We start from the raw sequence: 57,111 nt of genomic DNA on the forward strand, positions 1-57,111 counted from the left end.
GCGCCCCCCGCCCGCGGTGTCCGGGGGGCGGGGGGGGGGGGGGGGGCCCCCCGCCCCCCCCCCCCACGGCCGCGGCCTGCTCGATCTGACCAAGCGCGTCCACGGTGCCGAGGCAGGACCGCGGCTGCTTCCCGTCGTGTCGGACCGGACCCGGGTGGTGCTGGGTCCCATCAGCGGACCGGCGGATCAACCGTGCTGGATGTGCGCGCAGTTGCGGCTCTCCGCCAACTGCGACCCCCGGCTCGCGGCGGACTACTGGCGCGCCCTGGCGGTCGGGCCGACCGCGGGCGAGCCCGAGCACGGCAGTGCGGTCGCCCGGAGCATGGTGGGCAACGCGGTGGCGTTCGAGATCTTCCGGCTGGGCAGCGGACAATTGCAGCCCGACGACCAACGGCACGCGGTGATCCAGGACCTGACCACGCTGGAGTCCCGGCGTGAGCGGGTGCTGCCGCATCCGGGATGCCCGCTGAGGCACGCACGGGTGGAGCCGGACGGGGACGGTCCCACCCGGCCGGCGGATGACAGCGAGGCCTACGGCCGGGCGGCCGTCCTGGTCTCCCCGGACGTCGGCGTGATGTCCGGATGGGCTGACGAATCGTTCAAGCAGATACCGCTCAAGATGGGCCGGGTGCGGCTGGGCCCCGCCGGGTCGCTGACCGACGGGCACCGCGAGATCGCCGCGTTCGACACCGACACGATCCTGGTCGCACGGACCCGCGCGGTGCGGGCGGCGGTGAGCTGCTACGTGGGCCGGCTGGGGCCCGTCGGGGCGGTGGGCACGAGCGCCGACGAAGCGGCGGCCTTGCTGCCCGCCCAACTGCTGGAGGTGTTCGGCGGCCTGGCGGGGGAGCGGGAGTGGTCCGGGGGCGCCACGACACCCGCGGTGTCGCTGCACGACGGCAGCACGTGGCTCGTGCCCGCCGCGGCCGCCTATCCGCTCTCCCCGGCCAACGCCCGGTTGCGCTTCGAGCCCACCTCGGCGGGTGCGGCGGCGGACTGGACGCTCGAGGCCGTGCGGGAGCAAGGACTGTGCTCGGCGCTGGCCTACCGCGGCCTGGTCCGCGCCCTGACCCGTGAGGCCCCCGCCACCCGCGTGGGCGACTCCCTGCTCGCAGGCGACGACGAAGTGGCGTTCGCCCTGGGCAGCCTGCGTCACATCGGCCGCGAGGCCCGGGTGTACGCGCTGCCCGGCGCAGCGCCCGCCTTCACGGTGCTTGCCGTCGTCGAGGGCGGCGAGGAGGGGGCGGCCGACTGGGCCGTCGGCTCGGCTCTGTCGGCACGGGACGCCCTGCGCGACGCGGTGCGCGACGCGGTAGGCCTCGCTGTCAGCCGGCACTACGAGGGCACGCCGGTGGACCTGGGCGACCCGCTGGTGGCCGATCTCGACCCCAGGGCGCTCCTCGAAGGCGAAGGCGTCGCGGAGTGGTCCCTCGACGGGCCCGCGACGCCGGTGCCCCAAGTGCTCGCACGGCTCGACGCGGACGGCACCCGAGCGCTGTTCGTCGAGACCACCACGATCGATCTGCACGCAGTCCGAGGAATGGTCACCGGCACGGTCCTGCTCGCCGCGCAGTAGGTGACCCCGGACTGACCCGCGCCCGCACCGGGCGCGCCACGGTTCCCGGAACGACCGTTCCGGGGTGACATCCCCACCACACCCATGGGAAGGATCGCCATGTCAGTTGAGCTCAAGGACGAGCTGAGCGCTCTGGAGAGCGCGACGTTCGAGATCGAGGAGATGACCGACGAGTCGGTCGAGCTGGCCTGGTCCAGCTCCAGCTGCTCCTGCTCCAGCTGCTGCTCCTGCAGCACCAGCTCCTGCTGCTCCTGCAGCTCCAGCACCAGCTGACCGCCGGCCGGCTGATCAGGGCGGGTCGCCCCGGTCTCCGGACGGACCGCCCGGCGTGACGAGTGCAGCTGCTCGCAGGGCCTGCACCCTCGGCCGTGCGAGCAGCTGTTTCACCCACCCGCGTACCAATGAGCGTCTGAGTGGACGGATGACTTTGTGGTGTCGAACGCAATGACGGTCACGGCAGTCTCGGATGATCCATGGGCACGGGCCGCCGATGTCCTGCGTGCTCACCTGAACGGCCGGGCTCCCGCGGGGTTCGAGGTCGACGTCCGGGTACTCGGACTGCCCGAGGCGGCCGGAGAGCAAGGACCGCCACCGGCGCACGGACTGGTTTACCCGGTGCGCCTGTACGCGGGGACCGTGCTGCTCGGACCCCTCCACCGGGCGGACGGGAGGAGCCGGCCGTGCGGCCGGTGCCTGGACCGGCGCTGGCTGGCGCTGCGCCCGGTTGAGGAACGAAGGGCCGTCGAGGACGGCGCCGATTTTTTCGCCGGCGGTGAACCCGGCCTCGTGCCGCTCGTGCTGGACCACATCGCGCAGCTCGTGGCCGCGGAGACGGCCGGCGCCGAGCTGCCGCCCGGTGACCGGCGGATCGGCCGGATCGTCGAGCTGCGGACCCGCGACCTGACCGTCACCCGCCACGAGCTCATCGCCGACTCCGAGTGCGAGCGGTGCGCCACCCCACTGCCCGACACCGCCGAGGGCGCGGTGCTGCCCCTGCGGGCACGGCCGAAGTCGAGCCCGGTGAGCTACCGGGGAGCCGCCGCGGGCGACCTTCCATTGCCGGTAGGCGGATACGTCAACGAGGTCTGCGGAGCGCTGGCGAGCGCGGCCCGCCGCGTCTACCAGTGCAGCGCGACCCTGCCGGTCAGCGGCTACTTCAGGGTGCGCAGCAAGTACGACTTCCACGAGATGTGGTGGAGCGGGCAGTCGCAGAGCTCGGTGAGCAGCGAACGGTACGGGATGCTGGAGGGGCTGGAGCGCTACGCGGGCCAGTTCCCGCGGGCCAAGCGCCCGACGGTGTACGCAAGTTACCGCGACCTGGCGCCGGACGCCCTCGACCCCGCGGCCCTGGGTGCGTACCGGCCGGAGTTCTACGCCGGACACCGTGACTACTACCAGCCGTACACCCCGGACACCCCGACCCACTGGGTGTGGGGCTACTCCTTCGGCGGACGGCGGCCGGTGATGGTGCCGGAGCAACTGGTGTTCTACCTCGACCGCCGTCCGGACCGGAAGTTCGTGCAGGAATGCTCCAACGGCTGTGCCAGTGGCACCAGTACGGAGGAGGCACTGCTGCACGGCATGCTCGAACTCATCGAGCGGGACGCCTTCCTGCTGTGCTGGTTCGCCGGGGCGAGGCTGCCTGAGATCGACCAGGCGACCATCGCCGACGAGGAGGTCCGGTTCGTGCTGGACCGCGTGGCGCGGCTGGGCTACCGGATGCGCCTGTTCGACATGCGGGTGGACGTCCCCGTACCCGCGGTGATGGCGGTCGCCGAGCGGTTGGACGGGGGGCTGGGCACCCTGTGCTTCGCGGCCGGTGCCAGCCTCGATCCCGTCGAGGCGGTGCGTGCCGCGATCTCCGAGACCGCCTCGTACATCCCCGGCATGGACGAACGGGTGGCGGCCAAGGTGCCGGCGCTGCGGGAGATGGCGGCCGACTACGACCGTGTGCACGAACTGACCGACCATGCCCTGCTGTACGGCCTGCCCGAGATGGCGCACGTGGCCTCGTTCCTGCTGGACGCCGCGCCGGCCCGGTCGATGGGCGAGTTGTACGGCCCCTGGCTCGCCCAGCGGCCCGCGACGCTGGACCTGGCCGACGATGTCCGGTTCGTGATGGAGCGGCTCCGGGACGTGGGCAGCGACGTGGTCGCCGTGGACCAGACGTGCCCGGAGCAGGACGGCACCGGCATCCGCACCCTGTGTGTGCTGGCGCCCGGACTGGTGCCGATCGACTTCGGCTGGGAGCGGCAGCGCGTACTGGGCCATCCGCGGCTGCGGGCCTACCTCGACGGCCGCCTGGCCGAGGTCCACTCCCGTGCGGAGGGCTTCGGCCCCACCGGCCTGAATCCCAGGCCGCACCCCTTCCCGTGAGCCGTTCCCTGTGACCCGTCATGCGCGGACGGGCCCCGATCGTGGGCCGGGCACGTCCGGCGAAGGAGGAGAGTCCGTGTCCGAGGACCGAACGCAGGTCGTGAGCGCCTATGTGGAGTCGGTGTTCCGGCGCGGCCGGGAGTCGATGGAGCCGGTCGGTTTCACCCCCGACTGGGAGGACCAGCCGTCACGGCACAAGACCTACCTGGGAGTGCGGCGTTTCCCCGTGCCGCCGGGCGTCGGCCGGCCGCTGGCGCCCACCGCGGACGTCGTCCTCGGGACGCCGCCGCCCGGCCCGGGGCCGCTGTGGACAGCCGGGTCCCTGGCATCGCTGCTGCGGCTGTCCTGCGGAGTGCTGGACCGCAGGCTGCGGGTGAACTGGAACCAGGACAGCCATGTGCGGGTGCTCTACCCGGAGGCGCTGTGGGGCCGGGGCAGCGCCTCCGGCGGGGGAATGTACCCGCTGGAGGTGTACTGGGTGGCGGGTCCGTCCGGTCCGCTGACCCCCGGGGTCTACCACTATGCGACGGCGCACCACGCGTTCGAGCGGCTGGTGGCGGGCGACCTGACCGCCGAGGTCCGGGACGCCTGTGCCGGAGCCGGGACGGCGGACGGCTTCCTCCTGGTGACTGTGCGGTTCTGGAAGAACGCGTTCAAGTACAACAGCTTCTGCTACCACGTGGTGACCCAGGACGCCGGTGCCCTGCTGGGGTGCTGGGAGCTGATCGCCCGGGCGACGGGGCGACGGCTCTCGCGCGTGCTGTGGTTCGACGACGAGCGGCTCAACCGGCTCCTGGGGCTCGTGACCGACGAGGAGAGCGTGCTGGCCGTCGTCCCGCTGCCGTTCGGCCCGCCAGGCGCGGGCGCGGGCCCGGAGCCGAGCGCGGGCGGCACCGCGGGCCGCGGCGGTCCGGTCGACCGCCCGAGCTTCGAACGGTCGGCGCGGACCAGGACGTTCGAGCAGGTGCGGCAGGTGCACCGGGCGGTCCTGGACGACCGCCGTGCGCGCCCCGACCCGGCGGTGGCGCGGCGCCTGGTGCCGCTGCCACGGGAGCTTGGCGGCGAGGTGGAGCTGCCGCGGCCCCTGGCTGGCCGGCTCGGCACGGACCTGGGCGAGGTCCTGCGCGGCCGGCGCACCAGCTTCGGCTCGTTCGTGGGGTCCCGTCCGCTGGGCCTGGACGAGTTGGCGACCGTGCTGGCCGGCACCGTGTCGGGGCAGCGGTACACCGCGGATGCGGTGCCGGAGGACGCCGGCCTGACCGGGCTGTACGTGCTGGCGAACCGGGTGGCGGGGCTGCCCGCCGGGAGCTACCGCTACGACGCGGGCGGCAAGCGGCTGCAGGTGGTGCGGCAGGGGCCGATCGCCGGGACGCTGCAGCGCAGCTACTACTTGAGCAACTACAACCTGGAACAGGTCGGCGCCGTGCTCGCGATTTCGGGCCGATGGCGCAGCACGCTGGAGGCCTTCGGCAGTCGCGGCTACCGCGTGCTGAACGCGGAGGTGGGGGCGCTGTCGCAGACCGCCTACACCGTCGCGGCGGCGCTCGGCGTGGGCTGCGGCGTGGTGCTCGGCTTCGACAACATCGCGATCGACGAGGCGGTCGGTCTCGACGGCAGTGACGAACGCACCTTCCTGTTCGTGCTGCTCGGGCACGAACGCACGGACCGCGCGGACTACGACTACCGGCTGGCATGAAAGGGACGATCCGTGATATCCAGCGCGATACCATCGGCGGCCTCTCCCTCGGAGCCCGCCGCGACTGCGCCGGGTCCCCGACGCGCCGAAGGGGCGTGGCACCTCGTCCCGCGGTTCATGCTGCGGGTCGGCGGGCTGCCCTTCGAGGCCGCCGACGTCCTGGCCACCGCGCAGAGCGCGGCGTGGGCGGACGGGCTGCTCGACGCCCGGCGGCGGCTGCGTGAACGAGGAGCCCGCCTCGCCGATGTCCTGCAGGATCGGATAGCGGACTCCCTCGCCGACCCGTCGGCGCGCCGCACGCTGATCAATCTGCGCAGGGACGTGTTCAACTCCCGTGTTCCGCGTGGTCTCGCGTCGGCGGAGCCGCTGCTGCCGGCGCAGGATGTCGCGGCACTGCGGGAATGGGCCGCCGAGCGGGAGCGCTGCGCGTCGCTGCTGACCGGCGGCTCCGGCGTCGTGGCGCGCGAGGTCGCGGCGAGCCGGCGGGAGCTGCGGCGGATCACGGTGGAGACGGATCTGCGCCACGGCATCCAGCTGTCCTCTCCGTCGCTCGACGAGTACCTGGACGGCTACGTGCGGCGCGACGGCGGTCCGCTGAGCAAGCGGGAACGCCGCATCGAACGGTCACTGCTGGAGTACCTCTACCGCACGGCGTGCAAGACCAGCCCTTTCAGCACGCTGACGGCGGTGTCCGCCGGCGGCTTCGAGGAAGGCGTCGGCAGCCCCCTCGTGACGCGGCTCAGCGGCTGGGACAAGGAGAGCCACTCCAGGCTCAACATCGCGGTGCTCGCCCGGCTCTCGGAGCTGGCCACCGTCGACCCGCGGCTCCGCCGCGACCTGCCGGTGCGGGCCACCAGCGGGCTGCGGGTCGACCGCGACCGGGTGCGCTACCTGCGCAGGCTGCGCGGCGCCGACGCCGACGCGGACGCGGCGGTCACCTTGGACGCGGTGCACGAGAGCCTGTTCTACCTGCCCACCGGCGACGTTCTCGCGGACGTGCTCACCGTGTTCCGGGACGACGCCGAGTTGCGGTTCGGCGACGCGGTGGCCCTGCTGTCCGCCAGGGGCCCCGACCGGCCGGAAGTCGATGTGGAGGCCTACCTCGCCCAGTTGCTCAGGCTCGGGCTGCTCGTCGTCCCGGGGCTCCAGGTCGACATCCACGACCCGGACCCGGTCGCCACCTACGGCAAGGGCCTGCGGGCGCTGCGCACCGCCTGGGCGGACGACGTCGCCCGGCTCGTGGAGCACATGGGCGAGGACGTCGGACAGTTCGCCGGGGCTGACCTCGGACGCAGACGCCAGCTGCTGGGCCGGATCAAGGAGTCGGCGGCGGCGGCGCACCGGCTCCTGGGCCAGGCGGATCTCCCGGTGCTGCGCACGCTGGTCTACGAGGACACCACGGTGCCCGGGCTGGCGGTGACCGGTGACGCGCAGGCGTGGCAGGAGCAACTGACCCCGGACCTCGAACGGTTGGCCGACATCCTGCCGGCCTTCGACGGCAACCTCGTGCGCCGCCTGGTGACCAAGGGGTTCTTCAGGGCGCGGTACGGCACCGGGGGGCGCTGCGAGGACTTCCTGTCCTTCGCCCACGAGTTCGGGCAGGACTTCTACGACAACCACAACCAGCGGCTCCTGCGTCACCAGCGCTTCGACGGCACCGCCTTCCGCCCCTACGACAACTGGTTCCGGCAGGAGGACATCACCCGCATCGACCGTGCCCGAGCCGCCGTCGCCGACGAGGTCGTACGGCGATACCGGGACCTGGCCTCCGGGGCCGATCTGGAGCTGGACGAGGAGTTCCTCACGACCGTCGGAGCGATCCTGCCCCGCTCGCCCCGGGAAGGACTGCGCCCACTGTCGTTCTTCCTCCAGCTCGCGCAGCGGGGCACGCAGGATCCGCTGGTCGTCGTCAACCGGGTCTACTCCGGCCTGACCCTGCTGTTCTCCCGGTTCGCACACTGCTTCGGGTCCGGGCTCACCGCGTCGCTGCGCCGGTCCCTGGAGACCGTCGCCCCGCCCGGTGCCGTCTTCGCCGAGCTCAAAGGCGGCTACGACACGACCAACCTCAACCTGCACCCGGTAGTCACCCCCTACGAGGTGGTCTGCCCGGGCGAGACCAGTTCCCGGCCCGGCGCGGAGCAGATCCCGGTGGAGGACCTGGTCGTCGAGCACGACCCGGCGGCCGACCGGCTGCTGCTGCGCTCGCGTCGCCTGGGCGTCGAGGTGATCCCGGTCTACCTGGGCTTCCTGCTGCCCATGGCGCTGCCGGAAGTGCAGCAGGTGCTGCTGAACTTCTCGTACACGAGCATGGTGCAGCTCGACCTGTGGGAGGGCACCGGCCTGCGGGAGACACAGGACGGCCCGCTGCCCCGGATACGGCTCGGCAACGTCGTGGTGCAGCGCAGGTCCTGGCGGTGCGCCGCGGACCGGCTGCCCGCGGTGACGCCCGGGCAGCCGGACCACGAGTGGTTCCTGGCGTGGCGGGAGTGGCAGCGGCGCATGGGCCTTCCGCGTCGCGTCTTCGCGAGCCCGGGCGGCGAGCACAAGCCCCTGTACGTCGACTTCGACGCCTACCCGAGCGTGCGCCTGCTCGACACGGCCGTCCGCAAGAGCGCCTCCCCGGTGGTCCTCACCGAGATGCTGCCCGGCCCGGACGAGCTGTGGCTGCGCGACGACCGGAACCGATACGTCACCGAGCTCACGGTGGAGCTCGACGGAATGCCCACGGAGCGGTGATGAACGGCAAAGACACTCTCCTCGCAGGCAGCGTCCCCGGCATGGAGACGGACGGGAACGGCTGGATCAGCCTGCACGTCTTCTACGCGGCGAACGCCAACCCGGTGCTGGTGCACTGCGTGCGGCCGCTGGTCGCGCGGCTGCGCGAGCAGCGCCTGCTGCGTTCCTGGTTCTTCATCCGGTACTGGCTGGAGGGCCCGCACATCCGGCTGCGCCTGCTGCCGGCCGACGCCGCGGCGGCCGGTGAGGTGGCGAGGATCGCCGAGGGGGCGCTCGCCGACTTCCTGCGCCGCCGCCCGGCTCTGTACGAGGAGGACCGCAACGCCAGCGGCGACCTGTACCGGAACATGTTCCTCGCCGAGTACAGCCAGGAACGCTGGGACGAGTTGTACGGACCGGACGGCACGATGCCCTTCCGGGACAACAACAGCGTCGCGCGCATCCCCTACGAGCGGGAGCTGGACCGGTACGGCGGTACCACGGCCATGGAGCTGGCCGAATGGCACTTCGAGAGATCCAGTGACCTGGTGGTCACCCTGCTGGAGAGCACCAACGTCCACGTGCGCACCGTGCTGCTGGGCCAGGCCGCCCAGCTGACGGCCGGTCTGTGCTTCTCCTTCCTGGGGGACCACGGCGAGGTGGCCCGCTTCCTGACCCGATATCGCACCATGTGGGAGACCTCCTACCAGGAGCCGAGCGACAGCCAGCACGAGCGCTTCGACCGCAGTTATCACCGGATGCGCGACCGACTCGTCTGCCGGCTGCGGCACGTGGGGGACAGCGTCCGCGACACGCCCGGCGCGGCCCCCACCCCGCTGGAGCGGTCCTGGCTCAGCCACTGCGCCGACCTGCGCGAGAAGGTACTCGCGCTGTCCGGCGCCGGCGTCCTGGCCTTCCGCGACGGCGCGGCCCCCGACCCCCAGGCCGCCTTGGCCATCGTCCTCAGCTCCTACGTCCACATGACCAACAACCGGCTCGGCGTGAGCATCCTCGACGAGATCTATCTGTCGTACGTCATGGACAAGGCGCTGTCGGACATGGCCGCGCAGGAGGTGCCACGGTGACCGCACAGGATCTGCCCCGGCTCCGCCAGGAGGTCGTGCTCGGCCCCGCCCTGCGGACCGGCCCGAAGACGGTGCACCACGTCAAGGACGCCCGTACCGGCTGCTACTACCGGGTCGGCCCCCGCGAGCACTTCATCATGGGCCTCATGGACGGCCGCCACACCCTCCAGGACATCGGACGCCGGTACAGCGACACCTACGACCGCCGGCTGGGCCCGGACCACTGGGGGCAGATCTTCACCCTCCTCGGCCGCTACCAACTGCTCGACGGGCATGCCGACACCGCGGTCCTCGACAAGCTGAGGAAGGCCCGCGAGGACAAGGAGTCCGCGCGGCAAGGGTGGCTGCGGCGGCGCTGGGTGCTGCTCCGGCCCGACCGGCTGTGCGCCGCCCTGGCGACGCGCCTGGCCTTCGCCTTCCGTGCCGGCTTCGTGATACCCGCGCTGATCCTGGTCGCCGCCGTACAGGCCCTGGTCTGGACCCACGCGGCCACCCTCAGCACCGAGGCGGCCCACCAGCGCACATGGGCGATCTCGATACCGGTCTCCGTACTGCTCGTCTGGGTGATCACAGCGCTGCACGAATTCGCGCACGGCGTGACCTGCCGCCACTTCGGGGGCACGGTCACGGAGATCGGGGTCAGCTGGCGGTTCCCCCTGCTGGCCCCCTACTGCCGGACCGACGACATCGTGCTGTTCCACCGCCGCAGAGCCCGAGTGGCGACGGCGTTCGCCGGGGTCATGGTGAGCCTGCTGGCCATGGTGCCGGTCGCCGGATGGTGGTGGCTGACCCGCGACGGTGGTCCGGGCCATTCGCTCGCCGCCGGGGTCCTGCTGTTCGGCAGCGCGGGCTCGTTGCTGAACCTGCTGCCATTCCTGCGATCGGACGGATACGTGATGCTGACGCACGCGCTCGACCTGGCCGACCTGCGCGGCGAGAGCTACCGGTTCTGGCGGCTGTTCCTGCGCCGGGGCGACCCCGCCGCGCGCGAACGACTCAGCGTCTACCCGGCCCGCGACGCCCGCGCGTACGCCGCCTACGGGCTGGTCTCGCTGCTGTTCGCGCTGTCGGTGTACGGCTGCCTGATGTGGTTGTGGTTCGCCACACTCGAACGCTGGACGGGACCGGTGTGGGCCGTGGTGATCCTCGCCGCCGAGACCGCCGTCGTGGTGGTCCTGGTCCTCGCGGCGGCCCGAGCCCGTTCCGGCGGACGGCAGGCCGCCGATGCGTGACGGCCTCGCGGTCCGCACCAGCGGACTGACCAAGCGGTACCGTCCGGAGGCCGGTGTGTTCGACCTCGATCTCGTCGTGCGCACCGGAGAGGTGTACGGCTTCCTCGGGCCGAACGGGTCCGGGAAGACCACCACCATGCGGATGCTCGTGGGACTCGTCCGGCCGACGTCGGGCACCGCCTCGGTGCTCGGCCACCCCGCCGGCAGCTCCGCAGGCCTGCGGGGCGTGGGCGCGTTGATCGAGTCACCCGCCCTGTACCCGCACCTGTCCGGGCGCGACAACCTGCGCGTCCTCGCCCGGTACGCAGCCCTTCCCCCCGGCCGCGTCGACGACGTGCTCGAGGAAGTGGGCATGGCCGCGCGAGCCGACGTCGCCTTCCGCGCGTACTCGCTCGGCATGCGGCAGCGGATCGCGGTGGCGGCCGCGCTCCTGAAGGACCCCGCCCTGCTGATTCTCGACGAGCCGACCAACGGTCTGGACCCGGCGGGCGTCGCCGGCATACGGGAGCTCATCACGGGGCTGCGCCGTCACCAGCGCACCGTCCTGCTGTCGAGCCACCAGCTGACCGAGGTGGAGCACCTGTGCGACCGGGTGGGCGTCATACGTCACGGCCGGCTGGTCGCGGAGGGCACCGTCCCGGAGCTGCGCCGGGGCGCCGGACACGAGGGCCTGACGCTCACGGTCGATGAGCCGGCACGCGCCGCCGACCTGCTCGCGCGGCTGCCGTCCGTCCGCTCGGCGACCGTGGACGACGGGAAGGTGCGCGTGGCCGTCGACCCCGGCCAGGCGGCGGCCGTCAACCGGTTCCTCGTGGAGAACGGACTGGCCGTCAGCGAGCTCCGCCGGCAGACGGTCTCCCTCGAGGAGGCCTTCTTCGAGCTGGTCGCGGACCAGCCCACATCGGGAACGGGAACGGAACGCCAGGGAGTGGTCAACCGGTGAACGCCGTGGTGCAGGCGGAGCTGCTGGCGGCACGCAAACGCCCCGGCGTGTGGATCGTCGGCGGCGTGTGGATCGCCCTCGCCCTGGTCTTCGGCACGGTGGTGCCGGCCGTCGTCTACCTTGCCGTACGGAACCGGCCGCCCGGCGCCGCCGGTGACCCGCAGGAACTGATCGACGGCCTGCTTCCGGACCGCTTCCTGTCGGGGACCGTGGCCCTGTACCCGATGTTCGGCAGTGCACTGATGCTGATCCTCGGCGCGGTGCTCACCGGAGGCGAGTTCCGGTGGGGAACCTGGGGGACACTTCTGGTCCAGCGGCCCGGCCGCACGGGCGCGGTCCTCGGCAAGGCGGCGTCCGCGGCGGTGGTGGTGCTCTGCGTCACGGCGCTGGTGGTGGCGCTCGGCGCCGCATCCGGCGCCGTCGCCGCGGCGCTCACCGGCCGGGCGGCGCACTGGCCGGACGTGTCAAGCCTCGCGGCCGGAGTCGCGGCCGCCTGGCTGATCAGCATGGCCGCGGCGAGCCTCGGCATGTTCCTGGCGATCCTGCTGCGCGGCACCGGCGCCGCCATCGGGGTGGGGCTGCTGTGGCTGCTGGCGATGGAGAACCTGGTCTCCGGGCTGACCGGGACCCTCCCGGTGCTGAAGGGGCTGCAGCGGCTGCTGATCGGGCCGAGCGCGGGCTCGTTGGCCGCCGCCCTCGACCCGTCCGGCACGGCCGGCACCTCGGTTCCCGGGGTGGTCTCGGTGTCGGGACCCGTCACGGCGAGCATGGTGCTGACGGCGTACATGGCGGTCTTCCTCGGCCTGTCCGCCCTGCTGCTCTCCCGGCGCGACGTGGCCTGAAGGCCCGCCTGCCACGGGCGAAGCGCACCGTCGGCGGCGGAGCCACGCACCCCGGCTCGCCCGGCACGGCCTCGTGCTCCGCTGCGGCCTCGGCCGACGTCGCGGACGGCGTCGGCCGGACGCGGAGGCGGCCTCGCCGCTTGTCGCCCGGATCCCGGACAGGGCATAGCTGCGACACCCCGCGGTGCTGCCGGGGGCTGGTACCCCCGACAGGGCAATCGGAGTGCTCGCCACGATCGCCGAACGCCAAAGCTGCGTCGGCGACCACTGGTTCACCGCCGGTGTCCTGTCCGAGCGATTCGGCGCCCAGGTCGTCGCGACGACCCGCACGATCAAGCAGATGCACCACAACGTGTCAATCCGTACAGGCTTTTGGGACAAGTACTTCCTCGGCCAGATCCCGGACGCCCCGGTCACGGCCGTCACCGTGCCCGACAACCGGTTCACGCTCGAAGGTCATGATCTGCTGATCATCGAAGCCGGCCACAGCGACACCGACGACACAAGCGTCCTGCACGTCCCGGACCTCGAGCTCGTGGTCGCGGGCGATGTGATCTACAACGGCGTGCACCAGTTCCTGGTCGAGGCCGGGCACGGTGGCCTGGACGCGTGGCGCCAAGCCATCGCAATCGTCGAAGACCTCAGGCCCCGCTGGATCGTCGCTGGCCACAAGAACAAGCAGCATGATGACGACGCCACTCGCACCATCAATGAGACCCGCGAGTACCTCGACACCGTCGACGAACTGCTCCTCCAGCACGGCAGCGCTCGCGACTTCTTCGACGCCGAGTTGGAGCGGTTCCCCGAGCGCCTGAATCCGGGCGCTCTGTGAGGCGGAGCCGTCGCACTTTACTCCTGGCTGTCACGTAGTCAGTGATCATCGAATGACGATCGTCCCCGGGAACCCCGGGGGCGATCGCTGTTCACATGTGCCTGCGGATCAGCTGCCGATCAGTCGATGCGGTCGCTCAGGCCCAGCACCTGCGGGTCGTCGCTGGGAAAGTCCCTGGGCATGCCCGGCACGTGGATGGTGCGCCCGTACACGCCGGCCAGAAACTCGACAACGCCGACCGGGAACTCCGACCAGTCGCCGTTGTCTCCGCGGACGACCACGGGCCACGCGTCCGGATCCGCAGGGCTTGTCCGCCAGTAGAAGGAGTCCCCCGAATTGGACTCCGCCCAGGAGATCAGGCCTCCCGGCTGTGGGAAGGGAACGTAGCCCTCGGTGTCGCCCATCTCGTACAGATCCTGAAGGATCTCGTCCTCCCTGGACGCGGACGCCCATGACGCCTCGGCGCCGGGCCGGGGAGCGGAGACCGTCAGGAAGTCGTCGACGACCAAGACCGGATACGCCTCCGCCAGAGCGCGGAAGTCCGAGGGCAGCGCCGTCCCGAGGGCGCGCGTGGTCAGCACAGTGAAGCCGCAGTAAATGAGGATCAGCCGAGGTACGGCCGAAAGGGATGGCAGGACCCCGGCGGTGTGATTGTCGGGGTCCTCGTCTTGGGTCGAGTAGGAACCACACAGACCGGTTGAGTCGACTTCACGGCTGGGTTCGTCGCTGGGCGACGTCGAACGCGGGCGCGAGCGGGGCCAGTGCCGCGCGGAGTTGGTCTGGCAGCGAGCCGGAAGGCACGACCAGTCCTCCGGCACCGAAACTCCCGGCGGCCCCCGCGTTCCCGGTCGGCTGGAGCCAGCTTTCCAACGCGATGCGAACCGCCGCGGCCACGCTCGCCGCGAGAACGCGGGCTGTGTGCGCTCCGGCGTCGCCCAGGCGTTCGGCGATCACCGCCGTGAGAGGCGGCTCGATGTCGGCGGTGGTATCGAGGAACGCGTCGCGCAGCGCGGTCCGGGTGGTGATCAGCAGCAGTGCCTCGTGTTCGCGCTCACCGGTGTTCGTGTACTGCTCGACCACCGCTTCGGTGACGGCGTCAGCCAGGCGCACTCCTGCGGGCCGGGCCGCGACTGCCGCCGCGATCCGCGCCTCCCGGTCCGCGGTAACAGCGGAGACGATCGCCTGCTCGCGGCTGGCGAAGTAGTTGTTGTAGGTGCGCGGCGAGACCCCGGCCGCCTCGGCGATGTCCTCGACCCGCACCTGGTCGGGGCCGCGCTCCACGGCCAGGCGCAGGGCTGCCTTGCGTAGCGCCTCGCGGGTGGCCTGCTTCTTCCGCTCCCGCAGCCCTGGTGGTGGTGTCGTCACGGCGTCAGCGTTCCACACAGGGCTGCGTGCACGCAAACTTGCGTGCACGCACTTTTACTGTCAGCCTCGTCCCGAACTGAGACCGACAGAGAGGACGTCACCGTGCGAGCAAGAGGAATGACCTACGACACCGGATTCGTCGTGCATGGCCAGACATCCCGCGAGCACTTCGACCTCGCGGTGGTCCGGCGCGAGCTCGCCATCATCCGCGACGACCTGCACTGCAACGCGGTCCAGATCATCGGCGGCGACCCGGGCCGACTGGAGCTGGCCGCCGGTGCCGCCGCCGAGCTCGGCCTGGAGGTCTGGTTCTCGCCCTATCCTCTGGAGTTGGATCCGGAGCAGGTCCTCACGCTCTTCCGCGACTGCGCCGAGCGAGCGGAACGGCTCCGGCAGCAGGGGGCCACAGTCGTGTTCGTCGCAGGGGTCGAGCTGAGCGTGATGAACCGCGGGTTCCTGCCCGGTGAGAGCCCCGAGGAGCGGGTAGAGCAGCTGATGAGCCGGCCCGACCGGCGGGCCGAAGCGATGCGTGAGCTCGGCGTGCGCATCAACGCATTCCTCCGCGACGCCGCGGCCACGGTCCGCGAGCGGTTCCAGGGCAAGCTCACCTACGCGTCCATCCAGTTCGAGCAGGTCGACTGGACTCCCTTCGACATGGTGACGTTCGAGCTCATCCGCTCCGCCGAGGTTGCCGACCGGTTCCGGGACGCGGTGCGCACCCTGGCCCAAGGTCCCAAGCCGCTCGCTATCACCGGGTTCGGCACCGCGGCCTACCGCGGCGCGGGAGACCGAGGTGGGCGGGTGCTGGAAGTGGTCGAGCACGATCCCGAGACCAAGGCCCCTGTACGACTGAACGGCATATACGAGCGCGACGAGGCCGGCCAGGCCGCATATCTGAGCGAACTGCTGGAGATCTTCGAGACCGAGGGCGTGGACAGCGCGTTTGTGTTCTTGTTCGCCTTGCCCGGCTACCCGCACCGCCCGGACGGCGACCCCAGGGACGATCTGGACCGGGCCGGCCTGGGCATCGTCAAACTCCTCGAAGGGCGCCGGGGGCAGACCTACCCCGACATGGAATGGGAACCCAAGGCCGCCTTCGAGGCAGTGGCGCAGCGGTATCGGAGATGACAGGCCCCGCGCACGGTGACCACGGTTCGGGATCTGCACTGCGGCGCAGCGCAGATCCCGAGCAAATGGAAGAGGTATTCGCCGAACCCGGCGCAGACCCCTACGACCAGGAGCGGGCGCGGAGTATCGCGGAGGATGCGTACACCTCGCCCTGGCGGCCGGAACGGACCGCTGCAGATCGCGACGATCACGGCAGGGGCTCCGTCGCCGTAAATCCGTTATTTACTGCGGCAGTTGCGAACACTTCTCTGTGATCGGGCATCCACTCGAATGTGGTTCTGCTGTGCGGACTTGAGGGGAGGGGACTGTCAGTGCACGACGCGGGCCAGGCCTGGCGCCAGGCTGTTTGCCTGGGTCATGCCCTCAGATCCTCCGTCACGGGCAGGCACTCGGCGAGCAGGTCGACGACGTCGCGCCAGGCTCGCTGCGCGTGCTGTCGGTGGTAGCCGACGCCGGGGACCGTGAGGTGGTCGACCGGCGGGTGGTGGAAGGCGTGCAAGGCGCCGCCGTAGACCGCGAGGCGCCAGTCGACGCCCGCGGCCTGCATCTCGGCAGTGAACGCGTTTCGTTGTGCGGGCGGCATGATCGGGTCTTCCGATCCGACCCCGGCCCACACCGGGCAGCGGATGCGCGCTGCCTCGCCCGGCCGGCCCGTGGTCAGCGCGTTGACTGTCCCGATCGCGCGCAGGTTGACGCCGTCGCGCCCGAGTTCCAGCGCGATGGCGCCCCGGTGCCGTAGCCGATGGCGGCGATCCGGTCGGGGTCGGTCCGGGGCTCGGTGCGCAACTCGTCGAGTGCCGCGTGGCCGATGTGCCGCATCCGGTCGGGATCAGAGAGCAGCGGCATGCAACGGGCCAGCATCTCCTCGGGGTCGCCCAAATAGCGCCCGCCGTGAAGGTCGAAGGCCAGCGCTACGTATCCCCGCTCGGCGAGAGCATCGGCCCGGCGGCGTTCGACGTCGCTGAGCCCCATGCCCTCTGGTCCGAGCAGCACCGCGGGCCGGCGGTCGACACCGGCCGGGAGTGCGAGGTGCCCGATCATCGTCAACCGTCCGCCGGGTACTCGACCGTACGCGTCGTAATCGCCGTCATGAGACTGGACTGTAGTGATCGTCGAGCCCGGCCCGGCCGGTGTTCTGCCGCTGGCAGAACACCGGCCGGGCCCTCTGAAATGCGCGGGCCGAGCCCTCATCGTCTCATTGCCGCCTTTGGCGCGTACCTCGATCACCCCCCAACCCGTCGGCTACTCCGCCAGCGGGCGCCACGTCCCCCTCCGGTTCCCCGCGATTCCACCCCGAGAATCCGCGAACCCGTCGGCTTGCCGGCCGGCGGACTGGCGGTACGTGGAGGCCGCGGGGTCTGTCCATTGAACGGCACCTCTCTGTGTCAAGCGGGGGCGATCAGAGAGGTATCCCAACGTGTTGGATCGGCGCCGGAGATCGTGGTCTGCAGCCATGATGTCCGAGGCTGTGGCAGGGGTCGCTCAAGTTACACCTGCCGCCTGCGGGCTGGCCCTCGAACGGCGTGCGTCCCGGCCACAGCCGCCGACGGGAGTGGCTCGAGAGAGGTCTGCACTGCCCAACGTTGCTCTGCCCTCCTCGTCGGTCACCTGGAGTCGACCACGAAGGAGACACCGTGCCACCCCGCCCCTCCGCCGACGCCGCATCAGGCCAGGTCACCATCGCCATCGACCCGCACAAGGCCTCCTGGACGGCCGTCGCCGTCGACGCCCGCCTACGGCCCATGGACGCCTTACGCGTCCCGGTCAGTCGAGCCGGGTACCGCGACCTACTCCGCTTCGCCCGGCAGTGGCCCAAGGCGATATGGGCCATTGAAGGCGCCAGTGGCCTGGGTGCCCCGCTGACCTCTCGGCTGGCCGCCGATGGCATCTCGCCCACGGACGTGCCGGCCAAGCTCGCCCGCCGGGTGCGGCTGCTGTCCACCGGCCACGGTCGCAAGAGCGACGAGGCCGACGCCCTGTCCGTGGGGATCGCCGCCCACACCGCAACCAGGCTCCATACCGCCCAGATCGACGAGGCCTCGCAGCCCTGCGCACCCTGACCGAGCACCGCGACGACCTGGTCCGGACCCGCACCCAGACCGTCAACCGCCTCCACGCGTTGATGACCAAGCTCGTGCCCGCCGGCCTGCCCCGCAAGCTGACCGCCGATACCGCTGCCGCAGCCCTGCGGGGCATCCGGCCGAAAGCATCGCTGGCCCGCACCCTGCGCGGCCTGGCCACGGATCTGGTCGTCGAGATCCGCCGCCTGGACCGCCGGATCACCACCGTCACCGAGCAGATCACTACAGCAGTAACCGAGACCAGCACCACCCTCACCGAGCTCCACGGCATCGGGAACCTGTTGGCAGCGAAGATCCTTACCCGCAACGCAGGCGTCGGCCGCTTCCGCTCGGAGGCTGCATTCGCCTCCTACTGCGGCGTGGCACCCCTGGAGGTGTCCTCCGGGGACGTGAAGCGACACCGACTCTCGCGAGCAGGAGACCGGCAGCTGAACTCCGCCCTGCACGTCATGGCCATCACCCAGATCCGCCACCCCACCCCGGGGCAGGCCTACTACCAGCGCAAACGCCGCGAAGGAAAAGGCCACAAAGAAGCCCTCCGCTGCCTCAAGCGCCGACTTGCCGATGTCGTCTACCGCACGATGCTCCGCGACCGGGATACCTCTCTGATCGCCCCCGCTTGACACAGAGAGGTGCCGTTCTTTGTACAGTCCCCGGGCTGGCGCTGGACAGTCGTCGGGCATGCGGCTTCTTGGGCCGCGGCAGCGTGTGAAGCGCGAGTATCCGAGGCCTGCCAAGCAGAACGCGTACGGCTGCCCGTGGTCGAGTGCTGCTTTGTTGTCACGCTGGCCGTGGACAGGAACCGGGGACGGCTGCGAGGTCCGGCAGCGGACCGTCCTGATGACGCACCGGCGCTAGCGGCTACTTACCGGTCGTCCTTGCTCTGGTCGTCTTCGAAGATGAAGAGTGGCTTGGCGCGACGTGCTGGTGTTTCGGCGAGCTCGATGGCTTCGGTGAAGCGTTCGAGTGGGAACGGCGTACCTTGGGGGATGCTCAGCACTTCATCGGCGACGAGAGTGCGCACCTGGGACAGTGCGCGCAGCGCCTCCTGGGGCGAGGCGGTGCCGAACCAGCGGTTCAGCCAGAAGCCACGGACTGTTTTGGTCTCGTAGATGACTGAGCGTGCCTGGAGCGGGATCGTCAGCGCCGCCGGGTCGGTCTGCCGATGGGTGGAGAGTGCGCCGTAGACCACGACCTGTCCGCCCGGAGCCAGTGCCTGGGACACCTGGGCACCCACGTGGCCCGCGACGCAGTCGATGGCCTTGTGCACGCCGTCCAGTCCCGCGGTCTCGGCTACCCGCTGCACCAGGTCCTCGTCCTCGGTGCAGATGACCTCGTCACCACCGAGCGCCTTGATCTCCTCAACGGCGTCGCGCCGCCGCACGACATTGATCGTGCGAATGCCCAGATGCCTGCACAGTTGGATCACGAGTCGCCCGACGGTGGAGCCGGCGGCGGTCTGCAGCAGCCATTCGCCCGGCTGCACGTTGAGTTCGCGCGTCACGAGGAGCAGCGCGGTCAGGGGGTTGACGGCGAGCTGACAGGCGCTGGAGTCGCTCAGATCGTCGGGGATGGGCAGGAGCCTTCGTGTATCGGCGACAAGGTATTCCTGCCAGGTGCCGGCCACGGGAGGCCCGGGTACCGCGGGGACCGCGGCGACCACCACGCGCTCGCCGGTCGTCAGTCCCTCGGTATTCGGGCCCAGGGCTGCGACACGGCCCACGCATTCCATGTGACCGCCGACGGCCGGAAACTCGGGGGAGAAGCCGTAGCGGCCACGCAGCACGTGCAGATCGCTGGCGTGAATCGGGGTCGCCTTCACACGGATCAACGCCTGGCCGGCTTTCGGCGTGGGAACGGGCCGGGATTCCAGCCGCAGGACCTCGGTGGGTTCGCCGACCTTGCCGGCTACGAGCGCGCGCAGGGATTGAGGCATGGGGGACCTTTCGTTTCTCGGAGTCCTTTGGATCTTTTGTTTCTGCATTTCGGAGCCCGGCCCGGAATTTCAAGGGGCAATGTGGCGTCCGCTGAACGCCCGCTGCCTAGATTCGGCTCAGGGGGCCGACGAGTGTGCATCTGCAGGTTGGCGATCGAGTCACGCCCCTGTGGTCGTGTCCGTGCAGAACAGCAGCGAGCATCCAGAATTACCTAATTCTGACCGCATTTCCTCATTTGTGGAGGAAATGAGTGTGATGTTCAGGCGTAATCGGCGTCCGAGGGGTCGGCGCAGTACTTCGCGTACTCTGTCCCGGCGAAGTGCTCGCCCAGCTTCCGGGAGAAGTACTGGAGCATGGGCAGCGGCCGGTGGTTCATCACCAGATGCTGTGTCTGTCCCTCTTCATTCTTGTAGACGACGGCGATGTTGGCGATCGGCCTGCCGTCCACCGTTGCCGCGTAGTCCTCGACGAATCCGTTCTCTCCGTACTTGCCGATGTAGATGAAGTCCTGGAATTCGTACAGGGTGCGCGCGTAGGACAGGATGGCGAGGACGTCCTTGGCTCCGTGGACGGTACCGGTGAGGACGCCGGCTTCCAGCGTCACATCGTCGGCAAGATTGTCCAGCCAAGGGGGGTAGTAGTCCTTGCGCTGCCGTGCCGGGTCGCCGCTGCCCAGATACGTCGGTGGCGTGTTGTAGGTCATTTTCAAACTCCTTATCGGTTGAACTTTCTACAGAGTTGCAAGACGTGACAGGCATCGTCCAACACAAGTCAGAGACTGCCGCCATCTCGCTGAGAGATACTCGGGGCTGGCTGGGGGATACTCGGAGGGTGGAACTGCGCCAGCTCGAGTACTTCGTCGCGGTCGCCGAGGAAGCGAACTTCACCCGCGCCGCGGCACGGGTGCACGTCGTCCAGTCGGCGGTCTCCACCACCATCAAGAACCTTGAGCGGGAACTCGGCACACCGCTGCTGGAGCGCACCCCCAAACGCGTGCTGCTCACCGATGCCGGTGCCGCGCTGCTCCCGCGCGCGCACGCAGCTCTCGACGCGGTCCGGGAGGGCGTGGACTCGGTGGCTGAGGTCCGCGGCGGACTGCGCGGCACCCTGCGGCTGGGCGCGATAGCCACGGTCGGGCTCATCGACCTTCCGGTGTTCCTTGGTGAATACCACCGGCGCCATCCCCGGGTGTTCCTGCAGACCAGCACCGCCCCGTCCGGCTCCCAGGGCCTGGCCGAAGCCCTCCTCGAACGTCGGCTCGACCTCGCCTTCGTCTCGGGGCCCGGGCCGCACCCGTCAGGCCTCGCGCTGACCGACCTCGCCACCTCGGTGCTCGACCTCGTCGTACCGGCCGGCCATCCGCTCGCAAAACGCCCCACTGTGTCGATCACCGAACTGGCCGGCCTGGAATTCGTCGACTTCCCCGTGGGCTACAGCAACCGGACCGTCGCGGACCGGGCCTTCGACGCCGCCGGCGTCCCCCATCACGTCGCCATCGAGATCACCGACATCACCACCGGCGTTGCCTACGTCCAAAATGGTCTGGGCGTGGCGCTGCTCCCACGCGTCGCCGTCGGTAAGGCACAGGACGTCGCCACGCTGACGGTCGAGGATTCGGATCTGGAATGGCGGTTTTCCCTGGCCGCTCCGTCCGAGCGCCCGCCCGGTGCTGCGGCACGGGCCATGATCGCGATGGCGCACGAGTTTCTCTGGCGAGGGTGAGCAGCACCTCAAAGTGCATTGCTCCAGCCGTAGATCGTGATCACGGACCGGGGTTGCTCAGCCCAGGTAGATGTCCTTGCGGGCGGCCACGAACTCCTCGATCGACTGTGCTGGAGTTCCCGTCACACGCTCGACGCCGTCGGCCGTGCGGTTGTAGCGGTCGTCCCGGTGCAACCGAGCCATTGTGGCGACGTGCTGTACGAGGTGTGGCGGCATCCCCATCTTCGGGAGCTGCGCCTCCCACTTCTCCGGGGGCACGTCCACGTAGGACACCTGGCGTCCCAGTGCCCGCGAGAACTCCTCGGTCAGCTGCGTCATGTCGACGGAGCGGGGCCCGGTCAGCTCATAGACCTGCCCGATGTGCGGAGCGGGGTCGCGGAGCACGGTGGCGACGACCCGGGCGACATCGTCCACGGCGATCGGCGAGGTGCGTCCGGCGCCGAACGGCAGCGCGATCGAACCGTTCTCCTTGATTGACCGCGCCGCCATCATGGTGAACAGCGGAGTGTCCAGGAACGCCGTCGGCCGGATGTGCACCACGGGCAGCCCCGACCAGTTGAAGACCTGTTCCGCCAGCCAGTGCAGCCGCTGCTGGTGCGACTCCTTGGTGCTGGTGGCTGTCATCTGTGACACCGTCATCTGGGACAGGCCTACCAGGGCCTGAAGCTTCCCGTACTCCTTCGCAACGGAGGCCACCACGGTCGCGGCCAGCAGGTGGTCCGGCGACACGCGCATCGCGAAGTACATGCGCGTCACGCCCTGCAGCGCGGCCGCTACGGTCTCGGGCCGGGTCAGGTCGCCGAAGACGACTTCCGCGCCGAGCTTGCGGAGCTCGGCCGCACGCTCGTCCTCGGTGCGGACCATGAAACGCACCGGCACGTCTTGAGCACGCAAGTGCTCGAAGACCGTACGACCCACACCGCCGGCGCCGGGGATAAGAACAAGGTTGTTGGCACTCATCAGTCAATCTCCTTCGGAGTGATGGATATTCGAGTTGAGGTGTGATCAGAGCGGCAGTGGAGCTGTCAGCAAGACATAGGCTTCGGCGGTGTCAGCGCTGATCCGGGTGGCCTTGCCGACGCCGGCGCTACGGGCGATGCCCGCCACGGAGAGCTCGCCTGTCGTGGCGCGCTCCTTGAGCTGCCGCAGCATGGTCTCGATGATGGCGGTGTCGGCGGCGTCACTGCGGGGGCCTTCCCGGCAGGCGCTCGCCTTCGGTGTCTCGCGGGGATGGTTTGTGGTCACCGTTGGACTCCTTCGGTCTGGCTTTGGGATTTCTCACCGCCGCCGGCCACGGCGACGTCCTTGCGCGGCAGGAAGATCAGCACGACGACCGCACCGACCAGTGCGACGATTGCTGCCCCTACTGCGGTGATGTGCATGGCGTGATTGAAGGCGTCGTGTGCGGGCTGCACGAGCGCCCTGCCGGCCGGTCCCAGTTTCTCGGCGACGGTCAGGGTCGCTTGGACGGATTCACCTGCGGCGTGCCGGTCGGAGGGGGGCAGTACGTTCAGGTGGCCGTCGATACCGCTGCGGTAGGTGGTGGACAGTAGCGATCCCAGCACGGCGACGCCCATGGCTCCGCCGACCTGCCGGAAGGTGTTGTTGACCGCGGACCCGGAGCCGGCCTTCTCCCGCGGTAGCGACGACATGATCACGACGGTGGCGGGCGGCATCACATGCGCCATGCCCGTGCCCATGAAGAAGAACAGCACTTCCAGTACCCAGATAGGGGTGTTCTGGTCGAGGAGCAGGAAGCCGCCAAAGCCCAGGGCGGTCAGAACGAGGCCGGCGGCGCACACGGATCGGACTCCGAAGCGGTTGACGGCCAACCGTGCCCGCGGGGCGAAGAACATCTGGGAGGCGGCCAGCGGCAGGACGAGCAGTCCGGACTGCAGGACGCTGTAGCTTCGCACGCTCTGGTTGTAGAAGACACTGAAGAACGTGACGCCCATCAGGGCGAAGAAGACCAGGCCGATGGCGGCGACCGACGCGGAGAACCGCCGGTTGCGGAAGTAGGTGACATCGAGGGCCGGATGGTCGCTGCGTGCCTCGTACACCACGAAGCCGGCGAGGACCGCCAAGCCGCCGAGGATCGTCGCCCAGGCCTCGGGCCGGGTGAAGTCGCCGTACTGGCCGCCCTTGATGATGCCGTAGACCAGTACGGCCAGACCGGCGATCGACAGCAGCACTCCGAAAGGGTCGAGCGTGCCGGGCCTTGGGTCCTTGGAGTCGGGGACGACCACCACCATGGCGGCCATCGCGACGACCACGATCGGCACATTGACCAGGAAGACTGAGCCCCACCAGAAGTGCTCCAGCAGGACGCCGCCGGCGATGGGGCCGGCGGCGATGGCGAACCCGACCACACCGGTCCATATGCCGATGGCCTTGGGCTGCTCCTCGGGCTCGAAGACGTTCATGATGATTGCCAGGGTGGCGGGCAGGATGAAGGCCCCGCCGAAGCCCATCATGGCGCGGAAGGTGATGAGCTGCCCGGAGGAGTCCGACAGCGCGGACAGCACGGATCCCACGCCGAACACGGCCATGCCGAAGAGCAGTACCTTCTTGCGGCCGAGCCGGTCACCGAGCAAAGAGCAGCCCGGCGAAGACCAGCGTGTAGGAGTTGAGCGCCCACTCGAGCTGACTCTGGGTGGAACCCAGCCCGGTGGGAGCAGGCTGGGCGATCGTCTTCATCGCCACGTTGAGTATCGAGTTGTCCAGCATCACCACCAGGAGGCTGAACGCGAGCACAGCCAGGATGCCCCAGCGTCGGCGGTGGACCACCTCGGAAACCCTTCGCTGCTGGGCAGGCGCCGCGGGGGGCAAGGACGGCGCGGGTGAGGAGGATTCGGCGGGGGTGGGCGGTGACGCCACAGGGTCTCCAGTGCTGTCGGTGGATCCGCGAGTGCCGTCCGGAGGCGGTCGGCCTCGGGCGGCAAAGGGCAGCGCAAAGCCCTGCCTGACTTGCCTAGAGGGGCCTCATCGGCGAAATAGATGTCGGGATCAGACTAAACACGGGATAGGATAGATGACAAGATGCGACTATCTGAGGAGGGTGGTCCCGTGGGCCGCGTATCGAGGGCGCAGGCACAGGAGAACCGGCAGCACGTCGTGGGCATCGCCTCACGCATGTTCCGCGAGCGCGGCACCTCGGTCAGGATCGCCGACCTGATGCAGGCAGCCGGGCTCACCCACGGCGCGTTCTACAAGCAGTTCGCGTCCAAGGATGACCTGGTGGACGAGGCTATCGCCCACGCCTTCGAGGACCCGACGGCCCACTCGCCCGTGCCGCTCGAGGATCAGGCCGGGGAGTACGAAGCCGTCCGACGGACGTTGATCGAGCAATACCTCTCGACCTGGCACCGCGATCACGTCGGGGAAGGCTGTCCCGTCTCCGGATTTGCCCCCGATCTGGGGCGTGACCCTGACCAGGCCGCCCGCTCCCAGCAGGTCTACATCAACGGGGTGCGGAACCGGGCCGCACGGCTGGCCACCGGCGACGACGGACTGGCTCAGCTATGCACCATGGTCGGCGCTCTCCTCCTCGCCCGCGCTACCCGGGGCAACCCGATTTCCGAAGAACTGCTGCAAGCCGCGCACACCGCTCTCACCGAGATCGGCACCAGGCAATCCGAGCCGCAAGCGCACGGACCGACTCGGGCCGAGTGACGGCGGTGGCGACCGCCCCGGTTTCGGTTCGGCCCCGTCGCTTGACCATGTCCCTGGCGCAGCCGGCGCCTTCGAGGCTGCTCGTACCCGAACTCGGACCGGGCAGACCCGGCAAGAAGCCGAGATCCTCGCAGCGGACAAGGGCCTACGGCAGCGACCCATCCACGAAGACTTGCGATGCCGCCGCATCCGACGCACCATCCCGGACCGACAGCCAGCGAAAATCCAGACAACCACCGGCTTCGACGAAGACCGGTACAAGAAACGCGACACCACCGAGCGAGCGATGACCCGGCTCAAGCAGCACAGGTCGCGCCCACCCGGTATGCCAAGCGTGGCTGCGTCTTGCCCGGCGCTACCACCGCAGCCGCACTCGCCGTCTGGCCCCGCACACGATCGGCCGGACACCTCCCAGATTTTTCCCGGGTACAGGTATTCCCGCGCTGTACGTGCTCCGTCAGCCGAGGTGTTCGCGGAACCAGGTGAGGGCAGCGGTGCTGGCCTGGTCGAACTGTTCGACGTAGGGGTCGAAGTGGCCCCCGGGGAGCAGATGCAGCCGTTTGGGTTCGAGTGCTCGCTCGTAGGCCGCGAGGGCGAGGTCGGTGACGGTGACGGTGTCGCTCAGGGCGATCACCATGAGCAGTGGGGTGGGGGAGACCCGTGTGATCCAGGTTCCGGGCTCATACGTGCGGGCCGCGCGGGTGGACCGGATGGTGACCTTGTTCTCCCACATGCCGCCGGGCGCGGGCTGCAGGTAGAAGTCGAGGGCTTCCTGTGTGCGGTAGGCGGCGGGGACCGCGGGATCGCTGCTGACGACGGCCTGCGTGCGCGGGACCTCGCCGCGGAAACGCGCCCGCTCGTCCTCGGCGAAGGATTCTTCCAGCGCGGCGACGGCGTCCGGTGCTACGCGGCGTTGCCCCTGCTCGAATCCGCTGATGGTGGGCACCTGGGCGACCACCGCCCGCAGTCGGCGGTCGGTGGCGCCCAGCACGATGGCGTGGCCGCCGGCGTAGCTGGTGCCCCACAGACCGATGCGGTCAGGGTCGACCTCGGGCCGGCTCTCCAGGTAGGAGATGGCCCGTCGCCAGTCGGTGATCTGCTGCCAGGGGTCGACGTCCTGCCGGGGCTCACCTTCGCTGGCCCCGAAGGTGCGGTGGTCGTGCAGCAGCACGGCGAATCCGCCTTCGGCGAAGGCCCGCGCGAACGGTTCCAGGCCGTGTTCCTTGATCCCCGCATAGCCGTGGGCCATGGTGATCGCCGGATGCGGCCCCGGCCCGTCGGGCAGGCAGAGCCAGCCGCGCAGCGTGACTCCTGGGTCTGCGGCGAACTCGACGTTCTTTCGTTTGACCATGAACAACGGCCTCCTTGGTATGCCGGGACTCGGTCCCGGATGGATCAGATGAGCTTCAACGACGCCGCTCGGTGAATGCGCAGGCCGGGTTCTGGATGCTCGCCGAGGGGCGGTCACGGGCTGCGCGGTAGCGTGTGTGACGGCGCGTTCGTCGTACTGGGCGGCTGTCGGTTCACCAGCGTGGCGCGGTGTCGGCGAGTTGGAGTTGGCCCCTGCCGAAGGAGAAGTTCTCGTTCGGGGTGGGGATCAGCGCGATGAATATGTCGTCGGGTGAAATGCCGAGTGCGCCGGCCACCAGCTTGTTGATGGTGGCGGCAACGGCCCGCTTGTCCTTGAGGGGGCGGTGGGCGCCGAGGAGTACGGTGATGATCACGGCGTCGCTGCTGCGTTGCATGCCCATGAAGGTCGGGTCCAGGAACAGCTCGTTCTCGCCGTGTTCGCTGATCATGATGAAGCGGTCGCCCTCGGGGATGCCGAGGCCCTGGACCAGGGACTGGTTGAGGGCATCGGCGAGCGCGCGTTTCTGCTCCGCGGTGTAGCGGCGTGCGGGAACGTGGGCGTGGAAGACGGGCATGGGATCCTCCTTGGAGGACGGTGCGGTGCTGTGTCGGTCGGGCGCGGTGGCGACGAGGAGGGGCGCTGCGGCGCATGTCCGCCCGCGGGTCGCCGGGGACTTCAGACGAAGGCGCTCTGTCCGGTGATGGACTTGCCGACGATCAGGGTCTGCATCTCGCGGGTGCCCTCGTAGGAGTAGAGGGCTTCGGAGTCGGCGAAGAACCGGGCGATGTCGTAGCCGAGCAGGATGCCGTTGCCGCCGAAGATCTCGCGGCTCCAGGCGACGACCTCGCGCATCCGTGAGGAGACGAAGCCCTTGGCGAGCGCGGACTGTTCGTCGCGGAAGATGCCGGCGTCCTGCAGGCGGGCGAGCTGCACCAGCATGCCCCAGGAGGCGGTGATGTTGCCGAGGCTCTTGACGAGCAGGTCCTGCACCATCTGGAACTTGGCGATCGGGCGGCCGAACGCGATGCGCTCCTTGGCGTAGTCCAGGGCCAGTTCGTAGGCGCCGATCATGAGGCCCAGCGACTGCCAGGCGACTCCGCTGCGGGTCATGCGCAGGATCTCCGCGACGTCCCGGAAGGAGTTGATGTTCTGCAGCCGGTCCGTCTCGGGCACGCGCACGTCGGTGAGGGTGATCTCGGCGTTCTGCACGATGCGCAGTGCGATCTTGCCCTCGATCTTCTCCGGGACGAACCCGGGCGTGCCCTTCTCGACGACGAAGCCCTTGACGTGGTTGTCGTCGACGTCCCGTGCCCACACCACGACGTAGTCGGCGAAGGTGGCGTTGCCGATCCACTTCTTGGCGCCGTTGAGGACCCAGGTGTCGCCTTCGCGGCGGGCGGTGGTGCGCATCCCGCCGGCGACGTCGGAGCCGCCCAGGGGCTCGGTGAGGGCGAACGCGCCGATCTTGTCCATGGTGGCCATCTGCGGCAGCCAGCGGTCGCGTTGTTCCTGGCTGCCGCCGTGGTGGATGGAGTAGAAGGCGAGTCCGTTGTGGACGCCGAAGAAGGTGGCGACGGAGGAGTCCGTACGGCTGAGTTCCATGGCCATCATGCCGCCCAGCAGGTGGCTGACGGCCGACTGGTGCTCGCCGTAGCCGTCGTAGGACAGTGCGGCCAGGCCGCTGCCGCGGAACTTGTCGATCAGTTCGACGGGGAACTCGCCCTTGGCCCAGTTGTCGTTCACCAGGGGCTTGATCTCGTCCCGCATGAGGGTGCGGGCCTTGAGGAGGATCTTGCGTTCCTCGTCCGGGAGCAGCGCCTCGTAGTGGTAGAAGTCGGCGGCCAGATCGTCTTCCAGCGCGGTGAGCTCGTGGTCCATGTCAGTTCTCCTTGGTGCGGTTGGTCTGGGCGGTGCGGTGCAGTGCGGCCAGGACGGCGAGTTGCCTGCGGTCGCGTTCGCCGGCGAGGTCGGCGTAGCTGTGGGAGCCGTAAGCCTGCTCCACGGCTTTCACGACGCGTTCCTGGTCCGCGGGGTCGTTCGACGGCTGTCCGGGGGCCAGGTGGCCCATGGATGCGCCGATGTGCTCGATCAGGTGGCGGTAGCCGCCCGGGCCGCCGCCGAGGTGCTGGCCGAGGAAGAGGCCGACGGTGGCCCAGCGGATACCGAGCGAGGTCGTCAGCACCGTGTCGAGGTCGTCCGGGGTGATGACGCCCTGCTGGACGAGGTAGGTGGCCTCGCGGCTGACCGCGCGCTGGAGGCGGTTGCCGACGAACCCGGGGATCTCCTTGCGTTCGACGACGGGGGTGCGGCCGAGGAAGGTGTAGAAGTCGACGGCGTCCTGGACGGCGTCCTCGCTGGTGCACTTGCCCGGCACGACCTCGACCAGCGGGATCAGGTGGGGCGGGTTGAACGGGTGGCCGATGAGGATCCGGCTCGCGTCCTGGAGGTGCCCGGTGAAGGCGGTCGCGGGGATCGCGGAGGACGAGCTCAGCAGCAGCGCGTGCCAGGGGGCCTCCTTCACCAGTCGGGCGAACAGCCGCTTCTTGAAGTCGAGGTTCTCGGGGCCGTTCTCCTGGACGACGTCGGCGTCGTGGACGGCTTCGGTGACGTCGCCGGCGAGGTGTACCCGGCCGGCCAGGGCGCCGACGTCGAGGCCCAGGGCGGCCAGGTGCGGGGTGAACTGTGCCAGCGCGGTGTCGACGGCCTCGGCGAGGTCGGGGCGCGGGTCGCTGACCCGGACGGTCAGGCCGTGGGCGGCGAACAGCGCGGTCCAGGACAGCCCGATGGTGCCGGCGCCGATCACGGCGGCGGTGCGGAAGGGGTGGGTCATGGTGTGCCTGCCTGGAGGTAGTCGAAGACCGGTGTGACCGGCGCGAGGGTCAGGTCGGTGAGGATGTGGCTCGCCGAGACGATCTCCAGGACGGGCAGGTCGGCCAGCGGCGCAAGCACGTGCTGGAACAACTGCAGCCGCGCGGGGCCGGTGTAGGCGGCTTTGACGACGACGTCGGTGATCTGGGTGCGGACCAGTTCCTGGATGCGCGGGGTGCCGTCGTATCCCGGGATGGTCTTGAGCATGAAGGTCGGCACCGTGATCTGCGCCCGGGCTTCGCGTGGGTCGAGCGGGTGGTGCTTGTAGCCCATGGTCGCGGTGGCCACCCGCAGTGTGCCGTAGTCGAGGGTGCCGACCAGGGTGTCGTGGTCGGCGTACAGCTTCGGTGCGCCCATGACCTTCGGGTAGGCGCCGATCTCGCGTCCGGCCGCTGTCGCCGGGAAGTTGTCGAGGTACATCGCGTGCAGGTACTCGCCCCGCTCGTCCTCGAAGCTGACCTGGATTGCCTGGCCGCCCTCGGTGTAAGGGCCGTACCCGGTGACGTCGTTCATCTTCATGATCTCGAACCGGACCAGTGGCTCCTCGATGCGCAGGGGCTCGGGGACGACGGCGCGCAGCACGTCGGGGTCGGTGCGGTAGACGACGCTGAGGTATTCACGGTCGGTGAACCGCGGTGTCACGGGTGGGAACGCCGGGCTGGTCAGCGGGGTGGTCGCGTGGCGGCGTACGTCGGGGATCCGCATGTCACTTCCCCGTCCACCGCGGTGCGCGGCGTTCGGCGAAGGCGGTCATGCCTTCGCGGACGTCGGCCGAGGCCATCAAGTTGTCCTGCGCCTCGCGCTGCGCGGCGAAGGCGTCGGTCTCGGGTGTGCCGTCGGCGTGCCGCAGAAGGTTCTTCACCGCGGCTAGTGCGAGCGGCGCGTTGTGCGCGAGCTGCTCGGCGAGTTTCAGGGCGGTGGCCACGGCCTCGCCGGGCGCGGTGACCCGGTTGGCCAGGCCCAGTTCCCCGGCGCGGCGACCGCTGACGGGCTCACCGGTGAGCAGGAACTCCATGGCGAGGTGGTACGGGATGCGCCGGGGCAGCCTGATCACGCCGCCGCCCGCGGCGATCAGACCGCGCTTGACCTCGGGCAGGCCGAGCGTCGCGTCCTCGGCGGCGACGATGAGGTCGCACCCCAGGGCGAGCTCGAAGCCGCCGCCCAGGGCGAAGCCCTCCACGGCGGCGATCAGCGGCTTGGTCAGTTCGGCTTCGGTCAGGCCGCCGAATCCGCGGCCCGGGATCACGGGCAAGTCGCCGTTCAGGGCGGCCTTGAGGTCCATGCCGGCGCTGAAGGTGCCCTTCGCTCCGGTGAGGACACCGGCCCGCAGGGTGCTGTCGCTCTCCAGTTCGTCGAGCGCGGCGGTCAGGCCGGCGGCGACCGCGGAGTTCACCGCGTTGCGTGCCTGCGGGCGGTCGATCGTGATCAGGAGCGTCGAGCAGATCCGCTGGACGCGCACTTCGCTGTTCATGATTTCTCCCACTGCTCCGCGCGGCTCAGCCGGCGTCCGTCAACTCGGCGAGGACCTCAGCGGTGTCCTGGCCGGGAACCGGTGCCAGACGGCGGATCGAGCCGGGCGTGGCGGAGAACCTCACGGGGATCCCGATCGTGCGTACTGGGCCCTCGGTCGGGTGCTCGACCGTCTCCAGCAAGTGGCCCTCGCGGACGTAGGGGTCCTCGTGCGAGTGGTCCAGCTCCAGCACCGGCCCCATCGGGATGCTGTGCTTGGTGCACACCTCGGTCCACTCGGCCGTGGTCAGCGCGGGCGCGCATTGGTCGACCAGGTCGGACAGGTCGTCGGCGTCGGCGATGTTGAGGACGGGGCCGTTGACCCTGGGGTCGGCGGCCAGGTCGGGACGGCCGGCGGCATGGAAGAAGTCGCGGTAGTTCTGCGGCGTGTACGGGATCACGGCGGCCAGGCCGTCCTTGGTCCGCCGCGCCTTGTGGTGCTGCGACAGCGACCGCGGGTAGCCGGTGGGACCTGTCGCCGGGTCGAAGGTGTGCCCGGCGAGGTGCTCGACCAGGTTGAACGTGATCAGCGTGTCGGCCATCGGGATCTCGATCTGCTGGCCGCGCCCGGTCCTGTTCCGGTGTACCAGGGCGGCGAGCACGCTGTAGGCGATGGTCAGGCCGGAGACCTTGTCGGCGAGGATGGACGGCAGGTAGAGCGGCGTGCCCAGGGCGCGGTTGGCGATGTCGACCAGTCCGGAGGCGGCCTGCACGGTCTCGTCGTAGGCGGCGGCGTCCGCCCGGTCGGAGTCGCCGCGGAAGCCGGCGGCGTGCGCGTAGACCAGGCCCGGGTTGTCGGCGGCGAGGTCGTCGTAGGTCAGGCCCAGACGGGCGAGCGCGCGGGGGCGCATGTTGGTGATCAGTACGTCGGCGGTGTGGATCAGCTCCAAGGCCTGGGCGTGCTCGGCCTCGTCCTTCAAATCCAGGGCCACGCTCCGCTTGTTGCGGTTGACATTGAGGTGCAGCGGGGTCATGCCCGGCGTGTTGCGGTACTCACCCACGTGAAGGGAGTCCGAGGGTGACTCGATCTTGATGACATCGGCACCCAGATCTCCCAGGATCTGGGCCGCATACGGGCCCATGACCACGGTCGAGAGGTCGATCACCCGCACCCCATCGAGCGGTCCGGGGGAGTGCATTTCCGCCACGGTCGCGTCCTTTCGCTGCTTTTGTCGGATACGAAAGAAACGCTAAGCGCACATTGCTGGCAACGGAATTATCGTATTGCTGACATCGGTGTGACCGCAGCGGTCACACCGATGCAGGCCCTTCGGCTGCGAAGTGGTCGGTACGGGCCCTGCACCAGCGTGTGCCGCGCAAAAAATCTTTTCACCACGCGATCAGGCCGTTCTTCCGGTGGCCAGCGCCGCCTCGAAACTTTTGGGCGCAATGGTGCCGCCTGATCCTCGTTTTAATCCTCGCTTTCTTCGAATTCAGTTTGGAGCCTGTGCCGGTGAACCAACCGACTGGCCCGGCCACGGCCGGGCCGATGTGAGCGGGCGAGTCCGGCCCTGGGGCATCGCACAGTCGGAGCGACTTGCTCACGTGCAGGCTCCGACCCGTGGATCAGGGATAATGTGTTGGAGTGGAAATATTCCATTTGCGATACTTTGTTGCTGTTGCGGAGGAGTTGAACTTCTCGGCGGCGGCCCGTCGCATGCACATGGCCACCTCGCCGCTGAGTCAGCGGATCAGGGACCTGGAGCGAGAGCTCGACCAGCGGCTCTTCGACCGCAGCACGCACCACGTCACCCTCACGCCGGCCGGCGAGGCGCTGCTGCCGATCGCTCGGGACGTTCTGGAGCGGGTCAATTCCATTCCCTGGCGGCTCCGTGAGGCGTCCGGGGTGGTGCGCAGCACCATGTTCGTTGGCATCCCTCCAGGGGTGCACCCGCGGATCAGGGAACAGGTCACCACGCTCGCCGAGCGTGTCGGGGAGTGGTGCGAACTCCTCACCTGGCCGGGCAGCTCCAAGGCACTGATCGCCGGCGTGTGCGAGAGCAGACTCGCGCTGGCGCTGGCCCGGCTGCCGATCAACGACCCCGTACTGGACGTCCTGCCCGTCCTGTCGGAACAGCTGGGAGCGGTGGTGCCCGCCGACCGGTTCGCGGGGAGGGACTGCGTGGCCCTTGCCGACCTGAGCGATCTTTCCTTCGTCGTCTCCCCCAGGGAGATCAGGCCCACCTATTTCGAACTGCTCGACCGGGAAATGGCGGAACGAGGGGTCAGGAAACGTATCAAGCTCACCGACACCGGCTACGACGGAATCGCCGAAGTGGTATCCGGAGGGATGGCCTTCTACTTTTCCATACTTCACGCGGAAAGCCCCATGCACGGCTATGCGATGGAGAACACGAGGGTCTTGCCGTTTGCGGATTTCGAGCCCCGGCTGGAGACCGCCCTGATCTGGCGGCGCGACCGGGCCGCTGTAGGGGACCTCGACAAACTCGTCGAAGCCGCCCGTGAGGTTTTTGCCGACCCGCTCCACGTTTGAGCCGGACGCCCAGTCCGCAACGCTCCTACGTACACCTAGCCGCCCCTTGAGGATGCCCGGCTACTGCGGAAGGTCCGCAGTGGCTTCAGCCATAAGCGCCTGTTCGGCCCAGATGGTCTTGCCCTGGCCGGTGTAGCGCACCCCCCAGCGCTGCGAGCATTCAGCCACGAGGAACAGGCCGCGCCCTCCCTCATCGGTGGTGTTCGCCCGGCGGATGTGCGGAGAGGTACTGCTGCCGTCGCACACCTCGCAGATCAGGGTCCGGTCGTGTATCAGCCGCAGCCGGATCGGCTCTCGGCCGTCAGCGGATGGCGTTGGTGACCAGCTCGCTCGCGATCAGCTCCGTGGCGAAGCCAAGGGGACCAAGGCCCCACTGTTCGAGTTGCCATATGACCTGGGAGCGGGCGTCGGCGACGGCGGCAGGGTCGCATGGCAGCTTCCAGGTGACCACCTGGTTGCCGCTGAGCGCACGCGTCCGAACGACAAGGAGCGACAGGTCGTCCTCGGCCGCCAGGAGCGGCGCCGCGATGTCCGCGGTTCCCGGCAGACGTCCTCGACCGATGGCCCGCTGCGCTGCATGGCCGTGCGCAGTAGGCGCGGCACACCATCGTTCGTGCCGCATGCGCGCACCAGACTGCCCGTGTAGAAGAGCAGAGTGCTGCCTTCGGCGAGCTCGAGGTTCAGTGGTTCGAAGACCGGCTCGCCCATGCCCAAGGGCCTGTTGCCGGGCGCATCGAGGACGTGGACGAGTCCATTTCGGTCGGCGACTGCGGGTGGGGGGTGGCCGGCACTGGCCACGACGCAGCGGCGCCCGACCGGGTCCCACACGGCGTAGAGGAACGTCGCGCCGACCAGTCGTTCCACAAACCACACGGACCACTCGTTGTGTCTGCCCGCGGCATAGCGCGAGACGATGTCATCCAACCGGGCCAGTACTTCCTCGGGCGCGAGATCGAGTTCCGACAGCGCCCGAACGGCTGCGCCGATCAGCCCGATGCAGACGGTGGCCTGCACGCCGGAGACCGAGACGTCACCGACGCTGAAGGCGACACGCATGCCGGACAGAGGGACCACATCGATCCATGAGCCGTTCACCCCCGTCCCACTACGGGCGGGCAGGTACGACCGGGTGATCTCAGCCGCGCTGTGGTCCGGTGCGGCAACGGTCTCCATACGCCTTCTCAGGTCAACCGCTGCAAGGTGCTCGTGGTGGTCGAGCCAGCTCCGCACCGCCTCGTTTTCGGAGATCTCCGGTAGCGGACCGGCGGATGCCAAGATCACCGTTCGCTTGCTGCCCGGTAGGACGGACGTCACGGAACAGGCCATGAGAGCGACCGGCACAGCACGACCGTGCCGATGCATGAGGACGGTGGAGAGCCAAGGAGTGCTGGCGGTGCCCGTGGCCAGCAACATCTGCTGGAGGCAGTCCCACGGAAGCACCGGGCACAGCTCACTCACCGGTCTGCCTACGACGTCGGCCGTCGCGTAGCCCAAAAGACGCTCGGCCGCCGGACTCCACCTGGACACCAGCCCCGCGGCGTCCACCACGAACGCCGCCGGACCTCCAGTGAGGGCCGGGGTGCCGGCGGCGGATGCCCCATCCACGGTGTCCATCTCACCGACCTCGTTCGGTGAGGAAACTCCTACACGACGACGATAAAACGCCGGCGGACCCGACGCCTTTCCACCGGTCCGGCCAGATGGCACCGCTCTTCCACGAACGGCCCCAGATGACTTTGCCCTCGTTCCTCAGAGAGCCAGCTGCGGGTACAAGCCGCGGGCCCGCGACCTCGCCTCGTCCCGACTGGAAGGCTGGGACTTGGGGCACCCGGCAACGGCACGACGGCAAGACCATATGGGCAGACGCACTACCGGACGGGCTCACCGGACCCAGAGTTGCGTCTAGTGCTGTGACCTTATCGGTTCGCTCGCACAGGGTCGGCCAGCACACCTGCCGGCAGTCGGGAACGACGTTGTCGCCCATCCGACCGTCCCGACCACCGACCCGGCGGACCTGGGCTCTGCAGCTCTCCTCAGGCGGCGACGGTTTCACCCAGGTCCACCTCGGCCGTCTCCTTTTCGGTGTCCCGCTGCCGCTTCGCCGGCGAGGCCAGGTCGGGGGCGGCGCGGTGCTCGGCGACCGTGGCGGCAGTCGTCAGCAGCGCTCCCGCGGCCAGCCAGAGCACCAGGGACAGGATGCGGCCGCCGAAGCCCGTCGAGTCGAAGTACAGCAGGCTGCGTGCGCCCTCCACGAAGCCGGCGCCATTCCAGAAGGCGTGCAGCGCGCCGAAGAAGCCGTTCTGCAGCGCGGGCTGGAGGATGCCGCCGGAGCTGGTGAAGTTCAGCATCACGAACAGCACCATCTGGACCGCCGTCGTCCAGCGCCCGAGGAAGGTGTGAAGGGCGATGCCGATGGTGAGGATGCCGGCCGAGTAGAGCCAGGCCATGACCCACACCCCGGGCAGGTTGTGGTCGACGATGTGGAAGACCGGCCCGGCCAGCACCACCGCTATGACGCTCATCACCAGCGCGGTGACCACGCCGATGACCGCCCGGGTCCCCATGCGCACGGCACCGGCGGCGCTGATGGCGGCGACGCCGGCGTTGGAGCCGATGGTCAGTGCGACCAGCAGGAAGAACAGGCCCTGGCCGGTCAGGTCGCCGCTGGAGAGCCGGGACAGGTCGGTGACGTGCAGGGGCGCGTCGTGCCTGCCGGCCACGGTCGTGAACACGATCTCCGCGGCGGTGGCGGAGGTGTCGGAGTTGGCCTTGGCGACCAGCAGTTCGGGGTGCTTGACGCTGGGCACGTAGGCGCCGACCAGGTCCCGGTCCATGATCCGGCGATGAGCCGCGGCCCGGTCGGGCTCGGTGGTGACGTCCAGCGCATCACCGGCCTTGTCTTTGATCGTCTGGGCCAGCAGCTGCACCCGTGGCGAGGTGCCGATGACGGCGACCTTCAGGCCCTGCGCATGCGGTGCGTGGAAGGCTCCGAGGTAAGCCAGCCCCATGCCCAGGCACATCAGCAGCGGGGTGATCAGGAGGACCACCACATGGCGGACGGTGCGGGATGTGCTGGTCGCTGTCGGCCGCCTTCCGGCCAGACGGTGGGTGCTCATTACGTGCCCTCCTTCACTGGGTAGTTGTAACGTACATATGAATTAGGTTGCATGTTGCAACCAGCGAAGAAGGGAGTGCCCCGCCATGCCCGACCGTGAGACGTCGACGGACGTCATTCAGCAAGAACTGACCGCATTCGCCCGCCGCGCCCGGCACAAGGCCGTCCAGCTCCACCAGGAGCTGACACTGGTGGCCCACAGCATGCTCGACCACATGCGCCGGAACGGCAGCTGCCACGCCGCCGACCTCGCGGCGCACTTCATGCTCGACAAGTCCACCGTCAGCCGGCAGATCGCCATGCTCGAGGCGGAGGGCATGATCGTGCGCGAGACCGACCCGGACGACCACAGGAGGCAGATCCTCAAGGCGTCCGAGAAGGGCCTGGACCAGCTGAAGGAGGCCAACCGGCAGCGCTGCTCCTCCTTCCGGGAGCGGTTCACCGACTGGGACGACCGCGACCTGGCCCAGCTGGCCGTCTACCTGCGGCGCTACAACGCCGCCGACGTCGACTGACGGAGATATCGCCGCCACCCGTGCCCGTGCTCGCCGATCGGGCAGCCTCTTCCGCATGGACAGTCCCAGCAGCCGAACCTGTGGCCAGTTCTCGCTCCAGGCGCAGGGCCGCCCGGTCTTCCTCGCTCGCGGGCGCCAAGCGGTTGACGGTCTTCCGGCGGCGCGACCTTCCCGGCAGGCCCAGACATGGACGGCCAGCCCGTCCTCCTGGGCATCGGCTCAGTCCAGGCCGCACCGACCATTTCACGCGGAAGCTGATCAATGGCGAGGTTGTGACCGCTGCGGTCACACCGGCAGGAGCGACTCGATAATTCCGTTCCCCGTCAGAAGCACACACGGTTGATGCATCAAGGCTCCGACCCCGACATGAGGTTGGCGCGACCCCCAGGAGGGCACATGCCCACCCTCGACAGCCAGGACAATGCCCGCACGTACGCCTCGGTTCTGGCCATCCTGCGCGGCGCCGATGACCATCCGGCCGGCACCACGGATGAGGCCGAGCACGATGGTGCTCGCGCCGTGCAGAACCCGGCGCTCTGGGACCTGAGCAAGCCGACGGACGAGGGCATACCGACCCGGTACCCGCACGGCACAGTGCCGGCAGACAGGCCATCACCTGACGATTGGCTATCAGCCCGTAGCGGTGCGCCAGGGAGACTGAGCTCCGATGACACACAAGGGGGCCACGATGCAGGTAGCAGTTGTCACCTTCGACGGTTTCAACGAGCTCGACAGTTTCATCGCCGCCTCGTTGATCAACCGGTGCCGCAAGGAGGGCCTGGAGGCTTTCATCACGACGCCGACGCCGGTGGTCACGTCGATGAACGGCGTCGAGGTGACCGGGCAGCGCCCGATGCAGTTCGTGACCGATGCCGACGTCGTGTTGATCGGCAGCGGCGTGAAGACCCGCGACGTGGTCGCCGACGACCGGCTGATCTCCACGGTGCGGCTCGACCCCTCACGCCAGCTGATCGGTTCTCAGTGCTCCGGCGCGCTGTTCCTGGCACGCCTCGGGCTGCTGGGCGACATGCCGGCGTGCACGGACATCAAGACCCGGCCCTTCGTTGAGGCCGCCGGCGTCACCGTGCTGGACGCGCCGTTCCACGCCGAGGGCAACATTGCCACTGCGGGTGGCTGCTTGGCATCGCAGTACCTCGCCACATGGGTGATCACCCGGACCCTCGGCGAGGGTGCCGCCCGCGACGTCCTCGACTACGTGGCTCCGGTCGGCGAGAACCAGCAGACGGTCGAGCGCGCCCTGCGTGCCGTCCACGCCGGCGAGGCCGCACTGCACTGACTCCTCCCGCTGAACAACCGATCGGCGTCCGACACACGATGGGAGCAGACCCATGACCGCAATCGCAGGTTCGACCGTCCTCGTCACCGGAGGCAGCCGGGGAATCGGCAGGGCCCTGGTGGAGTCCCTTTACGACCGAGGAGCCAAGAAGGTCTACGCCACCGCCCGTGACCCCAGGACGGTCACCCATCCCGGCGCGGTCGCACTGGCCCTGGAGGTCACCGACCCAGCGTCGGTGGCCGCCGTCGCGGCGCAGGCACAGGACGTCACCATCCTGGTCAACAACGCCGGTGGATCGATAGGGGCATCGTTCCTGACCTCCCCGGTCGACGATGTCCGCCGCGAATTCGAGACCAACTTCTACGGCCCCCTACAGATGACCAGGGCTCTCGTCCCGGTCATCGAGGCCAACGGCGGCGGCCACCTGCTCACCGTGCACTCCGTCCTGTCCTGGATCGCCCTGGCCGGTTCCTACAGTGCCTCCAAGGCCGCGCTGTGGTCACAGACCAACGCGCTGCGCCTGGAGCTGCAGCCGCGCGGCATCAACGTCACCGGCCTGCACGTCGGCTACGTCGACACCGACCTGGCAGCGCACGTCGACTCCCCGAAGTCTTCGCCGCACGGCGTCGCGGAGCAGGCCCTGGACGGAATCGAGTCCGACGCCTACGAAGTACTGGCCGACGAGCGCTCCCGCCAGGTCAAGGCAGGGCTCGCAGACGACCTTGCCGCCCTGTACCCCCAGTTGGCAGCCTGACGCATCCTGTCGCGACCGTCCGGCGTGATCAACCGCAGGCCTCGAGGCTCCGGAACCTGGGCACTGCTAGCACGTTCCCCGGCCAAGCCGCGTCCAGGCTCGGTGACGCATGCGCCCGCGGCGGCGGCCCGGACCGGGAAACCGCCGCCGCGAATGGGCGGCGTGTCAGTTGGAAGTCCGTAAGATAATTGCGCCGCAGAGAAGGGGCCCGCAGCAACCCTGGACACGGACCGCACAACGCTGCCCGCCCCCTGCAACCTAGGTGTGCTGTCCCGCTCAGGGCGCTGGCGTCAATGGTGGGAGCGTTGCCTACTCCTGATCGACGACAACGTTGATGTGGCACGTGGCCTGGTCACCGAATACGCCAACGGTTGCGGCGTCGCAGTACAGGGCGCGTTCCTCGATCCACGTCTGCACCTTTGCAACCTCTTGTGCCGGCCCGCGCAGTTCGACGAAGACCACGCGTGGATGGAGCGAGGCCGGTGAGTCATCGGGAAGTGTGTTCGTGCCCGTGATCAACAGCGCAATCGGCACCAGGACACGCCTGGATCCGGCCTTGATCCTCGACAACGGTGGATTTCCTGCCCGGCGGGTCTTCCCTCATTCCTGGTGTCCCCAGCGAAATGATCACCGACAACGCCAAGTGCTACCGGGACCCTGCCGACTTTCACGCGGCAGCGGCAGTTCTGGGCACCCAGCAACGCTTCATCCGACCGCACTGCCCCTGGACCAATGGCAAGGTCGAACGCTTCAACCGCACTCTGCAGACCGAATGGGCCGCCAGCAACACCGCACGCGAACAAGCCCCGGCCCCCTGGCTGCAGTACTACAACACCCAACGACGGCACACCGCACTCGGCGGCCGACCACCCATCACCCGACTGACAAACCTCATGACCGAGTACACCTGGGCCCCCCACGGGGTCGTGGGCGCGAGGTCACTGTGGGTCACCGCAACCACGGCACGCCGCACCCGAGCGCCCCGAGGATCGCCCGGCGCCAGAGAAGATTCCTCACGACGTCCGTGCTTGAGCCGACTGAGAACAGCAGCGCCGGCGGTCGGGACAAGAATCAGAGAAGGTTAGGGCAGCGGTAGTAAAATAAGCGAGTAGCAGCGCCAACGGCAGTCGGGCGGCGAAAGAGATGGAACAGGATGGGCCCATCCCGCCGGGTTGGGACTGTCTACACCCGGCAACGCGGGATAGAAAACGGCTGCTGGTATCGGCGGCCGAGAGCGTTGTCGCCGAATTGGGCGCATCGGCCGCGACGGTCTACCTCAAAGTGCCGGACACCCCGCATCTGCAGGCTGCTGTCGTGGCGGTGACCGCCATGGGGATCGGAGCGCCCGAAGACGTACCCCTGAATGACAGCACCTACCCGTCGTCACGGGCGTGGCAGTCGGGCCATGTGGAGACCGCGCATCAGGTGGACTTCATGACAGGCCACCCGCATTTGGCAGCCTACGCACATTTCCCACTGCAGGCCGCGGCCGCGCCGCTCTTCTCGCCGACCCGCCGCTTCGGGACGCTTGCGGCTTTCTGGCCGCCCGTAGGTGACGAGATCGCCGAGTCAGAGCAGGAGCGACTCGTCGTCGCGGCCTCGTCGCTGGCCCACGACCTGGACCGCTTGGCCGATCATGGGACATCGATGGTCCCGCCCCTGGTACCGCACGTGGTCACCGTAGAGGGGCAGGGGGCGGGCGCCGAAAGCATGACCTCATCAACCGCTCCCCTCGTCTACCACCTGCACAAACTCGCCACGCTCCTGGCAACGACCGTTCACACCCGAGACGTCGTCGAGATGTCGATGGAGCGCGTGCTGGACGGGTTCCAGGCCCGAGCTGCCGTCGTCAGCCTGGTCGATGGAGATCGGCTCCGCGTGGCATGTGCCTCCGGCTGCGCAAGGGAATTCATCCGCACCTTGAATGGCTCACTGCTCGCGCAGCGCAGGCCGGAGACGGAGGCGGTGGACCGACGACGGCCGATGCTGTATGGCCCCCGGGATGCACTGACAGCCGGCCGGTTGCCAGAGCCGCTGTCGGACCAGGAGTCCTTCTGGATGGTCCTGCCGCTCCTTGCCGGGCGGAAGGCGGTGGGTGCCCTCGCCATGGCGTTCGGCGCCGAACGCAGGGACATCCTCGCCGAGCAGGGAACGCTGACAGCGCTGGCCACGGCAGTCGGTCAGGCGGTAGAACGAACCCAAATGCACCACGTACAGCACGCGCTGGTTGATGACCTGCAGCACGCACTGCTACCACCCGTGCTGCCCCAGCCGGCCGGAGTGGTGAGTACCAGCAGATACGCATCGGCGACCAGCGGAATCGAACTCGGAGGAGACTGGTATGACCTCATCATGCTCCCCGACAGCCGGGTGATGATGGTGATCGGGGACGTCCAGGGTCACAACACGGCTGCGGCAGTGGTGATGGGCGAGCTGCGCAGCGGCGTGCGCGCATACGCGACCGAAGGACACGACCCCGGAGTTGTCCTTACCCGGGCGAACCAGCTCCTGATCGGCCTGGAAACAGACCTCTTCGCCACCTGCTGCTGTGCCTGGCTCGATCCAGACACCGGCAGGGCGCAGATGGCCACCGCCGGGCATCCACCGCCTCTGATGCGCACGCCTGATGGCCGGATGCCACTCGTCTCTCTCGAAGCGGGCATGCCTCTCGGCATCGACCCGGAGGCGACCTTCGAGGCGATGGACCTGCAACTCGAGCCGGGTACGTTGCTCGCCTTCTACACGGACGGTCTGGCCGGCCCCGGAGGCGATGTGGACCACGAGGTGGTGAGCGTGGCCTTCGACGACCCGGGGAATCTTGAGTCCGTCGGCGACCGGCTCATCAGGGGCTTCAGCGAGTCGCCCCTGCGGTGCTCCGACGATGCCGCTTTGCTCTTGGTCGTCTACGAAGGGCCCTCGGCTGAAGCTAAGCACAATGTCCGGCAGTTGAGGATCCACCGGCGCGATCTGCAAGGAGCCGAGCGGACGCGCAGACTTTTGCGGGAGTGGTTGGCGGGGTGGGAGCTGTCCGCCATGGCTGACGATGAGGAACTGCTGGTGTCGGAGGTCGTCACTAACGGCCTGGTACACGGTGACAGCGACGTATACGTCTACGTGCACAAGTATCCCGAATGTATACGCGTAGAGGTCCGTGACAGCGATCCGCATCTCGCGCAGCCCGTAACGGTTCCCCGCGATGAGGATCAGGCCGAGGGGGGACGAGGACTGGTCATCGTTTCGGCGCTGGCTTCGGCATGGGGCAATTCACCGAGCGGACGAGGGAAGACCGTGTGGTTCGAATTGCCGATGCCGGCTGCCCATGGCGCTGATGCTTGACACGGCGCACTTTCTCATGTGGTTACCCTCGACCAGGCCGGGGCCTTGGCCGGCACCGCAGTGACTTGCGCACTCGACGCGAAGAGCTGCACGTTCTATCGTCCGCCGATGTCCAGCCCGTCCCGGCTGGGCCGGTAGCGGGCGCGCGACCTCCAGGCCTAGGTGTATTGCCCTGTGAGGTTGGGGACGCGGCTGGCGGGTGGTTTGCCGTTCAGCGCGGTGTGTCCGCGGTGGTGATTGTAGGTGTGGAGCCAGCGTGGGAACGCGGCTCGTCGTTCGGTCTCTGAGCGGTAGGGCATCGCGTAGGCCCATTCCTCGAGCAGGGTGCGGTTGAAGCGTTCGACCTTGCCGTTGGTCTGCGGCCGGTAGGGCCGGGTTCGCTTGTGGGCGATCCCGGCCGCCGTCAGGGTGTCGCGCCAGGCGTGGGATCTGTAGCAGGACCCGTTGTCGGTCAGGACGCGCTCGACCGTGATTCCGGCGGCGGTGAAGAGCGCACTTTCTCGCGATGTCTCGACAGGAGGCCTCCGGCCGCCCCCTCAATCCGGCGGGCGAAGCGTGCTCAGCCTTACGGCGTGCCGGCTTGAGAGGACGTGGTTCCTTCCGGGGACTGCACTGGGCCGGACTGGTCCCAGCCGGGTGTGAGCTCCTCCCGGTGGATGTCCTCGCCGTGGACCTGTTCACCGCAGGTTTCGCAGACCGTATGGGTGACGAGTTCATGGTCTCGGTGAAGGATCCGGCTGGGCGGCGTGGTGACGGCCCAGCGGTCGCCCCAGCCGATCAGCTCGCGGGTGATGGCCCCCAGGTCGCGCCCCGCCTCTGTCAGGTAGTAGCCGCTGTGGTGTGCGTCGTCAGGCAGGGGGCGCCGTTCGAGGATCCCGCTTTCCACCAGCGCCTTCAGGCGTGCTGCCAGGCGGTCCGTGGGGGCGCCGGTGTTCCTGGCGATCTGCCGGAACCGGTGGTTGCCGAGCATGACCTCGCGGATCGCCGGGAGGGCCCATCGGTCGCCGATGGTCTGCAGGGCGGCAGCGAGAGAGCAGGGGCGGCCGGCCATGTCCTGGGGATCGATGCGCATGGTCACGTCCCTATTGTCGCCCCCGTTGGTTTGATTTCCAAACCACCCTGTGCTTGCCTTGCGGCATGGCTGTGATGCTTCGATTTTCAAAGCACCCTCGTACGGCGGCTGCCGTAGTCCTGGTGGCCGTGTTCATGACCAACCTTGATCTGCTGATCGTCAACGTCGCGCTTCCGGCGATGGGAGAGACGTTCTCCGGGGGCGGCAGGAGCACGAGCCTCGGTGCGCTGTCCTGGGTCCTGAGCGCCTACGCGATCGCTTTCGCCGCCCTGCTGGTGGTGGCCGGGCGCGCCGGTGACCGCATCGGTCAGCGGCCGGTCTTCCTTACCGGGATCGCCGTCTTCACCTTCGCGTCGGTGGGCTGCGCCCTGGCTCCGAACCTCGGGACCCTCATCGTGGCCCGGGTTGTGCAGGCCGTCGGGGCGGCCGCCCAGATTCCCACCTCCCTGGCCCTGCTGCTGGAGACGGTGCCGGCCGAGCGCCGTACCCAGGCAACCCGGGGCTGGGCCGCGGTCGGCGGACTGGCCGCCGCCGCCGGGCCTGTCATCGGCGGCCTGTTGGCCGAGGTGGACTGGAGGTGGGTGTTCGCTGTGAACCTGCCCATCGGGATCGCCGCGCTCGTCGCCGGCCGATCGGTCCTGCCGAAGCCGGCCGTCCGCGAGGCCGGCCCGCTGCCCGACCTCCTCGGCGCCCTGCTGGTCATCATCTCGGTCGCGACGCTGTCCGGGGCCCTGGTGCAGGCTCCCGACTGGGGCTGGACGAGCGGCAGGACACTGCTGCTCCTGGCCGTTGCCGTGATCAGCGGCACCGTGTTCGTCCTCAGGTCCCTGGGGCACCCCCGGCCGTTGTTCGAGCTCGACCTGCTGCGGCTGCCGCGCTTCGGCGCGGCGAACGCGGGCAGCCTCGTGTTCGGCGTCGCCTTCGCGATCATGCTGCTGTCGAACGTGCTGTGGTGCCAGGAAGTCTGGCACTGGAGCGCGCTGCACACCGGTCTCGCCCTGGCCCCAGGCCCCGCCCTCGTGCCGGTCGTCACCCTCCTGACCGCTCGCGCCGCACAGCGCTTCGGGCACGGTCCACTGGTTGCGACGGGAGGGCTGCTATTCGCCGGCGGCATGGTGTGGTTCGCACGCTTCGCGTCCGTCACGCCCAACTATTGGCGCGACATGCTGCCCAGCCAGTTGCTGACCGGTACGGGTGTCGGTCTGGCCCTGGGCACCTTGGTGGCCGCCGGTGTGCACGCCGTACCGGGGCACCGTGCGGCGACCGGGTCGGCACTGGTCAACTCCGTACGACAGATCTCGACCTCGGTCGGCGTCGCGGTCCTGGTCGCGGTGGTCGGCTCCCACGTCGGTGCCGCCTCACTTCACGACTTCCGGATCGTCTGGTGCGTAGCCGCCGTTCTGGGCCTGACCACGTCGGTGTTCGGCGTGCACCTCAGCCGCGGCGGCAGCACGGCCCGAATGGCAGTCGCCGCATCCAAGTAGGTCGAGGCGGTAGCGCACGCTCTGCCGGATGCGTTCAGACCGCCGCTTTTCCCCGTCCGGCGGTGGGGGCTGTTCCGGCGGTCAGGCACAAGGCTTCAGAGGGACCTCCAGACGATACGTCGGCCGGAATCGACGAGGCTCCGCCGCGCCTGCAGGCTTGACTAACGGCGCGGAAGGCCTTCAACGGCCAAGCTACCGCCGGTAGGTCGGCTGGGAGACGAAGAGGGTGGCGGCGATACCGACGATGGTCACCGACCCGGCCCCTGCAATTAATTACAGGAGATTTACGTGAACGAACTGCTCACCGCGGCAATCGAAGCCCACGGCGGAAAGACACGCTGGCGTGATCTGACCCGGGCGCGAGCCACCCTTGTCAGCGGAGGACTCCTGTTCGCCGCCAAGGGCCTGCCGCAGGATCCCGAGCCGCGAGAGATGACCGTGCTGCTCCATGAGGAGCGTGCCTCGGTCCGACCCTTCGGCGCCCCCGACCAGAAGACCGACTTCACACCCGGACGCGTGAGCATCGACAAGCTTGACGGGCGGGTGGTGGCCGCTCGCGAGGACCCCCGGTCGTCCTTCAGCGGCCACACCCTCGACACCCCCTGGGACCCGCTGGACCGCGCCTACTTCAACGGCTACGCACTGTGGACCTACCTCACCACACCGTTCCTGCTGGCCATGCCCGGCTTCACCGTCACCGGGATCGACCCTTGGCGTGAGGGAAACGAACTGTGGCGTGGACTGCGCGCCGCCTTCCCGCCCGGGATCGCCAGCCACAGCACGCACCAGGACTTCTACTTCGGCCCCGATCATCTGCTCCGCCGACACGACTACCACGTCGATGTGGCCGGCGGATTCGCCGCCGCGCAGTACGTGTACGACTACGTGGAAGCGGAGGGCATCATCCTTCCCACCAAACGCCGGGCCTACCGCCGCGACGCCGCCGGTCACCGCATCCGCGAGGAGGTCATGGTTTCGATTGACCTCAGCGACATCCACTTCAGCTGACGCTCGACGGAAGTGAGGCCGGGCCGTCGAGCTGGAGACCGACAAGCGGTGGTCGAAGAGGGGTCAGCGTGCCCGCCGTCGGCAGTGCGATCAGCAGTCGAGCCCGGTCTTCGGCCTCACCTGGCGAAAGTCTTCGCTGCCCATTCGCCTTGATCTTTGCGTCGCCGGGGCCGCCCTCGGGAACCGGCGGCTCATTCGGTTCGGCTTCTTGCTGGTCCCTCGCGGTCTTGGATTCACTCCGTGTCAGCGTCGCGGGCACCGGCTTCTACTTGTGCGCCGCGCCCGGTACCTGCGACTGCGGCCCGACCATCGAGTCCTCGGTCTCCGGCGCCTCCTGCCCGGCCATGCCCGTCGCCTTGGGTGTCTGTGCTTCGGCTTGATCCTGGACCGTCTGGGCTTGCTTCGCCCCCGGCCGCTGCACATAACTCGCCGAGATCGGGTAGTCCAGCCCCACCGCGACCCCAGCAGCAGCCGGAACACGATCAGCGACGAGATGTCCCACGCGAACGCGCACGCCACCGAGGACACCACGAACAACGACAGCTCGACCTTGAAGACCCGGCTCCGCCCGATCCGGTCGCCCAACGGCCCCAGCAGCGCTGCCCCGAACACCGCCCCCACGATCGCCGCCGCCGACAGCAGCCCACGCTGTGCCGCACTGCCCCCGAAATTTCGCGATCAGGGGTTCGCCACCGCGATGATGAAGAAGTCGACCCGTCGAGCAAGATCCCCAGCCCCGCCAGCAGCCAGAACCTCATGTGCAGCCGCGACATCGCCGCACCGTCCAGTGCCGCCCCCAGGGGCTGCGACGTACCGGAAGAACCGTTGGTCACCACGCACACGGAGTCAAAGCAACGGCTCTCGGCGGATCACCCGCCGCGCCAAACGGCCCCTGATCGCCACCCGCGGACACTTGGGGTCCCGCAACCTTTACGGTTCGCCGGTGGTGCGTGGCGAACTCGGAGAGCGGGATGGAGCTCAACAGAGTACGGCGGACTGGCGCCCGCTGGCTCGGCCCTCTCGGTGCCGTGTCTATCCTTCCTTTCTTGCGCTGGTGACCGACGGCCCGGTCTCGGCAGCGGACCCCGCCAGCCGCGAAACGGCACGCGGCGTACGGCGTTCCGCCGTGGCAAGCCGCACTACACGCCCACGCCGACCGGGCGCCCGCAGTCGTTGAGAGCCTCTGACCGGTCCGCTGCAGGTTGCCGGCTGCTCCTAGCGTGCCATCGCGCGTCGAACGTCTCATGCGCGAGCCGAGGATCACCGGCGCCGTCCGCGGCAAGAAGGTGATCACCACGATCCCTGACCCGACCGCGCCACGGGCACCGGACCTGGTCGACCGCGACTTCGTCGCCGCGGCCCCCAACCGGTGCTGGGCCGCCGACTTCACGCACGTAGCCACGTTCTCGGGCGTCGTCTACGTCGCCTTCGTCGTGGACACCTTCTCCCGCCGGATCGTCGGCTGGTCCGCCTCGACCACCCAGCAGACCCGGCTCGTCCTGGACGCCCTGGACATGGGACTGTGGCAACGCGACCGCGACCAATACCGGCCCCTGCTTGGGGAGTTGGTCCACCAATCGGACGCGGGCTCGCAATATACGTCCTTCACGCTGGCCGAGCACTTGGAGAAGGCCTGCATCGCCGCCTCGATCGGATGGTTCTCATCGTCACTGCCGCCGGCGCGCAGGACACCAACGGGGGAAATAGGTGGTTGTCGAACACCTGGTGACGTGCGGTCGTCGGTGCGCTGCTGGGCGGCGTCGCGCGGCACTACGACGGCGGCTGTCCGATGATCGGACGCCCCTTGGACGGGTTGCGGACTCCGGCGTTTGTCACCATTAATTGAGGTTCGTCCGTGGCGTAATAGCGACTTGTCGCTTTGTGGACACCGGAAAGTGCTGACCTGCGCCTTTTTCGACATCACGCTGTCACCTCATGAGATACATGAACGACAGGTGGCGCCCCGGGGGCCGGCGTCCCGGGTCGCGGCGTGCCGCGGCCACCACGGCCCTCTTGGCGCTGCTGGCCGGCCTGGCCGCCGCTCCCGCCGCGGCACGGGACCTCGCCGCGGACACCGCACGGAGCGGCACGGGCGCGCAGGGCGGGGCGACCTCGACCCGGACGCCGTTCGTCGCCCGGCACCAGGTCACCTTGATCACGGGCGACCGCGTCACGCTGGAGACGGACCGCTCGGGCAAGCAGAGTGTGTCGGTCGAGCCCGCCGAAGGTCGCGAGCGGCTCACGTTCCTCAAGCGCCAGGACGGCTCGGACTGGACGGTTATACCGGTCGACGCCCTCCCCCTGCTCGCGACGGGCCGTCTCGACAAGGCGCTGTTCAACGTCTCGGCCCTGGTCCAGGGGAAGTACGCCGAGCGGTCCAGCCTGCCGCTGATCGTCCAGTACGCGGGTGACGCGGGCACCGCACAGCGCCGGCTCACCGCCGCCGGGGCCGACAAGGTCCGCCCCATCTCCGGAACCCCCTTCGCGACTCTCGCCGAACAGCGCGAGGACGCTGGGGGGTTTTGGCAGGGCATCGCTCCCGCCGAGGCGGGTGCCACTACCTTCGGCGCGGGCGTCCGCCGGATCTGGCTCGACGGTCACTCCAAGGTCCAGCTCGACAGGACGGTGCCGCGCATCGGAGCCCCCCACGCCTGGGAGAAGGGCTACACCGGCGCCGGTGTCAAGGTGGCCGTCCTCGACACCGGCTACGACCCGAACCACCCGGACCTCAAGGGTCTCGTCGCGGAGTCGGCGAACTTCACCAGCGAGCCGAACACCGACGACCTGAACGGCCACGGCACTCACGTGACCTCGACGGTCGCCGGTTCCGGTGCGGCCTCCGGCGGCAAATACAAGGGCGTGGCACCGGGCGCGCAGATCCTGTTCGGCAAGGTCTGCACCGCGGACGGCAACTGCGACAACTCCGCCATCGTCGAGGGTCTGGCCTGGGCCGCTCAGCACGGCGCCAAGGTGATCAGCCTCAGCCTGGGCGATACGGACACCCCGGAGACCGACGCCCTCGAGGCCATGGTCGACACCGTCACCCGTGATTACGGCACCCTGGTCGTGGCCGCGGCCGGCAACAACGGCTCTGGCAGCAGGGTCTCCTCGCCGGCCTCCGCCGGCGGGGCGCTGGCCGTCGGCGCCGCCGAGGACGACGACGACCTCGCCGTCTTCAGCTCGGTCGGTCCGCGGACGGGCGACTCCGGCCTCAAGCCGGACCTCATCGCCCCCGGCGTCGGCGTCGTCGCCGCCAGGGCGGGCGGCACCACCGAGGACGACGGCTACATCGCGATGAGCGGTACGTCCATGGCCACGCCGCATGTGGCCGGAGCCGCCGCCATCCTCTTCCAGGAGCACCCCGCCTGGACGGCCGACCAGGTCAAGCGCCAGCTGATGCAGTCGGCGACCGGCGCCAAGGAGCACGGCGCATACTTCCAGGGCGCCGGGCGCGTCGACGTCGCGCGGGCGGTGGACCAGGAGGTCACCGCCGACGCCGCCGGACTGGACTTCGGGCTGATCCGCTGGACCGACGGTGCGCGGCCGCCGGTGACCAAGACGATCACCTACCGCAACCCGGGCACGGAGCCGGTCACCCTCCAGCTCAAGCAGAACGCGAGCAGCGGGAAGAAGGACGTGCCTGCCCCCGAGGGCCTTTTCCGCCTCAGCGCCGACACGGTCACCGTGCCCGCGCACGGAACGGCGGACGTCACCCTCACCGCGACCCCGGAGGCCACCACGCTCTACGCCGCGTACAGCGGCGTGGTGAGCGCGGCCACCGCGGACGGGCAGGTCTCGGTGCGCGTCCCGTTCGGCATGGACCTCGAGCAGCCCTCCTATGACCTGCGCATCGACCTGAAGAGCCGCACGGGCACGGCCCCCGACATCGCCTACCTGCTCGTCCAATCGGCCGACGGCAAGGCCTACGAGGTGGAAGCACTCGGCAAGAACAGCACCGTGGTGCGGCTGCCGAAGGACACCTATTCGGTGAGCGGCTTCTTCTTCGACGCGTCCTTCACCGAGGGCATCATCGTCGGCGTGCCGAAGGTCGTGATGACCGCCGACCGGCAGGTCGCCATCGACGCCCGGAAGGCGAAGCCCGTCACCGTCTCGGCACCGAGCCGCGCCGCGCGCATCATCTCGGCCGAGATCGGCACCATCAGCCTGCACGACGAGCTGCTCTCCGTCACCATGAGCAACGCGATCGGCACCGACCACATCGAGGGCGTGTACGCGACGCCGACGGCGCAGTACAGGGACTCGAAGTTCACCTACCTCGTCAACACCGTCTGGGGCGACCCGGCCGGCGCGGACGGCAACCCCTCGTCGGTCTACTACCTCACCCGGCCGGTGCACGGCGCCATCCCGGCCAATCCCAGCTACAACCCCCGCACGTCGGAGCTGGCCAGGGTGAACACCACGTTCGCCGCCACCGCGCCGGGAGCCCCCGCCTTCCGCTTCGTCTACACGGATGTCGACGACCTGCGTATCGGCTGGCACATGATGAAGGGCGTTCCGGTTCCGAGCCAGCGGGTCGACTACTTCTCGGCGGCCGACGGCCTGCTCTGGCAGACCGCCTTCGACCAGTTCGACTTCCTCGCTCCGGACAGCCCGAACGGGCAGATGTACATCAGCACCCGGCACGGCTACAAGGCCGGAGCGACGGTCGAGGAGCGCTGGAACCAGGGCGTACAGGCCATGGGGTTCGCTCCCGAGGGGATGAACTCCTTCCGTGAGGGAGACACAATCCAGTACTCCATCCAGGACTCCGCCAACGGGAATCTCGACCTGCTGGCGGGAACAACGACCGCCAGCCGGCCCACGGCGCAGCTGAGGCGCAACGGTGAACTGGTCTCGGAATGGTGGGGTTACGCCCCGGTACCGGCCGATGCCACCCCCGCCGACTACCAGCTGAACCTCGAGGTGCAGCGCGACCGCAACCCCGTCTCCTCCATCTCCTCCGACGTGCGGGCGGAGTGGCGGTTCCGGTCGCAGACCACGACGACACGCCAGGCTCTGCCGCTGTACGCGGTACGCATGTCGCCGGAGCTGGACGAGTGGAACCGGGCCAGGGCCGGACGCGAGCTCGACATCCCGCTCCTGATCCAGCGAGCGCCCGGCGCCGCCGAGTCACCGATCCGCACCTTCACCACCGAGGTCTCGTACGACGAGGGCAAGACCTGGCAAGCGGCCGAGGTCCACGGCTCCGGCATGCAGCGCACCGTGACCGTGGACAGCCCGCGCCAGGCCGCCGGCGGAGCCGTCAGCCTGCGCACCTACGTCAAGGACGCCGCTGGCAATTCCTTCAAGCAGACCGTCATCAAGGCCTACCTGCTGAAGTAGCCGCCGACGGCAGCGAGGGGCCCGCCGGACACTTCGATGCCGTCGGTCAACTCGGGCCCTGGCGCTTCGCCCCGTCGATCTACCGGTCGGCGGGGCGAAGTGCTGCGAAGGCTGCTGCAGGGTGCGGGCCCGTCGTGCGTGGGTGAGATGGCGTGGCGCGCAGGCTGCGAGGGCTGCCGAGTCACTCCCAGCGGACCCGGCGAAAGCACTTCGAGTGTCAGCGGTGATCGCCAGCAGTAGCAGAAGCCGGGGCGGACCTGATCATGCCGAGTAGCGCGCGCTGTGGAGAGCAGGATGAGCACTCCGATCTGACTGTGCAGATCCACAGTCCGGGCAGGTACCCAAGGGTTGCCGTCACCCTGGCCTGGCGTAGCTGTTCTTCACTGGTGGTGTCCGAGCTAGCGGCGAGTTCTGACAGGCTGGGCGCCTTGTGCATCAGGGCCAAAACCACGGTCGCACCAAGGGCCCGGGCGGCGCCGAGCAGCGCGCCCGCTGCCGATGACGCGCTGACGATGATGGCTGCCACGAGTGTCAGCGTAATCAGGAGAAGGAGCATATGGGCTTGATTCGCTTTGACGGACACCTGAGATCAGGGGCTTCCGCCTCGGAAGGAAGATGTTTGTCATGGAGAGCATGGGGAAAAAGAAGCCGCGTCCTCGCCGCTCGTTCACGCCGGAGTTCAAGGCCGAGATCGTTGAGCTGTGCCGACGCGGTGATCGCTCAGTCGGTCAGGTCGCCAAGGACTTCGATCTGACCGTGACCGCGGTGCGCGACTGGGTGAAGCAGGCCGAGGTCGACGCCGGCGAGCGGGACGGCCTGACCAGCGACGAACGCGAGGAGCTGGCCCGGCTGCGGCGGGAGAACCGCCGTCTTCGGGAGGACGTAGAGGTCCTCAAGCGGGCCACGGCTTTCTTCGCGACGGAGACCCGATAACGGTGCACCCGTTCATCGAGGCGGAGAAGCAGGCAGGGCACAGTGTCAAACGAGCATGTGAGCTGCTGAAGGTCTCCCGAGCCGCCTTCTACTCCAGCCGCACCGCCATCCCCGGCCCGCGCATGGTTCGCGACGCGGAACTGACCGAGAAGATCACCGAGGTCCACGCGGTCTCGCGCGGCAGCTATTGAGCGCCGCGCGTCCATGCCGTGCTCCGGCGTGAGGGCATCGCCTCGGCGACACCGCACCACGATCCCGGACCCGCGCGCGGCCGCCCGCCCCGACCTGGTCCTGCGCGACTTCCAGCCCGACCCGGCCACGCTCGATACGCGGTGGTGCGGCGACATCACGTACGTCCCGACCGAGGAGGGCTGGCTCTATCTGGCCACCGTCATGGACATCGCCTCCCGCCGGGTCGTCGGCTGGGCCACCGCGGACCACCTGCGGACGAACTGGTCGCCGACGCCCTCAAGGCGGCCTGTCGATCGGCGACCAGCCGTGGCCCAGCCGAGCTGCTGCCCGCCAAGCAATCTTTGAGTGGATCGAAGGGTGGTACAACACACGCAGGCTGCACAGCAGCCTTGGCTACCGCAGTCCTGCCGAGTTCGAGACCGTCCTCGCAGCGTGACCACCACACCGATGGTGTCCGTCAAAGCGGAGCAAGCTCAGAATCAGCCGACGACTTCGCGGCGATCCCCGAGATCCTGGAAGCGCATGTCATCGCCGGAAGCGCCTCGGTCCTGGTGAAGGTCAGGGCTGCGACGACCGAGCAGTTGCAGGATGTACTGCGCCGCATCTATGCGATCGCCGGGGTCAGCGGGACGGAGGTGCCGACGGCAGCAGCCGACCAGCCGGCGTCTTCCGACACCGGGCTCGGGTCCCAGGCCGTCCGGCCCCCACGCTCCAGCGCCGACGGCTTTTCGTCCGCATGGGCCGGTGCGGGCGGGAATCGGCTGGTCGGGTGGAGTTCAGGCGTAGGCGTCCTCGATAGTGACTCGTCGCACTGTGCGCAGCGTCGATTGGAGACTGTCCAGATCGGTCGAGCCGAGAGCGAGGCGGAGCGCCTGTGGTGTGTGCTTCGAGGTGGTGAAGGGCTCCGCTGTGCTTACCGAGATGTGCTGACGCGCAAGGGTGGCGGTCAGGCGATCGGCGCGCGCGTCGTCGGGCAGGGTCAGCCATGTGAAGTAGGACGAGGGGTGGCTGATGAGTGGTAGGCCCGCCAGTTCTTGTCTGGCGAGTGCCTGGCGGGCCTTGGCGTCGTCTCGTTTCTGCGCTTCCAAGTGGTCCACCGTGCCGTCCTCGAGCCAGCGGCAGGCAATCGCGGTGGTGAGGGCCGGGGTGTTCCATGTGGTCGCCCGAATCGCGCGTTCGAGCGACGGCACCCTGGACGGCGGGGCGACGACGAAGCCGACCCGGAGGCCGGTGGCGACGCTTTTGGACAGTCCCGAGACGTAGACGGTGATGTCCGGTGCACTTGCAGCCAGGGGCGGTGGAGGGTCCTCTACCAGGTAGGCGTAAGCGGCGTCTTCGATGATGAGCGGACCGTGCTGCCGAGCGATCTCGATCAGGCGGGTGCGGTCAGTTGCCGACATCACCCACCCCAGAGGGTTGTGCAAGGTTGGCATGGTGTAGATAGCGCGCACAGGGCGGATCACGCACAGCCTCTCGAAGGCATCGAGATCCGGCCCGTTGGTCGTTGTGGGTATGGGCTCCAGGTCGAGATGAAAGGCATGCGCGAGCACCTTGAAACCCGGGTAGGTGAGTGCGTCGACCGCGACGACGTCGCCGGCGTTGAGCGCGGCCAAGACGGTGATGGCCAGGCCGTGCTGCGCACCGTTGACGATGAGGATCCGATCCGCGTCAGGAGTGATTCCTCGACGTCTCAGGTGCCGAGCGATCGAGGCTCTGTCCTGGGGACGTCCTCGATGTGGTTGGTAGCGCAGCAGCGAGTCGAGTTCACCAGAGGTGGCCACCTCTCGCAGAGTCTGCCGTAGGAGATCGGCCTGGCCGGGCAGCGATGGATAGTTGAAGTTGAGATCGACCGCATCCGTGGCGACGACTTGCAGATCGATGCCGTGACCGGCGGGAACCGCGAGGTCACGCACGAACGTGCCGCGGCCCTGTTCCCGGCTCACCAAGCCCATCGCTTCCAGCTCGGCGTACACCCGAGTCGCGGTCACCACGGCGATGCCCTCGCGGGCGGCGAGCCCGCGGTGTGTCGGCAGCCGCTCGCCTGCGGCGAGCCGGCCTGTCCGGATGTCGGATGCGAGCGCGTCGACCAGGATCTTGTACCGCGAAGCTGCCATACACCCAATTGTATCCATGACAATTCTTTGACTGTCCTGTTCACGGGCTCTTACCGTCAAGACCCACTCATCCGGAAGGACGGCCGCCATGCACATCGCCATCCTCACCTTCGAGGGCTACAACGAGCTCGACTCCCTGATCGCCCTCGGCGTGCTCAACCGCATCAAGACCGCCGACTGGCGCGTCACCATCGCCACCCCCAGCCCCAAGGTGACGTCGAGGAACGGGGTGGTCATCGAACAGATGTCCACCCTTGAGGAGGCGTGCGCCGCTGACGCGGTCATCGTCGGCAGTGGCATCGCTACCCGCGAGGTCGTCGAAGACCAGGCGATCATGAAGATCCTGCGCGGCCTGGACCCCTCGCGCCAACTCGTCGCCGCGCAGTGCTCCGGCGCGCTCGTGCTGGCCAAGCTCGGCCTGCTCAACGACATCCCCGCCTGCACCGACCTGACCACCAAGCCCTGGGTCATCGCCGCCGGCGTCGAGGTGCTCAACCAGCCCTTCTACGCCAAGGACAACATCGCCACCGCCGGTGGCTGCCTCGCCTCGCACTACCTCGCCTCCTGGATCATCGCCCGCCTCAAGGGCAACGACGCCGCTGAAAGCGCACTGCACTATGTCGCCCCGGTCGGCGAGAAGGAGGAATACATCGAGCGCGCGTGGCGCAACATCACCCCCTACTTGCCCGCTCCCGCACCGGCCCTCGTCTGAAACGACCAGTCGCAAGCAGTGACCGACCAGGAACTCACGCCCCTGGCAGCCTGGCTGGTCATTCGCAGCCCGACTGAATCGCTCCGGGTTCGGTGCAGAGCGCTGAACCTTGGAAGGATGCGCTCATGCCGGCGCAGAGGAAGTACCCAGCGGAGCTGATCGAGCGGGCCGTGCGGATGGTCGCCGAGAAGCAGAGGCAATCCCCGGGGCGGTCGGGGATCATCCGGGAGGTCGGAGATCTTCTCGGGATTCATCCCGAGGCCCTGCGGCACTGGGTGAAGAAGGCCGAGGCCCAGGCCGATCCGCAGGCGGCTGCCGCCCAGCAGGAGCGTGAGCGGATCAGGGAACTGGAGAAAGAGGTCACCGAGCTGCGGCGGGCGAATGAGATCCTCAAGGCCGCGGCCGTTTTTTCGCCTCCGAACTCGACCCGAAGCCGCCGCGTTGATCCGTTTCATCGATGCTCACCGCGAACGGTTCGACGTTGAGGCGATCTGCCGCACCGGTGACCTGGGCCGGCACCCCCGCCTCGGCCTCCAGTCATGGGCGCACCGCACCGAGCCCGGCACTAACCCGTCACGCCAGGCTGGCTTTGAACAGCACCGTGACCGTCACAGAGTTCGTGCTTGACACCTGGCAGGATCGCATGGAGAGAGGAAAACTCCCGCCTCGTCCCCAGTAGCACTACGCCCACTCGACACCCAACTCCTGCAGGGCGGTGTCCAGGAGCGGTTTTCCTGATCGGTGGGTGGGGGGTGTGTCAACTTAACGGCTCTGTCTCACATTCGGTGGTGACGGAGAGTTGTGAGGGTCGTTGATTTCCATGTGATGGATGTCAACGACCTTGTTCAGATGGTGTTTTCGGGCCTGTCGCCGCTGGTCATGGAGGATGTGGCCGACGAGGGTGAGCGGATCGTGGTGCGGGCCCGGACGCCGCTGGGCACCGCGGTCTGCCCGGTGTGCGGGGCGTCGTCGGGACGGGTGCACGGCTATCACTGGCGGACGGTGGCCGACGTTCCGGTCGACGGGCGACGGGTTGTGGTCCGTGTGCGGGTGCGGCGTCTGGTGTGCCCGACGCGAGGCTGCCGCCATACCTTCCGCGAACAGGTGCCTGGGGTGCTGGAGCGATACCAGCGACGCACTGCCCGTCTGACCAGGCAGGTCAAGGCCGTGGTCAAAGAGTTAGCGGGCCGGGGCGGGAGCGCGTTTGCTGGCGATACTCGTGGTGGGCCTGTCCCGTCACACGGCCCTGCGCACCTTGCTGCGCATCCCGTTGCCGGCCGGGCGGACGCCGCGTGTGATCGGCGTCGACGATTTCGCCCTGCGCCGGCGGCACCGGTATGCCACCGTGGTGATCGACGCCGAGACCATGAGCGGATCGACGTGCTGCCGGACCGCACGGCCGACACGCTGGAAGCGTGGCTGCGCGAGCATCCGGGCGTCGAAGTAGTCGGCTCCACGACCTATGCCGAGGCCATCCGCCGCGCCCTGCCCGACGCGGTGCAGGTCGCCGACCGGTGGCATCTGTGGCACAACCTGTGCGAAGCCGCCCTCAGCGAGGTGAAGGCCCACAGCAGCTGCTGGGCCACCGTACTGGACGCACCCATCTATGACGGGCCACGGGCCCGAACCGCCCTGGAACGCTGGCACCACGTCCATGACCTGCTCGACCAGGGCGTGGGCCTGCTCGAATGCGCGCGCCGTCTGCAGCTGGCCCTGAACACCATCAAACGCTACGCACGAGCCGACCGGCCCGAACGGATGCTCCGCGTCCCCAAATACCGCGCCGGCCTCGTCGACCCCTACCGCGAGCAC

The 57,111-nt window shown here is 68.9% G+C and carries 49 protein-coding genes and 7 pseudogenes (1 of these 56 only partly in view); 33 read left to right on the forward strand and 23 right to left on the reverse strand.

Annotation, left to right across the window (positions count from 1 at the left end; all coding sequences use genetic code 11):
- Window positions 1-136 precede the first annotated feature (136 nt).
- The 10 genes from ABZ312_RS24115 (at window position 137) to ABZ312_RS24160 (ending at window position 13,297) form a co-directional block, all read left to right on the forward strand.
- The gene (locus ABZ312_RS24115; protein WP_500438750.1) at window positions 137-1,576 is read left to right on the forward strand and encodes a TOMM precursor leader peptide-binding protein; all 1,440 of its coding nucleotides are present in this window, start codon (window positions 137-139) and stop codon (window positions 1,574-1,576) included.
- A 99-nt stretch (window positions 1,577-1,675) separates the two neighbouring features.
- Entirely contained in the window at window positions 1,676-1,849 is a 174-nt protein-coding gene (locus tag ABZ312_RS24120) for a hypothetical protein (RefSeq protein ID WP_018560191.1), read from the forward strand.
- A gap of 171 nt (window positions 1,850-2,020) precedes the next feature.
- Entirely contained in the window at window positions 2,021-3,952 is a 1,932-nt protein-coding gene (locus tag ABZ312_RS24125; RefSeq protein ID WP_500327873.1) for a TOMM precursor leader peptide-binding protein, read from the forward strand.
- A 76-nt stretch (window positions 3,953-4,028) separates the two neighbouring features.
- Entirely contained in the window at window positions 4,029-5,648 is a 1,620-nt protein-coding gene (locus ABZ312_RS24130) for a SagB family peptide dehydrogenase (protein ID WP_500438751.1), read from the forward strand.
- A gap of 117 nt (window positions 5,649-5,765) precedes the next feature.
- Window positions 5,766-8,384, forward strand: a complete 2,619-nt coding sequence (locus tag ABZ312_RS24135; RefSeq protein ID WP_500327870.1) for a lantibiotic dehydratase — start codon at window positions 5,766-5,768, stop codon at window positions 8,382-8,384.
- Window positions 8,384-9,448 (forward strand): thiopeptide-type bacteriocin biosynthesis protein, encoded by a 1,065-nt coding sequence (locus ABZ312_RS24140; protein ID WP_500438752.1) that lies wholly within the window; start codon window positions 8,384-8,386, stop codon window positions 9,446-9,448. The genes ABZ312_RS24135 and ABZ312_RS24140 overlap by 1 nt, the downstream gene beginning before the upstream one ends.
- Window positions 9,445-10,680 carry a hypothetical protein gene (locus tag ABZ312_RS24145; RefSeq protein ID WP_500327867.1) on the forward strand — a complete coding sequence of 412 codons (1,236 nt, stop codon included), beginning with the start codon at window positions 9,445-9,447 and terminating at the stop codon, window positions 10,678-10,680. Before ABZ312_RS24140 ends, ABZ312_RS24145 begins: the two co-directional genes overlap by 4 nt.
- A complete protein-coding gene (locus ABZ312_RS24150) occupies window positions 10,673-11,623 on the forward strand; it encodes an ABC transporter ATP-binding protein (protein WP_500438753.1) in 951 nt (316 codons plus the stop codon). Before ABZ312_RS24145 ends, ABZ312_RS24150 begins: the two co-directional genes overlap by 8 nt.
- The gene (locus tag ABZ312_RS24155) at window positions 11,620-12,465 is read left to right on the forward strand and encodes an ABC transporter permease (RefSeq protein ID WP_500327865.1); all 846 of its coding nucleotides are present in this window, start codon (window positions 11,620-11,622) and stop codon (window positions 12,463-12,465) included. The genes ABZ312_RS24150 and ABZ312_RS24155 overlap by 4 nt, the downstream gene beginning before the upstream one ends.
- Before the next feature lie 223 nt (window positions 12,466-12,688).
- The gene (locus tag ABZ312_RS24160) at window positions 12,689-13,297 is read left to right on the forward strand and encodes an MBL fold metallo-hydrolase (protein ID WP_500438754.1); all 609 of its coding nucleotides are present in this window, start codon (window positions 12,689-12,691) and stop codon (window positions 13,295-13,297) included.
- A gap of 119 nt (window positions 13,298-13,416) precedes the next feature.
- Here the strand turns inward: ABZ312_RS24160 and ABZ312_RS24165 are convergent, their stop codons facing one another.
- Window positions 13,417-13,878, reverse strand: a complete 462-nt coding sequence (locus tag ABZ312_RS24165) for a hypothetical protein (protein WP_500327862.1) — start codon at window positions 13,876-13,878, stop codon at window positions 13,417-13,419.
- Between the two features lie 127 nt (window positions 13,879-14,005).
- Complete coding sequence (locus tag ABZ312_RS24170) at window positions 14,006-14,662, reverse strand: TetR/AcrR family transcriptional regulator (RefSeq protein ID WP_500327861.1); 657 nt, start codon at window positions 14,660-14,662, stop codon at window positions 14,006-14,008.
- Window positions 14,663-14,779: 117 nt separating this feature from the next.
- Between ABZ312_RS24170 and ABZ312_RS24175 the strand changes: the two genes are divergently transcribed.
- Window positions 14,780-15,790 carry a glycoside hydrolase family 113 protein gene (locus ABZ312_RS24175; protein WP_500327860.1) on the forward strand — a complete coding sequence of 337 codons (1,011 nt, stop codon included), beginning with the start codon at window positions 14,780-14,782 and terminating at the stop codon, window positions 15,788-15,790.
- A 355-nt stretch (window positions 15,791-16,145) separates the two neighbouring features.
- Here ABZ312_RS24175 and ABZ312_RS24180 read toward each other — a convergent pair.
- Window positions 16,146-16,881, reverse strand: a pseudogene (locus tag ABZ312_RS24180) (dienelactone hydrolase family protein).
- A gap of 651 nt (window positions 16,882-17,532) precedes the next feature.
- Here ABZ312_RS24180 and ABZ312_RS24185 point away from each other — a divergent pair.
- A pseudogene (locus tag ABZ312_RS24185) lies at window positions 17,533-17,870 on the forward strand (IS110 family transposase); the annotation flags it as partial.
- A gap of 42 nt (window positions 17,871-17,912) precedes the next feature.
- On the forward strand, window positions 17,913-18,494 hold the full coding sequence (locus ABZ312_RS24190; RefSeq protein ID WP_500327891.1) for a transposase: 582 nt from the start codon (window positions 17,913-17,915) through the stop codon (window positions 18,492-18,494).
- A 242-nt stretch (window positions 18,495-18,736) separates the two neighbouring features.
- On the opposite strand, the gene ABZ312_RS24195 is transcribed toward ABZ312_RS24190, so the two are convergent.
- Both ABZ312_RS24195 and ABZ312_RS24200 read right to left on the reverse strand, forming a co-directional pair.
- Complete coding sequence (locus ABZ312_RS24195) at window positions 18,737-19,807, reverse strand: zinc-dependent alcohol dehydrogenase family protein (protein WP_500327858.1); 1,071 nt, start codon at window positions 19,805-19,807, stop codon at window positions 18,737-18,739.
- Window positions 19,808-20,067: 260 nt separating this feature from the next.
- On the reverse strand, window positions 20,068-20,511 hold the full coding sequence (locus ABZ312_RS24200) for a hypothetical protein (protein WP_500438755.1): 444 nt from the start codon (window positions 20,509-20,511) through the stop codon (window positions 20,068-20,070).
- Between the two features lie 128 nt (window positions 20,512-20,639).
- On the opposite strand from ABZ312_RS24200, the gene ABZ312_RS24205 reads away from it, so the two are divergent.
- On the forward strand, window positions 20,640-21,530 hold the full coding sequence (locus ABZ312_RS24205; RefSeq protein WP_500359130.1) for a LysR family transcriptional regulator: 891 nt from the start codon (window positions 20,640-20,642) through the stop codon (window positions 21,528-21,530).
- Between the two features lie 57 nt (window positions 21,531-21,587).
- Here the strand turns inward: ABZ312_RS24205 and ABZ312_RS24210 are convergent, their stop codons facing one another.
- The 3 genes and pseudogenes from ABZ312_RS24210 to ABZ312_RS24220 form a co-directional block, all read right to left on the reverse strand.
- A complete protein-coding gene (locus ABZ312_RS24210) occupies window positions 21,588-22,490 on the reverse strand; it encodes an NmrA family NAD(P)-binding protein (RefSeq protein ID WP_500438756.1) in 903 nt (300 codons plus the stop codon).
- A 45-nt stretch (window positions 22,491-22,535) separates the two neighbouring features.
- Entirely contained in the window at window positions 22,536-22,775 is a 240-nt protein-coding gene (locus ABZ312_RS24215) for a hypothetical protein (protein ID WP_500438757.1), read from the reverse strand.
- Window positions 22,772-24,359, reverse strand: a pseudogene (locus ABZ312_RS24220) (MFS transporter). The gene ABZ312_RS24215 and the pseudogene ABZ312_RS24220 overlap by 4 nt, the downstream one beginning before the upstream one ends.
- 237 nt (window positions 24,360-24,596) lie before the next feature.
- Between ABZ312_RS24220 and ABZ312_RS24225 the strand changes: the two are divergent.
- Window positions 24,597-25,202, forward strand: coding sequence for a TetR/AcrR family transcriptional regulator (locus ABZ312_RS24225; RefSeq protein ID WP_500438758.1), 606 nt, complete (start codon window positions 24,597-24,599; stop codon window positions 25,200-25,202).
- 457 nt (window positions 25,203-25,659) lie between these two features.
- On the opposite strand, the gene ABZ312_RS24230 is transcribed toward ABZ312_RS24225, so the two are convergent.
- The 7 genes from ABZ312_RS24230 to ABZ312_RS24260 form a co-directional block, all read right to left on the reverse strand.
- On the reverse strand, window positions 25,660-26,553 hold the full coding sequence (locus ABZ312_RS24230) for an alpha/beta hydrolase (RefSeq protein WP_500327849.1): 894 nt from the start codon (window positions 26,551-26,553) through the stop codon (window positions 25,660-25,662).
- Window positions 26,554-26,725: 172 nt separating this feature from the next.
- Entirely contained in the window at window positions 26,726-27,127 is a 402-nt protein-coding gene (locus tag ABZ312_RS24235; RefSeq protein WP_500327847.1) for a tautomerase family protein, read from the reverse strand.
- Between the two features lie 101 nt (window positions 27,128-27,228).
- Window positions 27,229-28,431 carry an acyl-CoA dehydrogenase family protein gene (locus ABZ312_RS24240; protein ID WP_500327846.1) on the reverse strand — a complete coding sequence of 401 codons (1,203 nt, stop codon included), beginning with the start codon at window positions 28,429-28,431 and terminating at the stop codon, window positions 27,229-27,231.
- Between the two features lies 1 nt (window position 28,432).
- A complete protein-coding gene (locus ABZ312_RS24245; protein WP_500327845.1) occupies window positions 28,433-29,383 on the reverse strand; it encodes a 3-hydroxyacyl-CoA dehydrogenase NAD-binding domain-containing protein in 951 nt (316 codons plus the stop codon).
- Window positions 29,380-30,126 carry an acetoacetate decarboxylase gene (locus ABZ312_RS24250; protein WP_500327844.1) on the reverse strand — a complete coding sequence of 249 codons (747 nt, stop codon included), beginning with the start codon at window positions 30,124-30,126 and terminating at the stop codon, window positions 29,380-29,382. Before ABZ312_RS24250 ends, ABZ312_RS24245 begins: the two co-directional genes overlap by 4 nt.
- 1 nt (window position 30,127) lies before the next feature.
- Window positions 30,128-30,892, reverse strand: a complete 765-nt coding sequence (locus ABZ312_RS24255) for a crotonase/enoyl-CoA hydratase family protein (RefSeq protein ID WP_500327843.1) — start codon at window positions 30,890-30,892, stop codon at window positions 30,128-30,130.
- Window positions 30,893-30,917: 25 nt separating this feature from the next.
- Window positions 30,918-32,069 carry a CaiB/BaiF CoA transferase family protein gene (locus tag ABZ312_RS24260; RefSeq protein ID WP_500327890.1) on the reverse strand — a complete coding sequence of 384 codons (1,152 nt, stop codon included), beginning with the start codon at window positions 32,067-32,069 and terminating at the stop codon, window positions 30,918-30,920.
- Window positions 32,070-32,515: 446 nt separating this feature from the next.
- On the opposite strand from ABZ312_RS24260, the gene ABZ312_RS24265 reads away from it, so the two are divergent.
- On the forward strand, window positions 32,516-33,424 hold the full coding sequence (locus ABZ312_RS24265; protein ID WP_500359125.1) for a LysR family transcriptional regulator: 909 nt from the start codon (window positions 32,516-32,518) through the stop codon (window positions 33,422-33,424).
- A gap of 336 nt (window positions 33,425-33,760) precedes the next feature.
- Here ABZ312_RS24265 and ABZ312_RS24270 read toward each other — a convergent pair whose 3' ends face one another.
- Together ABZ312_RS24270 and ABZ312_RS24275 are read right to left on the reverse strand one after the other, a co-directional pair.
- On the reverse strand, window positions 33,761-35,038 hold the full coding sequence (locus ABZ312_RS24270; protein ID WP_500327842.1) for a PP2C family protein-serine/threonine phosphatase: 1,278 nt from the start codon (window positions 35,036-35,038) through the stop codon (window positions 33,761-33,763).
- A 419-nt stretch (window positions 35,039-35,457) separates the two neighbouring features.
- On the reverse strand, window positions 35,458-36,540 hold the full coding sequence (locus tag ABZ312_RS24275; protein ID WP_500327841.1) for an ABC-2 transporter permease: 1,083 nt from the start codon (window positions 36,538-36,540) through the stop codon (window positions 35,458-35,460).
- A gap of 85 nt (window positions 36,541-36,625) precedes the next feature.
- Here ABZ312_RS24275 and ABZ312_RS24280 point away from each other — a divergent pair, with 85 nt between their 5' ends.
- The 3 genes from ABZ312_RS24280 (at window position 36,626) to ABZ312_RS24290 (ending at window position 39,105) form a co-directional block, all read left to right on the forward strand.
- Entirely contained in the window at window positions 36,626-37,054 is a 429-nt protein-coding gene (locus ABZ312_RS24280; protein WP_500327839.1) for a MarR family winged helix-turn-helix transcriptional regulator, read from the forward strand.
- A gap of 688 nt (window positions 37,055-37,742) precedes the next feature.
- A complete protein-coding gene (locus ABZ312_RS24285; RefSeq protein WP_500438759.1) occupies window positions 37,743-38,351 on the forward strand; it encodes a DJ-1/PfpI family protein in 609 nt (202 codons plus the stop codon).
- Between the two features lie 52 nt (window positions 38,352-38,403).
- Window positions 38,404-39,105 carry an SDR family oxidoreductase gene (locus ABZ312_RS24290; protein ID WP_500327835.1) on the forward strand — a complete coding sequence of 234 codons (702 nt, stop codon included), beginning with the start codon at window positions 38,404-38,406 and terminating at the stop codon, window positions 39,103-39,105.
- A gap of 309 nt (window positions 39,106-39,414) precedes the next feature.
- On the opposite strand, the gene ABZ312_RS24295 is transcribed toward ABZ312_RS24290, so the two are convergent.
- Window positions 39,415-39,639: a hypothetical protein gene (locus ABZ312_RS24295; RefSeq protein ID WP_500438760.1), complete on the reverse strand. Its 225-nt coding sequence runs from the start codon at window positions 39,637-39,639 to the stop codon at window positions 39,415-39,417.
- Between the two features lie 89 nt (window positions 39,640-39,728).
- Here ABZ312_RS24295 and ABZ312_RS24300 point away from each other — a divergent pair.
- Together ABZ312_RS24300 and ABZ312_RS24305 are read left to right on the forward strand one after the other, a co-directional pair.
- Window positions 39,729-39,989: pseudogene (locus ABZ312_RS24300) on the forward strand (integrase core domain-containing protein); the annotation flags it as partial.
- Window positions 39,990-40,248: 259 nt separating this feature from the next.
- Window positions 40,249-42,441: an ATP-binding SpoIIE family protein phosphatase gene (locus ABZ312_RS24305; protein ID WP_500438761.1), complete on the forward strand. Its 2,193-nt coding sequence runs from the start codon at window positions 40,249-40,251 to the stop codon at window positions 42,439-42,441.
- Window positions 42,442-42,599: 158 nt separating this feature from the next.
- Here the strand turns inward: ABZ312_RS24305 and ABZ312_RS24310 are convergent.
- Both ABZ312_RS24310 and ABZ312_RS24315 read right to left on the reverse strand, forming a co-directional pair.
- Window positions 42,600-42,944, reverse strand: a pseudogene (locus ABZ312_RS24310) (integrase core domain-containing protein); the annotation flags it as partial.
- Between the two features lie 62 nt (window positions 42,945-43,006).
- Window positions 43,007-43,513: a winged helix-turn-helix transcriptional regulator gene (locus ABZ312_RS24315; RefSeq protein WP_500327888.1), complete on the reverse strand. Its 507-nt coding sequence runs from the start codon at window positions 43,511-43,513 to the stop codon at window positions 43,007-43,009.
- Between the two features lie 74 nt (window positions 43,514-43,587).
- Between ABZ312_RS24315 and ABZ312_RS24320 the strand changes: the two genes are divergently transcribed.
- Both ABZ312_RS24320 and ABZ312_RS24325 read left to right on the forward strand, forming a co-directional pair.
- On the forward strand, window positions 43,588-44,997 hold the full coding sequence (locus ABZ312_RS24320; protein WP_500438804.1) for an MFS transporter: 1,410 nt from the start codon (window positions 43,588-43,590) through the stop codon (window positions 44,995-44,997).
- Between the two features lie 288 nt (window positions 44,998-45,285).
- Window positions 45,286-46,005, forward strand: a complete 720-nt coding sequence (locus ABZ312_RS24325; RefSeq protein ID WP_500360044.1) for a hypothetical protein — start codon at window positions 45,286-45,288, stop codon at window positions 46,003-46,005.
- A gap of 243 nt (window positions 46,006-46,248) precedes the next feature.
- Here the strand turns inward: ABZ312_RS24325 and ABZ312_RS24330 are convergent, their stop codons facing one another.
- Window positions 46,249-46,626 (reverse strand): MFS transporter, encoded by a 378-nt coding sequence (locus ABZ312_RS24330; protein WP_500438762.1) that lies wholly within the window; start codon window positions 46,624-46,626, stop codon window positions 46,249-46,251.
- 623 nt (window positions 46,627-47,249) lie between these two features.
- On the opposite strand from ABZ312_RS24330, the gene ABZ312_RS24335 reads away from it, so the two are divergent.
- A complete protein-coding gene (locus tag ABZ312_RS24335) occupies window positions 47,250-47,798 on the forward strand; it encodes a DDE-type integrase/transposase/recombinase (RefSeq protein ID WP_500438763.1) in 549 nt (182 codons plus the stop codon).
- Between the two features lie 151 nt (window positions 47,799-47,949).
- Entirely contained in the window at window positions 47,950-51,348 is a 3,399-nt protein-coding gene (locus tag ABZ312_RS24340) for a S8 family peptidase (RefSeq protein ID WP_500327828.1), read from the forward strand.
- Between the two features lie 217 nt (window positions 51,349-51,565).
- On the opposite strand, the gene ABZ312_RS24345 is transcribed toward ABZ312_RS24340, so the two are convergent.
- Entirely contained in the window at window positions 51,566-51,874 is a 309-nt protein-coding gene (locus ABZ312_RS24345) for a hypothetical protein (RefSeq protein ID WP_500438764.1), read from the reverse strand.
- Window positions 51,875-51,972: 98 nt separating this feature from the next.
- Between ABZ312_RS24345 and ABZ312_RS24350 the strand changes: the two genes are divergently transcribed.
- From ABZ312_RS24350 to ABZ312_RS24370, 5 genes and pseudogenes are all read left to right on the forward strand, one after another.
- A complete protein-coding gene (locus tag ABZ312_RS24350; RefSeq protein ID WP_500438765.1) occupies window positions 51,973-52,281 on the forward strand; it encodes a transposase in 309 nt (102 codons plus the stop codon).
- A 2-nt stretch (window positions 52,282-52,283) separates the two neighbouring features.
- Window positions 52,284-52,472: a hypothetical protein gene (locus tag ABZ312_RS24355; protein WP_500360038.1), complete on the forward strand. Its 189-nt coding sequence runs from the start codon at window positions 52,284-52,286 to the stop codon at window positions 52,470-52,472.
- A gap of 28 nt (window positions 52,473-52,500) precedes the next feature.
- The gene (locus ABZ312_RS24360; protein ID WP_500438766.1) at window positions 52,501-52,818 is read left to right on the forward strand and encodes a DDE-type integrase/transposase/recombinase; all 318 of its coding nucleotides are present in this window, start codon (window positions 52,501-52,503) and stop codon (window positions 52,816-52,818) included.
- A 4-nt stretch (window positions 52,819-52,822) separates the two neighbouring features.
- Window positions 52,823-52,909 carry a hypothetical protein gene (locus ABZ312_RS24365; protein WP_500438805.1) on the forward strand — a complete coding sequence of 29 codons (87 nt, stop codon included), beginning with the start codon at window positions 52,823-52,825 and terminating at the stop codon, window positions 52,907-52,909.
- Window positions 52,910-52,949: 40 nt separating this feature from the next.
- A pseudogene (locus ABZ312_RS24370) lies at window positions 52,950-53,108 on the forward strand (Lrp/AsnC ligand binding domain-containing protein); the annotation flags it as partial.
- Between the two features lie 141 nt (window positions 53,109-53,249).
- Here ABZ312_RS24370 and ABZ312_RS24375 read toward each other — a convergent pair.
- Complete coding sequence (locus ABZ312_RS24375; protein WP_500438767.1) at window positions 53,250-54,587, reverse strand: aminotransferase-like domain-containing protein; 1,338 nt, start codon at window positions 54,585-54,587, stop codon at window positions 53,250-53,252.
- A gap of 88 nt (window positions 54,588-54,675) precedes the next feature.
- On the opposite strand from ABZ312_RS24375, the gene ABZ312_RS24380 reads away from it, so the two are divergent.
- The 3 genes and pseudogenes from ABZ312_RS24380 to ABZ312_RS24390 all read left to right on the forward strand — a co-directional run.
- Window positions 54,676-55,299, forward strand: a complete 624-nt coding sequence (locus ABZ312_RS24380; RefSeq protein WP_500438768.1) for a DJ-1/PfpI family protein — start codon at window positions 54,676-54,678, stop codon at window positions 55,297-55,299.
- A gap of 125 nt (window positions 55,300-55,424) precedes the next feature.
- Window positions 55,425-55,784 carry a transposase gene (locus ABZ312_RS24385; protein WP_500438769.1) on the forward strand — a complete coding sequence of 120 codons (360 nt, stop codon included), beginning with the start codon at window positions 55,425-55,427 and terminating at the stop codon, window positions 55,782-55,784.
- 340 nt (window positions 55,785-56,124) lie between these two features.
- Window positions 56,125-57,111: pseudogene (locus ABZ312_RS24390) on the forward strand (ISL3 family transposase); its annotated part runs 459 nt beyond the window's last position; the annotation flags it as partial.

This window comes from Streptomyces sp. NPDC006207, from assembly GCF_040613835.1.
Taxonomy (GTDB): domain Bacteria; phylum Actinomycetota; class Actinomycetes; order Streptomycetales; family Streptomycetaceae; genus Actinacidiphila.

Bases quoted from the DNA above. Each gene is read 5' to 3' on its own strand.
- ABZ312_RS24380 (WP_500438768.1), top strand. From the start codon at position 54,676: ATGCACATCGCCATCCTCACCTTCGAGGGCTACAACGAGCTCGACTCC.
- ABZ312_RS24135 (WP_500327870.1), top strand. From the start codon at position 5,766: ATGCTGCGGGTCGGCGGGCTGCCCTTCGAGGCCGCCGACGTCCTGGCC.
- ABZ312_RS24335 (WP_500438763.1), top strand. From the start codon at position 47,250: ATGCGCGAGCCGAGGATCACCGGCGCCGTCCGCGGCAAGAAGGTGATC.
- ABZ312_RS24260 (WP_500327890.1), bottom strand. From the start codon at position 32,069: ATGCACTCCCCCGGACCGCTCGATGGGGTGCGGGTGATCGACCTCTCG.
- ABZ312_RS24235 (WP_500327847.1), bottom strand. From the start codon at position 27,127: ATGCCCGTCTTCCACGCCCACGTTCCCGCACGCCGCTACACCGCGGAG.
- ABZ312_RS24125 (WP_500327873.1), top strand. From the start codon at position 2,021: ATGACGGTCACGGCAGTCTCGGATGATCCATGGGCACGGGCCGCCGAT.
- ABZ312_RS24140 (WP_500438752.1), top strand. From the start codon at position 8,384: ATGAACGGCAAAGACACTCTCCTCGCAGGCAGCGTCCCCGGCATGGAG.
- ABZ312_RS24255 (WP_500327843.1), bottom strand. From the start codon at position 30,892: ATGAACAGCGAAGTGCGCGTCCAGCGGATCTGCTCGACGCTCCTGATC.
- ABZ312_RS24320 (WP_500438804.1), top strand. From the start codon at position 43,588: ATGCTTCGATTTTCAAAGCACCCTCGTACGGCGGCTGCCGTAGTCCTG.
- ABZ312_RS24270 (WP_500327842.1), bottom strand. From the start codon at position 35,038: ATGGACACCGTGGATGGGGCATCCGCCGCCGGCACCCCGGCCCTCACT.
- ABZ312_RS24315 (WP_500327888.1), bottom strand. From the start codon at position 43,513: ATGCGCATCGATCCCCAGGACATGGCCGGCCGCCCCTGCTCTCTCGCT.
- ABZ312_RS24375 (WP_500438767.1), bottom strand. From the start codon at position 54,587: ATGGCAGCTTCGCGGTACAAGATCCTGGTCGACGCGCTCGCATCCGAC.
- ABZ312_RS24250 (WP_500327844.1), bottom strand. From the start codon at position 30,126: ATGCGGATCCCCGACGTACGCCGCCACGCGACCACCCCGCTGACCAGC.
- ABZ312_RS24350 (WP_500438765.1), top strand. From the start codon at position 51,973: ATGGAGAGCATGGGGAAAAAGAAGCCGCGTCCTCGCCGCTCGTTCACG.
- ABZ312_RS24190 (WP_500327891.1), top strand. From the start codon at position 17,913: ATGACCAAGCTCGTGCCCGCCGGCCTGCCCCGCAAGCTGACCGCCGAT.
- ABZ312_RS24200 (WP_500438755.1), bottom strand. From the start codon at position 20,511: ATGACCTACAACACGCCACCGACGTATCTGGGCAGCGGCGACCCGGCA.
- ABZ312_RS24150 (WP_500438753.1), top strand. From the start codon at position 10,673: ATGCGTGACGGCCTCGCGGTCCGCACCAGCGGACTGACCAAGCGGTAC.
- ABZ312_RS24245 (WP_500327845.1), bottom strand. From the start codon at position 29,383: ATGACCCACCCCTTCCGCACCGCCGCCGTGATCGGCGCCGGCACCATC.
- ABZ312_RS24210 (WP_500438756.1), bottom strand. From the start codon at position 22,490: ATGAGTGCCAACAACCTTGTTCTTATCCCCGGCGCCGGCGGTGTGGGT.
- ABZ312_RS24305 (WP_500438761.1), top strand. From the start codon at position 40,249: ATGGAACAGGATGGGCCCATCCCGCCGGGTTGGGACTGTCTACACCCG.
- ABZ312_RS24240 (WP_500327846.1), bottom strand. From the start codon at position 28,431: ATGGACCACGAGCTCACCGCGCTGGAAGACGATCTGGCCGCCGACTTC.
- ABZ312_RS24385 (WP_500438769.1), top strand. From the start codon at position 55,425: ATGCCGGCGCAGAGGAAGTACCCAGCGGAGCTGATCGAGCGGGCCGTG.
- ABZ312_RS24275 (WP_500327841.1), bottom strand. From the start codon at position 36,540: ATGAGCACCCACCGTCTGGCCGGAAGGCGGCCGACAGCGACCAGCACA.
- ABZ312_RS24290 (WP_500327835.1), top strand. From the start codon at position 38,404: ATGACCGCAATCGCAGGTTCGACCGTCCTCGTCACCGGAGGCAGCCGG.
- ABZ312_RS24285 (WP_500438759.1), top strand. From the start codon at position 37,743: ATGCAGGTAGCAGTTGTCACCTTCGACGGTTTCAACGAGCTCGACAGT.
- ABZ312_RS24175 (WP_500327860.1), top strand. From the start codon at position 14,780: ATGACCTACGACACCGGATTCGTCGTGCATGGCCAGACATCCCGCGAG.
- ABZ312_RS24340 (WP_500327828.1), top strand. From the start codon at position 47,950: ATGAACGACAGGTGGCGCCCCGGGGGCCGGCGTCCCGGGTCGCGGCGT.
- ABZ312_RS24280 (WP_500327839.1), top strand. From the start codon at position 36,626: ATGCCCGACCGTGAGACGTCGACGGACGTCATTCAGCAAGAACTGACC.
- ABZ312_RS24195 (WP_500327858.1), bottom strand. From the start codon at position 19,807: ATGCCTCAATCCCTGCGCGCGCTCGTAGCCGGCAAGGTCGGCGAACCC.
- ABZ312_RS24120 (WP_018560191.1), top strand. From the start codon at position 1,676: ATGTCAGTTGAGCTCAAGGACGAGCTGAGCGCTCTGGAGAGCGCGACG.
- ABZ312_RS24230 (WP_500327849.1), bottom strand. From the start codon at position 26,553: ATGGTCAAACGAAAGAACGTCGAGTTCGCCGCAGACCCAGGAGTCACG.